This is a genomic window from Micromonospora sp. L32, from assembly GCF_052068055.1.
Lineage (GTDB): Bacteria > Actinomycetota > Actinomycetes > Mycobacteriales > Micromonosporaceae > Micromonospora > Micromonospora purpureochromogenes.
Genome location: NZ_JBQHDD010000010.1, coordinates 1 through 57,671 on the forward strand (window position 1 = coordinate 1; position 57,671 = coordinate 57,671).

At 75.0% G+C, this 57,671-nt stretch carries 45 protein-coding genes and 1 riboswitch (1 of these 46 running past the window's edge); of the genes, 10 read left to right on the forward strand and 35 right to left on the reverse strand.

The genetic code is table 11. The features are described 5' to 3' along the window. Nucleotides 1-734: 734 nt before the first annotated feature. Nucleotides 735-2,033 (reverse strand): DUF1479 domain-containing protein, encoded by a 1,299-nt coding sequence (locus ACTMTB_RS24500; protein ID WP_441148576.1) that lies wholly within the window; start codon nucleotides 2,031-2,033, stop codon nucleotides 735-737. 91 nt (nucleotides 2,034-2,124) lie between these two features. Between ACTMTB_RS24500 and ACTMTB_RS24505 the strand changes: the two genes are divergently transcribed. Further along, nucleotides 2,125-3,255 (forward strand): ROK family transcriptional regulator, encoded by a 1,131-nt coding sequence (locus ACTMTB_RS24505; RefSeq protein WP_441148577.1) that lies wholly within the window; start codon nucleotides 2,125-2,127, stop codon nucleotides 3,253-3,255. 269 nt (nucleotides 3,256-3,524) lie between these two features. Continuing rightward, nucleotides 3,525-4,964: a DivIVA domain-containing protein gene (locus tag ACTMTB_RS24510; RefSeq protein ID WP_441148578.1), complete on the forward strand. Its 1,440-nt coding sequence runs from the start codon at nucleotides 3,525-3,527 to the stop codon at nucleotides 4,962-4,964. A gap of 27 nt (nucleotides 4,965-4,991) precedes the next feature. On the opposite strand, the gene ACTMTB_RS24515 is transcribed toward ACTMTB_RS24510, so the two are convergent. From ACTMTB_RS24515 to ACTMTB_RS24630, 24 genes are all read right to left on the reverse strand, one after another. After that, the gene (locus ACTMTB_RS24515) at nucleotides 4,992-5,963 is read right to left on the reverse strand and encodes an NAD(P)-dependent alcohol dehydrogenase (RefSeq protein ID WP_441148579.1); all 972 of its coding nucleotides are present in this window, start codon (nucleotides 5,961-5,963) and stop codon (nucleotides 4,992-4,994) included. Next, complete coding sequence (locus tag ACTMTB_RS24520) at nucleotides 5,960-6,184, reverse strand: helix-turn-helix transcriptional regulator (protein WP_441148580.1); 225 nt, start codon at nucleotides 6,182-6,184, stop codon at nucleotides 5,960-5,962. The genes ACTMTB_RS24515 and ACTMTB_RS24520 overlap by 4 nt, the downstream gene beginning before the upstream one ends. Beyond that, nucleotides 6,178-6,606, reverse strand: coding sequence for a hypothetical protein (locus tag ACTMTB_RS24525; protein ID WP_441148581.1), 429 nt, complete (start codon nucleotides 6,604-6,606; stop codon nucleotides 6,178-6,180). Before ACTMTB_RS24525 ends, ACTMTB_RS24520 begins: the two co-directional genes overlap by 7 nt. A gap of 261 nt (nucleotides 6,607-6,867) precedes the next feature. Further along, complete coding sequence (locus tag ACTMTB_RS24530; protein WP_441148582.1) at nucleotides 6,868-10,302, reverse strand: DUF6519 domain-containing protein; 3,435 nt, start codon at nucleotides 10,300-10,302, stop codon at nucleotides 6,868-6,870. Further along, complete coding sequence (locus tag ACTMTB_RS24535) at nucleotides 10,299-12,422, reverse strand: phage tail protein (protein WP_441148583.1); 2,124 nt, start codon at nucleotides 12,420-12,422, stop codon at nucleotides 10,299-10,301. Before ACTMTB_RS24535 ends, ACTMTB_RS24530 begins: the two co-directional genes overlap by 4 nt. Beyond that, the gene (locus tag ACTMTB_RS24540; protein ID WP_441148584.1) at nucleotides 12,419-14,878 is read right to left on the reverse strand and encodes a putative baseplate assembly protein; all 2,460 of its coding nucleotides are present in this window, start codon (nucleotides 14,876-14,878) and stop codon (nucleotides 12,419-12,421) included. The genes ACTMTB_RS24535 and ACTMTB_RS24540 overlap by 4 nt, the downstream gene beginning before the upstream one ends. After that, a complete protein-coding gene (locus ACTMTB_RS24545) occupies nucleotides 14,875-17,253 on the reverse strand; it encodes a baseplate J/gp47 family protein (protein ID WP_441148585.1) in 2,379 nt (792 codons plus the stop codon). Before ACTMTB_RS24545 ends, ACTMTB_RS24540 begins: the two co-directional genes overlap by 4 nt. Beyond that, entirely contained in the window at nucleotides 17,250-17,612 is a 363-nt protein-coding gene (locus ACTMTB_RS24550; RefSeq protein WP_441148586.1) for a GPW/gp25 family protein, read from the reverse strand. The genes ACTMTB_RS24545 and ACTMTB_RS24550 overlap by 4 nt, the downstream gene beginning before the upstream one ends. Continuing rightward, nucleotides 17,609-17,953, reverse strand: a complete 345-nt coding sequence (locus ACTMTB_RS24555) for a hypothetical protein (RefSeq protein ID WP_441148587.1) — start codon at nucleotides 17,951-17,953, stop codon at nucleotides 17,609-17,611. Before ACTMTB_RS24555 ends, ACTMTB_RS24550 begins: the two co-directional genes overlap by 4 nt. After that, nucleotides 17,953-18,456: a phage baseplate assembly protein V gene (locus ACTMTB_RS24560; RefSeq protein WP_179805109.1), complete on the reverse strand. Its 504-nt coding sequence runs from the start codon at nucleotides 18,454-18,456 to the stop codon at nucleotides 17,953-17,955. Before ACTMTB_RS24560 ends, ACTMTB_RS24555 begins: the two co-directional genes overlap by 1 nt. After that, nucleotides 18,453-19,604: a hypothetical protein gene (locus tag ACTMTB_RS24565; protein ID WP_441148588.1), complete on the reverse strand. Its 1,152-nt coding sequence runs from the start codon at nucleotides 19,602-19,604 to the stop codon at nucleotides 18,453-18,455. The genes ACTMTB_RS24560 and ACTMTB_RS24565 overlap by 4 nt, the downstream gene beginning before the upstream one ends. Beyond that, the gene (locus ACTMTB_RS24570; RefSeq protein ID WP_441148589.1) at nucleotides 19,597-20,025 is read right to left on the reverse strand and encodes a hypothetical protein; all 429 of its coding nucleotides are present in this window, start codon (nucleotides 20,023-20,025) and stop codon (nucleotides 19,597-19,599) included. The genes ACTMTB_RS24565 and ACTMTB_RS24570 overlap by 8 nt, the downstream gene beginning before the upstream one ends. Then, nucleotides 20,022-20,678, reverse strand: coding sequence for a hypothetical protein (locus tag ACTMTB_RS24575; protein WP_154936630.1), 657 nt, complete (start codon nucleotides 20,676-20,678; stop codon nucleotides 20,022-20,024). The genes ACTMTB_RS24570 and ACTMTB_RS24575 overlap by 4 nt, the downstream gene beginning before the upstream one ends. Beyond that, the gene (locus ACTMTB_RS24580; protein ID WP_441148590.1) at nucleotides 20,675-28,204 is read right to left on the reverse strand and encodes an eCIS core domain-containing protein; all 7,530 of its coding nucleotides are present in this window, start codon (nucleotides 28,202-28,204) and stop codon (nucleotides 20,675-20,677) included. The genes ACTMTB_RS24575 and ACTMTB_RS24580 overlap by 4 nt, the downstream gene beginning before the upstream one ends. Then, nucleotides 28,201-28,443: a hypothetical protein gene (locus tag ACTMTB_RS24585; protein ID WP_441148591.1), complete on the reverse strand. Its 243-nt coding sequence runs from the start codon at nucleotides 28,441-28,443 to the stop codon at nucleotides 28,201-28,203. The genes ACTMTB_RS24580 and ACTMTB_RS24585 overlap by 4 nt, the downstream gene beginning before the upstream one ends. After that, on the reverse strand, nucleotides 28,440-30,275 hold the full coding sequence (locus ACTMTB_RS24590; protein WP_441148592.1) for an ATP-binding protein: 1,836 nt from the start codon (nucleotides 30,273-30,275) through the stop codon (nucleotides 28,440-28,442). The genes ACTMTB_RS24585 and ACTMTB_RS24590 overlap by 4 nt, the downstream gene beginning before the upstream one ends. Next, nucleotides 30,275-31,561, reverse strand: coding sequence for a DUF4255 domain-containing protein (locus ACTMTB_RS24595; RefSeq protein WP_441148593.1), 1,287 nt, complete (start codon nucleotides 31,559-31,561; stop codon nucleotides 30,275-30,277). Before ACTMTB_RS24595 ends, ACTMTB_RS24590 begins: the two co-directional genes overlap by 1 nt. Further along, nucleotides 31,558-32,310 carry a hypothetical protein gene (locus ACTMTB_RS24600; RefSeq protein ID WP_441148594.1) on the reverse strand — a complete coding sequence of 251 codons (753 nt, stop codon included), beginning with the start codon at nucleotides 32,308-32,310 and terminating at the stop codon, nucleotides 31,558-31,560. The genes ACTMTB_RS24595 and ACTMTB_RS24600 overlap by 4 nt, the downstream gene beginning before the upstream one ends. Beyond that, nucleotides 32,307-33,008, reverse strand: coding sequence for a hypothetical protein (locus ACTMTB_RS24605; RefSeq protein ID WP_441148595.1), 702 nt, complete (start codon nucleotides 33,006-33,008; stop codon nucleotides 32,307-32,309). The genes ACTMTB_RS24600 and ACTMTB_RS24605 overlap by 4 nt, the downstream gene beginning before the upstream one ends. Further along, on the reverse strand, nucleotides 33,005-33,523 hold the full coding sequence (locus tag ACTMTB_RS24610; RefSeq protein ID WP_088961863.1) for a phage tail protein: 519 nt from the start codon (nucleotides 33,521-33,523) through the stop codon (nucleotides 33,005-33,007). The genes ACTMTB_RS24605 and ACTMTB_RS24610 overlap by 4 nt, the downstream gene beginning before the upstream one ends. 12 nt (nucleotides 33,524-33,535) lie before the next feature. Beyond that, nucleotides 33,536-35,551: a phage tail sheath family protein gene (locus tag ACTMTB_RS24615; RefSeq protein WP_441148596.1), complete on the reverse strand. Its 2,016-nt coding sequence runs from the start codon at nucleotides 35,549-35,551 to the stop codon at nucleotides 33,536-33,538. A gap of 205 nt (nucleotides 35,552-35,756) precedes the next feature. Next, a complete protein-coding gene (locus ACTMTB_RS24620) occupies nucleotides 35,757-36,530 on the reverse strand; it encodes a nucleotidyltransferase domain-containing protein (protein ID WP_441148597.1) in 774 nt (257 codons plus the stop codon). Between the two features lie 68 nt (nucleotides 36,531-36,598). Further along, the gene (locus tag ACTMTB_RS24625; RefSeq protein ID WP_441148598.1) at nucleotides 36,599-37,264 is read right to left on the reverse strand and encodes a hypothetical protein; all 666 of its coding nucleotides are present in this window, start codon (nucleotides 37,262-37,264) and stop codon (nucleotides 36,599-36,601) included. Nucleotides 37,265-37,296: 32 nt separating this feature from the next. Further along, the gene (locus ACTMTB_RS24630; RefSeq protein ID WP_441148599.1) at nucleotides 37,297-38,232 is read right to left on the reverse strand and encodes a diacylglycerol/lipid kinase family protein; all 936 of its coding nucleotides are present in this window, start codon (nucleotides 38,230-38,232) and stop codon (nucleotides 37,297-37,299) included. A gap of 212 nt (nucleotides 38,233-38,444) precedes the next feature. Here ACTMTB_RS24630 and ACTMTB_RS24635 point away from each other — a divergent pair, with 212 nt between their 5' ends. Together ACTMTB_RS24635 and ACTMTB_RS24640 are read left to right on the forward strand one after the other, a co-directional pair. Further along, nucleotides 38,445-39,458 (forward strand): helix-turn-helix domain-containing protein, encoded by a 1,014-nt coding sequence (locus ACTMTB_RS24635; RefSeq protein WP_441148600.1) that lies wholly within the window; start codon nucleotides 38,445-38,447, stop codon nucleotides 39,456-39,458. Nucleotides 39,459-39,691: 233 nt separating this feature from the next. Continuing rightward, on the forward strand, nucleotides 39,692-40,645 hold the full coding sequence (locus tag ACTMTB_RS24640; RefSeq protein WP_441148601.1) for an alpha/beta fold hydrolase: 954 nt from the start codon (nucleotides 39,692-39,694) through the stop codon (nucleotides 40,643-40,645). Here the strand turns inward: ACTMTB_RS24640 and fxsT are convergent. The 7 genes from fxsT to ACTMTB_RS24675 all read right to left on the reverse strand — a co-directional run bounded on the left by fxsT (nucleotide 40,639) and on the right by ACTMTB_RS24675 (nucleotide 50,413). After that, nucleotides 40,639-44,553, reverse strand: coding sequence for an FxSxx-COOH system tetratricopeptide repeat protein (gene fxsT / locus ACTMTB_RS24645; protein ID WP_441148602.1), 3,915 nt, complete (start codon nucleotides 44,551-44,553; stop codon nucleotides 40,639-40,641). The two genes, ACTMTB_RS24640 and fxsT, sit on opposite strands and share 7 nt — an antisense overlap. Beyond that, the gene (locus ACTMTB_RS24650) at nucleotides 44,550-45,716 is read right to left on the reverse strand and encodes a TIR-like protein FxsC (RefSeq protein ID WP_441148603.1); all 1,167 of its coding nucleotides are present in this window, start codon (nucleotides 45,714-45,716) and stop codon (nucleotides 44,550-44,552) included. The genes fxsT and ACTMTB_RS24650 overlap by 4 nt, the downstream gene beginning before the upstream one ends. Further along, nucleotides 45,703-46,383 (reverse strand): TIR-like protein FxsC, encoded by a 681-nt coding sequence (locus tag ACTMTB_RS24655; RefSeq protein WP_441148604.1) that lies wholly within the window; start codon nucleotides 46,381-46,383, stop codon nucleotides 45,703-45,705. Before ACTMTB_RS24655 ends, ACTMTB_RS24650 begins: the two co-directional genes overlap by 14 nt. 129 nt (nucleotides 46,384-46,512) lie before the next feature. Continuing rightward, on the reverse strand, nucleotides 46,513-48,846 hold the full coding sequence (locus ACTMTB_RS24660; protein WP_441148605.1) for an FxsB family cyclophane-forming radical SAM/SPASM peptide maturase: 2,334 nt from the start codon (nucleotides 48,844-48,846) through the stop codon (nucleotides 46,513-46,515). Then, entirely contained in the window at nucleotides 48,818-49,009 is a 192-nt protein-coding gene (gene fxsA / locus ACTMTB_RS24665) for an FxSxx-COOH cyclophane-containing RiPP peptide (RefSeq protein ID WP_441148606.1), read from the reverse strand. The genes ACTMTB_RS24660 and fxsA overlap by 29 nt, the downstream gene beginning before the upstream one ends. 87 nt (nucleotides 49,010-49,096) lie before the next feature. Beyond that, nucleotides 49,097-49,996 (reverse strand): DUF4231 domain-containing protein, encoded by a 900-nt coding sequence (locus ACTMTB_RS24670; protein ID WP_441148607.1) that lies wholly within the window; start codon nucleotides 49,994-49,996, stop codon nucleotides 49,097-49,099. A 57-nt stretch (nucleotides 49,997-50,053) separates the two neighbouring features. Beyond that, on the reverse strand, nucleotides 50,054-50,413 hold the full coding sequence (locus ACTMTB_RS24675; RefSeq protein ID WP_441148608.1) for a hypothetical protein: 360 nt from the start codon (nucleotides 50,411-50,413) through the stop codon (nucleotides 50,054-50,056). 139 nt (nucleotides 50,414-50,552) lie between these two features. Between ACTMTB_RS24675 and ACTMTB_RS24680 the strand changes: the two genes are divergently transcribed. From ACTMTB_RS24680 to ACTMTB_RS24695, 4 genes are read left to right on the forward strand one after another with little or no spacing between them, the layout of a single operon-like run. After that, entirely contained in the window at nucleotides 50,553-50,966 is a 414-nt protein-coding gene (locus ACTMTB_RS24680; protein WP_357613942.1) for a TOBE domain-containing protein, read from the forward strand. Nucleotides 50,967-50,974: 8 nt separating this feature from the next. Next, the gene (modA, locus tag ACTMTB_RS24685; RefSeq protein ID WP_441148764.1) at nucleotides 50,975-51,751 is read left to right on the forward strand and encodes a molybdate ABC transporter substrate-binding protein; all 777 of its coding nucleotides are present in this window, start codon (nucleotides 50,975-50,977) and stop codon (nucleotides 51,749-51,751) included. After that, on the forward strand, nucleotides 51,748-52,575 hold the full coding sequence (locus ACTMTB_RS24690; RefSeq protein WP_441148609.1) for an ABC transporter permease: 828 nt from the start codon (nucleotides 51,748-51,750) through the stop codon (nucleotides 52,573-52,575). Before modA ends, ACTMTB_RS24690 begins: the two co-directional genes overlap by 4 nt. Continuing rightward, entirely contained in the window at nucleotides 52,572-53,642 is a 1,071-nt protein-coding gene (locus ACTMTB_RS24695) for an ABC transporter ATP-binding protein (RefSeq protein WP_441148610.1), read from the forward strand. The genes ACTMTB_RS24690 and ACTMTB_RS24695 overlap by 4 nt, the downstream gene beginning before the upstream one ends. Here ACTMTB_RS24695 and nhaA read toward each other — a convergent pair whose 3' ends face one another. Next, the gene (gene nhaA, locus ACTMTB_RS24700) at nucleotides 53,643-54,950 is read right to left on the reverse strand and encodes a Na+/H+ antiporter NhaA (RefSeq protein WP_441148611.1); all 1,308 of its coding nucleotides are present in this window, start codon (nucleotides 54,948-54,950) and stop codon (nucleotides 53,643-53,645) included. A 247-nt stretch (nucleotides 54,951-55,197) separates the two neighbouring features. Continuing rightward, a complete protein-coding gene (locus ACTMTB_RS24705; protein ID WP_441148612.1) occupies nucleotides 55,198-55,872 on the reverse strand; it encodes a transglycosylase family protein in 675 nt (224 codons plus the stop codon). Further along, a riboswitch (cyclic di-AMP (ydaO/yuaA leader) is annotated at nucleotides 55,871-56,046 on the reverse strand. It overlaps the preceding gene by 2 nt. A 441-nt stretch (nucleotides 56,047-56,487) precedes the next feature. Between ACTMTB_RS24705 and ACTMTB_RS24710 the strand changes: the two genes are divergently transcribed. Both ACTMTB_RS24710 and ACTMTB_RS24715 read left to right on the forward strand, forming a co-directional pair. Continuing rightward, nucleotides 56,488-56,613, forward strand: a complete 126-nt coding sequence (locus ACTMTB_RS24710; protein ID WP_255540690.1) for a hypothetical protein — start codon at nucleotides 56,488-56,490, stop codon at nucleotides 56,611-56,613. Nucleotide 56,614: 1 nt separating this feature from the next. Then, a complete protein-coding gene (locus tag ACTMTB_RS24715) occupies nucleotides 56,615-57,499 on the forward strand; it encodes a peptidoglycan-binding domain-containing protein (protein ID WP_441148613.1) in 885 nt (294 codons plus the stop codon). Nucleotides 57,500-57,547: 48 nt separating this feature from the next. Here ACTMTB_RS24715 and htpG read toward each other — a convergent pair whose 3' ends face one another. Further along, on the reverse strand, nucleotides 57,548-57,671 hold the 3' portion of the coding sequence (gene htpG / locus ACTMTB_RS24720; protein ID WP_441148614.1) for a molecular chaperone HtpG. It continues 1,763 nt past the right edge of the window; 124 of the gene's 1,887 nt are visible here — the last part of the coding sequence; the start codon falls outside the window, past its right edge; it ends in the stop codon at nucleotides 57,548-57,550.

Genomic DNA, 57,671 nt, shown 5'->3' on the forward strand with positions numbered 1-57,671 from the left:
CCAGTCCGGGGTATAAATCATAATTGGCACTGGCTTTTCAAGCACCCTGTTGAGTTCTCAAAGAACAACCACACACCGCCCGGAAACCCCCCGAAGAGGACCCCCGACCCGGGGCATATTCACTCTGTCGCGACCAGCGCTTTCCGCGCCGGGCACTTTTACTACGCTACCCGCCGATATCCGCCGTGTCAAACCGCTCTGTCGCGATCCACACCACTTCCACCACAATTACGGGCACCACAAGTCGACCGACTCACGCCGCTCGTCTCCGTGGAATTCAGCAGGCCGGCCGCTGCGGTCTCCCGCACGCTCGCCCGGTTCCCTACCGGCGATGAACCATACCCGGTCGGCTCCGCCCCACCAAATCGACCCTCAGGCCGATCCGGGGCACCGCCCGGTCCAAGCTCACATGGGACTCAACCCATCCGACCCCGGAGTCATTCCCACACCCCCACCGGCTTTCACAACCCGGGGGAGCCGGTCCAGGACCGTACCGGATGACAACCCGGCCGACCCCCGAACCATTCCCACGCTCCGGCCTCCCAGGCATTTCGCCTGTTTCGTCCGTTCCGCGCTGGCAGAGAGAAAGTTACGCGGACCGCGAGTTGATCGTCAAATTGGCGGCATGCGTCCCCCGTCACATCGGCGCCGTCAGCCGGTGCCGTTGCTCCTCCCGATCCCGGGCGGCCGGTCCTGGCAGAAACCAGGCCCTGCCCTTGCGACCTGGCAACGGCTCAGTCGAGGCCGAGGCCCCGTCGGCCGGTGCTGTTGAGGCTCTCGGCCGGAAAGCGGTCGGGCCAGCTGCGCTCGTAGTGCTCCTCGGGAAAGTCGGCGGGGCTGGACCCGGTGTGGAAGGCCTCCCGGACGCTGGCCGCGTAGCGCTCGTTGCGCGGGCACCAGGGCGCGGCGGGGATGTACATGACGTTGCCCCAGCCCTGCTGGTTCTGCACCGGCGCCACGCTGTGGATCATGTCGCAGTGCCACCAGACGGAGTCGCCGGCCCGGACGTCGGGGATGCCGACGAGGGCCCGCATCAACAGCGGGTGCCAGGTCTGGTTGGCGGGGAAGACCTGGTTGACCGTCACCCCGCACATGTCGTCCTCGGGCACGTCGGCCAGGAGCGGCCGGAGCACCAGGTACGCCATGGCCCCGGGGATCGGCACGGTGTGCAGCACCCCCTGGTCGTGGTCCATGTCGGACAGCGCGGTCCAGCCCTGGAAGGTGCGGAAGGCGGAGCACATGGTGGTGCCGGGGTACTGCGGCCCGGCGGTGCGGTGGGCGGCGTCCCAGGGGTCGTACTGCTCGACGGTGCCGTCGAAGAGGTGGCGGAAGGTCTGCTGGTACGCCTCGGTCATCCACAGGTCGAGGGTGCCGGGGTCGAGGTGGGTGCCGAGGCCCTGGGAGTCCGCGCCCGGCGGCCGGCGGCGGATCCGGTCGGGGTAGAGCGAGTCGCGGTCCGGGTCGAACCACCGCACGCCGTCGGACTCGTGCTTCCACTGGCTGTTGAGGAACGCCTGCACCCGGGCCATCCGGGCGCTCTGGCGGGCCTGCATCTGCGCCGGCGACCAGTAGATCGGGTAGATCTCGGGCTTGGAACCCACGCTGCCGAAGAAGTCGTCGCCGGGGCCGCGGTAGGCGTCGAAGAATCCGTTGCCCGCCACGTAGTCGACGATGTCGCGGTCCCAGCCGAGGGCCTGCTCCCGGTCGAAGTGTCCGCGCACGACGAGGCAGCCGCGCCGGCGCACCGCCCGCACGGTCTCGGTCGGCACCGTGCCCGCCTCGATGTCGGCGTACTCGATGACCGGCCAGACCGGCTCGCCGCGGTCGCGCGCCGCGACGATCTCGTCGACCTCCGCCTGGATCCGCTGCTCGACGACGGCGAACACCTCCTCGACCGTCCGGCCGGAGGCCTCGATGCGGGCGCGCAGCGCCGCCTTGATCTCCCGGATCGCGCCGGGCAGATCGGTCGGGGTCGACTCCCAGTGCGGCAGCGGCGGGAGCGGGGCGGTGGTGAGGGCGGGTTGGGCGGTCACGGCAGGACTCCTTCTAGTTAAGGCTCCTTCTTTGAAAAGACTGTAGGCGGCGGGACGCTTTCTAGGCAAGACTCCTGACTAGAATCATGGCGTGACCGCCGCCAAGCCCTCGCTGGAGCTGCTCCGTTCGCTGACCGACGAGCACGTGCTCCGCGAGTTGATGCAGGCCAGGCGCCTGACCCGGGCCGACCTGGCGGCCCGCAGCGGCCTGTCCAAGCCGACGGTGGGCGAGAGCGTGCGCCGGCTGACCGAGGCGGGGCTGGTCGTGGACACGGGAGAACGGACCCCCGGCGGACGCGGCCGGGGGCGCGTCGGCTCGTACTACGCGCTCGCCGACACGGTCGGCACCGCACTGGTGATCGGCATCGCGCCCGACGGGGTGGTGGCCGAGTGCGTCGACGCCTACGGAGACACCCTGACCCGGACGCACCACGAGATCAGCCGCCCGGCCCGGCCCGAGCAGGTCACGGCCGCACTGCGGACCGCCGCCACGCAGGCCCAGCGGAGCACGGGACGGGCCACCCGACTGGCGGTCGTCAGCGCCGCCGACCCGGTGCAGCGCACCACCGGCCGGCTGGTCCGGCTCCCCGACGCGCCGTTCCTGCTCGGCGAACTGGACCCGGTCGACGTGCTCGCGCCGCAGGTCCAGGGGCCGGTCGTCGTCGACAACGACGTCAACTGGGCGGCACAGGCCGAGCGCGACACCGAACCGGCCGACCTGACCGACTTCGCGTACCTCTTCCTCGGCGAGGGACTGGGCTGCGCGGTGGTCAGCGACGGCCAGGTACGCCGGGGGCACGCCGGCCTCGCCGGCGAGATCGCCCACCTGATCACCATCGGCCCGGACGGTCGGGCGACCCGGTTCATCGAGGTGTTCGGTGACCTGGGGCTGCGCCGGCCCGGCAGCACGGCGATCGACGTCGACCGGCTCCGCGAGCTGGCCGACGCGTCGTCGGCGACCCGGGAGGCGATCGGAGCGGCGGTGAGCGGGGTCCTCGCCGCCATCGTCGCGCTCACCGACCCGCAGGTGGTCGTCCTCGGCGGGCCGTGGGGTCCGGCGGTCCTCGACGCCGTCACCGCCGCCTTCGGCCGCCTGCCCCGGCACGTCGACCTCCGCGCGGCCCGACTGACCAGGGAACCGTCACTGACCGGCGCGCGCACCGACGCCCTCGCCCGACTCCGCTCGGCCATCGTCGCGGCCCCTCGGCGAACACCAGCCTGACCCGGCCGCCGAACCCGCACCCCACCCAAAGGACGAGTACCGTCGCCGACCGGACGACGGTCCGACCGAGGCGCAGCACTGCCGGTGCGGGAGCCACCCGCACCGGAGGCCGTGCCGCCAAGGGGCCAACGGCGGAACAGGGGCCCCTCACCGCGTCCCGATCACCGGGGCGGGCCTATTGTCCGGGGCCGGACGACGGTAGCGTTGCGCCACATCATGGCCCGTGGGCGTCCATCCGCGTGGCGTTCACACAGTACGGAGGGTGCGGCATGTCCAACGGCGAGGAGCCGTTCGCGCTGCGTGACGATGCGGCCGGACGGCCGCATTTCGAGACCGCCCTGCGCGGGTACGACAAGCGGCAGGTGGACCGGTACATCGAGCAGACCGACGGTCAGCTCGCGACGCTGTCGACCGAGCGGGACCAGGCGGCGAGCCAGGTGCACGGCCTCACCACGCACATCCAGCGCCTCCAGGCGGAGCTGACCGAGCTGCGGCAGCGCCCCGCCCAGGTCGACCGGGCGTCCTTCCGCGACCTGGGCCCGATGGTGGACCAGATCCTGGCGCTGGCCGAGAAGCAGGCCGGGGTGATCACCGAGACGGCGACGCAGCGGGCGACCAGCCTGCAGGCCGAGGCCGAGAAGGTGCTGACCGAGGCGCGGGAGCGGACCGTCCAGTCACTGCGGGACCTCGACGAGGAACTGTCCGCGCGCCAGGCCGAGCAGGACAGGGTGTACGAGGAGCGCCGGTCGGCGGCCGAGCGGGAGCTGGCCGAGATCCACGAGCGGGCCGAGAAGCTGCGGGCGGAGGGTGAGGCCGCGCACGAGCGCGCCCAGCAGGAGGCGAAGCGGATCAGCGAACAGACCGCCAAGCAGATCACCCAGACCCGGACGGCGGCGGAGGCGCTGACCAAGGCGGCCCGTACCCAGATCCAGCAGGAGATCCAGGCGGCGCGGGCACAGAGCCAGCAGGAGCTGGCCCAGTGGCAGGCCACCGCCGAGAAGGAGATCGCCGAGCGGCGGGCCGCCGCCGAGCAGGAGCTGGCCGAGCACCGGGCGGCGGCCGAGCAGGAGCTGACCAACCAGCACAGCGCCGCGGAACAGCAGATGCAGGCGCTGATCGCCGAGGCGCAGCAGTACGCCACCGAGGTGCGCCAGCGTGCCGACGAGCAGATGGCGGCGCAGCAGGAGCAGCTCACGGCGGTGCAGGAGGAGATCGCGGAGCGGCAGCAGGCGCTGACGCAGGTGAGCGAGGAGTTGGAGACCGCCCGGCAGCAGCTCGCCGAGATCCAACAGGAGGGCGACACCACCGAGCGGGACCTCGTGCAGACGCAGCGCCGGCTGGAGGAGACCCGCCGCAGCCTGGCCGCCGAGACCCGGCGGCTGGAGGAGGCGCGACAGGCGGCCGAGTCGGTCGAGCGGCACGCCAAGGACGTCCGGGCACGGGTGCAGCGGGAGGCGAAGCGGGTCGCGGACCTGGCGGCCGCCGCGGTGATGGCGGCGGCGGCCGGTGGCGGGGAGACCGCCGAGTACCCGATGCTGGCCGTCCGTCCCGGCAGGGAGCGGTCGGCGAACGGGACGCCGGAGGAGCCGGAGACCGAGCAGCCGGCCGTCGAACCGCCGGTGACGGTGCGGCCGGCGGCCGAGCGGCCGGCCCCCGAGCCGTACGTGCCGCCGGCGGCGCACCGGCCCGAGGTGGTCCCGAGCAGCTGAGCGGTGGCGCGCCGGCGGTCGCGTCGGTCAGGGCAGGACGACGTTCTTGCCCCGGGCGTGGCCGCCGCGCAGGTGCCGGATCGCGTCGGCCGCCTCGGCCAGCGGCCAGCTCCGGTCGAGGACGGGCCGGAGCCGGCCGGCGTCGACCAGCGCGGTGAGGGCGTCGAGGTTCTCGCTGCTCTCCTTGGCCACCAGGGGGATCAGCCGCTGGCCGACCAGCGGGGAGAGCAGCAGCGCGCGCAGCTGCCGGTCGAAGCCCTGCAGCAGCTTGCCGGTGGCGGCCTCGCCGCCGACGAGGACCAGCGTGCCGGTCGGGGTGAGGGCGCGGCGCAGGTGGGTCAGGGTGCGGTTGCCGGCGGTGTCGACGATGACGTCGTATCGCACGCCCCGGTCGGTGATGTCCTCTCGGGTGTGGTCGATGACGTCGGTCGCGCCGAGGGACGTCACGAGGTCGGATTTGCTGGGTCCGCAGACGCCGGTGACGTGGGCGCCGGCCGCCGTGGCGAGCTGCACGGCGTACGAGCCGACGCCGCCGCCGGCACCGATGACGAGCACCCGCTGGTCGGGGCGGACCGTCGCGGCGTCCCGGACGGCGGTGAGCGCCGTCTGGCCGGAGACCGGGATGGCGGCGGCCTCGGCGAAGGTGAGCGCGGCGGGCTTGCGGGCGAGCTTGTGCTGCGGCGCGAGGGCGTACTCGGCGTAGCTGCCGGCGCCGGTGCCGTAGACCTCGTCGCCGGGGGCGAAGCGGGTGACGTGGCGGCCGACGGCCTCGACGACGCCGGCGAGGTCCATGCCGGGGACGCGGTGGCGGGGGCGGCGCAGCCCGTAGCCGAGACGGACCGGGTACGGCAGGCCGGTCATCAGGTGCCAGACGCCGGGGTCGACGCCGGCGGCGTGGACCCGGACGAGCACGTCGTCGTCGCCGACCCGCGGCGGGTCGATGTCCCGCAGTTCCCACACGTCTGCGGAGCCGTAGCGGTCCTGGACGATGGCTTTCACAAGTCCTCCTGGGGGTACTGGAACACGTCGGTGACGGGGACGTCGAACACGGCGGCGATCTGGAAGGCCATCTCCAGCGACGGCGAGTAGCGGCCCTGCTCGATGGCGATGACGGTCTGCCGGGTCACGCCGACGCGGCGGGCCAGTTCGGCCTGGGTCAGGTCGCCGTGCGCGGCGCGCAGGGCGCGGATGGAGTTGGTGATCCGGGTCGGTCTCACCACGACTGGAAGCCCCGCCGGTAGGCGACGATCTTGGCGGTGGAGCCGACCACGGCGGAGAGCACGAAGCACAGGTAGATGACGTTGGCGATCCAGAAGTGGTCCCAGCGGACCAGTGCCATGCCGAGCGCGGCGACCCCGCCGACGACCACGAACGACTGGCCGATGTGCTCGCCGGTGCGGTGGATCTCCCGGTCGCGCTGGTCGGACTGGTTGGCGCCCTCGGGCGAGACGATCGAGATGACGATGTGCAGGAGGATCGACGCCACGATGGCGCCGCCGATGCTCCAGAGCAGGGCCCCGGCGTACGACACGTCGGGCAAGGGCACGCCGTCGGCGCGGCCGAGGACGATGGCCGCGTACGTGGCGTAGGCGACGACCGCGACCACGGCCATCATCCAGGCGCGTTTTTCCTCGAAGGCCACGGACCCTCCCGGGGGTGTAAAGAATTTTTGACACCCGAACGGTATGCCCTGCCGGGCAGGCGTGTCAAGAATTCTTTACACGGCGGGAACCGGGCCCACACGCAGACAAGGCGGGCCCGTGAGGACCCGCCTTGCCTTTGTTGAGCGACTACCAGAGGACTTGAACCCCTAGACCACATCCGCAATCCGCAACCGTGCTAAGTGGCAGTCACCGAAAGCGTAGGACGGCGCGGAAGCCCACGCAGTCACCCATGTGACAGCTCAGCTCACGTTGCCCGCGTTCCGTGCTCCGCCCTCGACCCGGATCAGGCCGTCCATCGACACGTTGTCGGTCACCGACCAGAGGCGCTTCGCCGGGGCGCCCGACCAGAGCGGGTTGACCATGATGCCGGGGTTGCAGTTCTGCACCAGGTTGTCCCGCACGGCCAGGATCGGCCCCCCGGCCGCGAAAGCCCAGATCCCCAGGCCGGTGCCGCCCGAGACGGAGATCCGGTTGTTCGAGACGAAGACGTTGCGCATGCTGCCGATCTTGATGCCGCGGATCGTCCCCTCCCCCCGCCACCAGGCCTTGACCAGGTGGATGTCGTTGCCGGTCACCCGGATCGTCCGGCCCTGGATGGGCGGACCGGGGTGGTACGACACCCCGATGTGGACGCCCTCGGCCACCTGGTCGAAGCGGCAGTCGGAGACCTCCACGTCACCGACGGCCGTGCCGCCGCCGATCACCACCCCGCAGGCCCCGATCGACGCCTCGGCCGCGGCCGCCAGTTCCTTGCGGTACCCGGCGGCGTACCGGTCGCCGAACGCCGGCTCCAGCAGGATCCGGTCGGCGACCGAGCGCAGGTGCTTGGCCGCCGCCGACGGCGTCTGCACCGGGCGCGACGGCGGCGACGCGGCCAGCGCCGCCTCCCAGGCGCCCTGCCCGAGGGCGGAGTCGAAGCGCAGGCTGGCCCCGGGCGCCGGCAGGGCGACGTCCCGCCGGTCCCGGGCGATGTCGTCGGCCCTGCGCACGTTGACCCCCTCGCCGACCAGGTAGTCCCGCAGCGCCTTGCGACCCTCGTCGGTGTCGAAGATCCGCCCGGCGGCGTCGCCGAGGCGGCCCTTGAGCGAGGTGAGCTGCCGCTTGTAGCTGGGCAGCCGGCCCGGGTCCGCAGCCGCCAGGTCCGCCAGCCGGTGCAGGTACGCCCCGGCGCTCTGGTCCGAGCGAAGGTCCTCCGGCGTCGGCGGGTGCAGGGCGGCCAGGGTCCGCCACTCGCTCTCCGGCACCGTCGAGTTCATCCGCACGCCCCACTGCCCGACCCGGACCACGGTGTTGAAGTCGCCGCGTTCCAGCCGGTCCTCCCGGTCCAGCGCCAGCCGGCCGACCAGCTGGGTGGCCAGCTCGCCGCGGAACTTCTCGTCCTTGACCAGCTCCTGGAGGGTCAGCGAGAGCGGTCGGGGCGGGGTGCTGAACCGGCACCGGGTGACGACGGCGTGGTCCGGGTTGACCAGGAGCACCCCCTGCTGACCGTGACCGATCAGGAAGTCCGAGTCGAGCACCCGGACCCGGCCGGGCGGGGTGCCCTGGTCGTTGCGCACGGTCAGGCAGGTGCTGCGCGGCGCGGCGCCGGCCACCCCGGCCAGCCGGACGTGCTCGACGGTCACCTCCTTGCAGTTGATCGCGCTGACCGGACCGAGCCGCCCCGAACTGTCGGCCGGCCCCGGGGTCTCCACGAACAGGTGCGACACCGACACCGAGCCGCAGTTGGCGAAGAGCAGCGCGTACTCGTGGCCCTGCACCTGGATCCGGCTCGCCGGCCCGCTGCCGAGCAGCCGGATGTTCGCCCGGTTGCTGAAGGTCACCGGGGTGTTGCTGGTGTAGAGCCCGGGCGCGAAGCAGATCAGCGCGTCCCCGGCGGGCAGGGTGTTCAACGCCTGCACCCAGTCGATGCCCGGCCGCAGCGTCAGCGTCGCCCAGCCGCCGGTGCTGGCCGCGGCGAGCTGATTGATGGCGGCCTGCACGGTGGTCGCCCCGGCCAGCGACGGCCGCCCGGTCGGGTCGTACGACACCCGGTCGGCGCGGGAGAGGCTTGCGGTGAAGGTGAGCGGCAGGTGGGCCGGCTGCATCGCCTCGTCGAGGAGCTGGGCGGTGACCTCCTGGGTGGCGGTGCCCGAGTCGAGCTGCCAGGCGCAGCGGGCCCGGCCGTCCATGCCGGTCTCCACGGTGACCGTGCTCGCGGTGGTCGCGCCGGCGGTCAGCTTCCCCTGGCCGATGGTGACGGTGAACCGCACCCGGGCCTTGGCGACCGGTTGGCCGCCCGTGGAGACGCCCGCCACCAGGTCGTGGCCGAGCGGCACCAGCGTCGCCGGGCTGTTCGGCACCGGCACGGCCTCCTGGCCCTCCCCGCCGAGCAGGCTCAGGGTCAGTTGGCCGGTGAGCGGGGCGAAGACCGGCCGGCAGTCGCGCAGCACGCTCCACTGGCTGCCGTCGTACCCGAGGACGCCCAGCCGGCCGTGGGCCCGGCGCGGGCCGTGCGGGGTCTGCGGCAGCGGCGTCGTGCCGGTCCTCGGCCACTGGACGTCGTGCACCGCCGAGCGGGCGGGGAAGGACCACCAGTCCCCGGTCCGGAAGCTGCCCGCCGCGCCGAACCGGATCTTGATGCCGAGTTCCAGGTCCAGCTCGGCGCCGCCGGTGGGGATGGTGCCCCGGCCGTCCCAGCGGCGCACCCGGGGCCGCCGGGGAAAGTCGGCGCGGTTCAGGCTGCCGGTGGCGGTGGCCGGGCGGATCACGATCCGGTCGCCCTCCACCCGGTCGACCTGCACCAGCGTGCCCGGCGTCGCGTTCTGCTCCCGGGTGTCGTCGGTCAGCTCCACCCAGGACCCGTTGGCGAAGCCCGCGCTGCCGTCGCGGCCAGGCACCTTCACCGTCAGCACGTCGACGTCGATGCTCTCCCAGGTCGCCACCGTGGAACCGTTGTCCCGGGACCACACGTAGGTCGCCGCGCCGGGAGCGCCGCCGGCGAGGATCTCCACCCGGTAGCACTGGTTGTCCAGCCCGGTGTACGGGGAACCGGTCGGGATGACGCAGTCGCCGCCCGGAGCGCCGGTGGGATCGGCGCGGACCGCGAGGGTGCCGGTGGAGCCGGCGGTCAGCTCGGCCCAGCCGGGCGGGGTGTCGGCGCACCCCACCGGGGTGTTCGGCGGGCCGGCCTGCACCAGCCGGACCTGCCAGACGGTGCGCAGCCGGGTAGCGGTGTCCGGGCCGCCCAGGGCCACCTCGCGCAGGCTGGCGTCCTCGATGGCGGTGACGTGCTGCGACCAGGCCTGGAGCCAGGCCACGTAGACCCCGGCGGGGACGGCGGCGCCGGCGGCCAGCCAGGTGCCGTCGAGCTTGCGCACGAACGGACCGGCGGCCGGCAGGTCGGGCTGGGCGAAGACGGACATCTGCGCGTCGTTCTCGCAGAGCACCCCGTCGAGGTAGTAGCGGCCGGCCGACAGCTTCAGGTCGCCGCCGCCCCCGGTCAGCGCGAACGCCCCGTTGGCCAGCGGCGCGCCGGCCGGGCCGACCAGGTCGGTCAGCGCGGTCGCCCGCAGGTGCGCCTGGATGTCCTGCTGCTCGTTCCAGTCCGCGTCCAGGTCCACCCGGCCCTGCTGTTTGCGCACGCTCGTCGCGTGCCGCCGCTGGTCGAACGTCGAGCGGCTGATGTCGCCCTTCATGGTGTGGTTCCTCCGGTCGGCAGCACGGGCAAGGGAGATGCCACCCGCCCCAGCGGCAGGTACTCCCGCAGGGCGAGGGCCAGGTTGTTGAGGCGTTGCGGGGTGAGCGCGCGTCGGAACGCGCCCATCTCGGCACCGGACTCCGCGCCGCTGCGCAGCTCGGCGGCGGCGGTCTCGGCGAGCCGGCCGTACGTCGCGTCCCCGTACCGGGTGCTGGCGAAGGCCGGCCCGACCCGGGTGGCCACGTCCGGGTCGCCGGGGCGGGCCTGCACGGCCAGGTCCGGCTGGCAGCGGTAGCGGCGCGGGGTGACCGAGCCGGGCCGCAGGTAGCTGAACCGCAGGTACCCCTGCTGCCGGCGGGCCACCGTGACCACCCCGTCGAGCAGGCAGTCCGTGGCGGTCAGCACCCGCGCGCCGGTCGCGCCGAGCACGGTCACCCCGGCCAGCTCGACCTCGGCGTCCGCGGCGCCGATCCCGCCGTGCACCAGGGTGTCGGTGACGGTGAGCGGGCCGTCGCCGACGGCCAGCGACCCGGTGACGCACCGGTGCAGCGCCACCTCGACCCGCTCGTTGCCGGCCGCCACGGTCAGCCCGGTCGCGCCGGGCCCGACCGTGCAGTGCCGCAGCTCCAGCCGTCCCAGCCCCGGGCCGCCGGCGGACGGCGCGGCCACCGTCACCGGGCCGGCCACCAGCAGGCCGTCGACGACCAGTTCGCCGGGGCGGTCCCCCGCGCCGGCGCCGGTGACCGCCAGGCCGCCCAGCAGGCAGGGCCGTACCCCGACCGGGTCCAGGTCGGTCTGCCGGCGGGGCCGGTCCGGCGGCCGGGGCCACTGGGCGGCCAGCAGGGTGAGCCGGCTGCCCTGCCCGACGCGCACCGAGACGGTCTCGGCGTAGCGGTGGCTGTCCAGCAGCACGATCCGGCCGGCGGTGCCGGGATGGGCCGCCTGCCAGTCGTGCCAGGCGGTGACGGCCTCGCCGAGCGAGGCGACCACCTCGCCCGCGCGGGGCGGCTCCGTCGCGCTCACCCCGAGCTGCCAGTCCACCGGGCCGCCGGCCGGGCCGAGGTCGCCCCGGCGGGGGTACGGGCCGGCGCCGACGTCGGCGCTGAACGCGTACCACCAGGAGAGCGCCAGGCGGTGCACCGGCCGCCCGGCGGCGACGGTGACCCGGCCGAGCACCGGGTCGACCCGGACCAGGCTGCCGGTGGGCAGCTCCCACCCGGTCAGGTCACAGATCCGCAGGTGTTCCAGGGGTACGGCGCGCAACTCGTCCGCCGCGGTCGGCTGGATCCACACCACGAAGGAGGGATCGTCCTCGCGGAACCAGCGCAGCTCCTCCGGGGCGGGCGGCGCGGCGGAGCCCAGCGCGGCCAGCTCGTCGCGCAGCGGGCGGCGGCGCAACGGGCCGGGCACGTTCGCCTCGTCGGCGCGGTGGTCGATGTCCGGCTCGGTCACGGTCGGCCCGGTCAGCTGCCGCCCCACCCCGACCGGCTCGATCCACCACCGGCCGTCCGGCGGGTCCGCCGCCGGGGCGACGGTGGCCCGGTCCAGCCGGTACGACGGCAGCGGCCACACGTACATGCCGATATTGGGGATGTTCGGGCGGCCCTGGCCGGCACCCATCGCCCGCACGTCGACCGTGCGGCAGACCGGTTCGAACGGCCCGCCGACCAGTTCCAGCGGCCCGGCGGCCCGGATCGCCGCGGTGGCCGGCGCGGTCTTCGGGTGGTTGACGTGCTGGGTGATCACCAGCCGCTCGAAGAACTCGACGGCGGCGGTGCTCCAGCCGGTGTTCGCCCGGGTCAGCTCCTCCAGCGCGGCGGCGGTGCCCTTGCGGCGCCGGAACCGGATGGTGTCGGCCACCCGGGCCCGGTCGGAGAAGGCGGCCGCGTCGGGCAGTGGGTGCAGCCGGCCCGCGCCCACCAGCTCGCCCAGGTAGGGCACCACCCACTCGGCGCAGGTCTCCACGAACCAGTCGTCGGAGAGCTGGTCGACGTCGGCGCCGAGCCGGGCGGTCTGCTCGGCCATCACCTCGACCAGGGCGCGCAGCACGCCCCCGGCGGCCTCGTCCGCACTGCGCAGCGCGGCGGGCAGCAGCCCCCAGATCTCCTCGGCCCTCACGATGCCTCCAGCAGGGTGACGTCGCCGGCGTCCGCGGTGAGCAGGTCGGCGGGGAGCAACAGGTCGCCGGCGCGGCGGGCCGGCGCGGCCACGATCACGTCCGCCCGGCCCGGGGGCAGCTCCGCGTCGTGCAGGAGTTCCAGCACCACGCCGGCCACCCCGGACACCCGGTGCAGCAGGGCCTGCACCTCGCTGGCGCGTACCGGTTGGGCGTAGTCCCGGGCGGCGAAGGACAGGCCGGCGACCAGGGCCGCGCGGGCCGCGGCGGCGACCGCGACGAAGCGGTGGCCGGGGGCGACCAGCAGCCGGGCGGTCACCGCGACCCGGCGGCGGCGGTGGCCGAGGATCCGGACCGGCACGGCGGGTTGCCGGGCGGCGTCCAGCGCGCGGAGCAGGTCCGTGCGCAGCTGCGCGCCGTCCGGGATCGCGGCGCCGTCCGGCCCGGCGACGGTGAGCAGGACGATCTGCCGCTCGCCGTCCCAGACCAGGTCGGCGCGGGCCTTCCCGACGCCGGCGAAGGCCCGTGCGAAGTCCGCGTGGTCGTCGAGGGAGACGACCCGGCCGAGGGTACGCACCGCCAGCGGCGCGTTGCGCCGTGCCCGGTCCACGTTCTCCGGGTCGTCGGCGCCGGCCGCCGGGACGGGGTTGGTGACCTCCATCAGACCCAGCGGGCGGGACAGCGGAATGGTCAGCCGCCCCGCCGCCAGGTCGGCCGACCGGCCGATGCCGGACCGGTAGGTGGCCACCACGTTGTCCTGCCCGGTGGGCAGCCGGGCGCCGGTGCGGCCGTCGCCGAAGGTGACGGTGACGGTGCCGTCGTCGGCCCGGCGGACGGTGTAGACCCGGGCGGTGGGAGCCTGGCCGAGCAGCGCGGGGACCTCCTGCCAGCGGACCCCGTCCACCCAGACCGCCAGGGTGGTGCGCGCCCCGCTGGCGGTGGCGGCGGGTACGTGGGTCAGTGGCGCGTGCCGGAGGGTGAACCGCTGGAACGCCTGCCGGGCGTCGCCGCCGCCGAGCACCTCGGCCCGGCTCTCGCCGTGCGTCGCCTTCGCCACGTTGCCGAGCACCCGGACGCTGTCGCGCCGGTAGGTGTGGGCGATGGTGCTGTCGAGATCCACCGTGGCCGGGCCGCGCACCCGCAGCACGGTGACCACCTCGGAGACCGCCGCGCCGGTCGGGTCGACGCCGGTGAGCACCAGCCGGCGGCCGGGTGCCAGGCCGGGCGTCGGGCGGGCCAGCTCCAGGGTGGCCACCTTCGCCAGCGGGGCGGTCTCCGGTCGCGGGGCCACGGCGAGCTGCCGGCTGTCGCCGAGCACGGTGGTGCTCCGCCGGGAGAACGTGTTCGAGTCGCCGCCCGTGACGGTGATCCGGGTGGTCCGGGCGGCGATGCCGAAGTCCGCCACCGGCACCTCGGCCACCGCGCTCACCCACCGCACCTGCGCCGCCCCGGCGGTCTCCAGCACCACCCAGGAGCCGGCCAGGATCGCCGGGTACGACTGGTCCAGGTGCAGGTTGCGGTCCGCGGCGGCGAGCGGGGCGTCCGCCCAGCTGTCCTTGCGGGCGGCGTACGCGCCGGGCAGCACCTGGTTGCTGGTGCCCGGGTTCAGCTCGCCGACCCGCAGCGCCACCGGCAGCGCCGACCACGGCTGGGCGTTGAAGCCGAACAGCGCGGCCCGCTGCGCGAGCAGGTGCACCTGCACCCCGGTGACCCGGGGGCGCAGCTCGACCGGGAGGACCTGCGCGGCCAGCGGCGCGTCCAGCGTCACCACCGTGTACGCGGGCACCACCTGCCGGCCGTCCCCGCCGGCCTGCGGCGCGGGCAGCACCGCCGTGGCGGCCCGGACCCGCCGCACGTCGAACCAGTCCGGGCCGAGCACCAGCAGCACGCTGCCGGCCGGCAGGACGGTGTCGGCGCCGGCCAGCGTCAGCGTCTCGTCGCCGGGGCGGGGCGGCCGGGGCTCGGTGACCCGCAGCCCCACCGCGTTGAGCTCCGGCCGGGCGACCAGCGGCTCGACGGTCTCGAACACCTGCGGCAGCTCGCCGGGGCCGGGCACACTCTGCGCCTGGCTGCCCGCCGGGATCGGCACCCCGTCCGGCGCGCCGGGGGTGGCGGTGACGGTGAACGACAACCAGGTCGTCGCGGCGACACCGGGCCGCAGCTCGTACCCGATGGCCCGGGCCAGCATCAGCACCGAGCCGCGCTCGGTGGCGGTGCCGAGGAAGCCCTCGTTGGCGATCCGCTCCTGATAGAAGGCGAGCACGTCCAGGGTGGTCGCCCAGGCGTGCAGCAGGGCCACGGCCGGGTCGTCGACCTCGCGGGTGGTCAGCCCGGCCAGCTCGGGGCGGGCCCCGAGCCGGGCGAGCATGTCGGCGGCGAAGTCCGCCTGCCGGCCCAGCCGGTAGTTCACGCCGGCCCGGCCGGGCGGGTTGGGCCCACGGCCCGCTCGTGTCGTCACAGTCCACCCACCAGGTCGAGGTGCAGGATGCCGTGCTCGGGCACGCTGGGATCGTTGTCGAGGCGGATCACCTCGGTGTCGCCCGCGCGCAGCACCCGCGCGGTCAGCTCGCCGCCGGGCGCCACCCCGACCGGGTGCAGCTCGGTGACCCGTACGTCGGTCACACCCGGGACGGTGACGGCGGCGGCGAGCAGCTGGCTGAGATAGAGCGGCGTGCCGAAGCTGAACCGGTCCGGGTGGAAGAAGCCCCGGCTCCCGTCGGGCAGGTCCCGGTCGGAGAAGAGGTCCAGCAGGGCCCGCCGCACGTCGGAGCGGAACGCCCCGGGCGTGACGCACACCCACAGCCGCAGCTCGACCGGCAGGTCGACCGGGTCGCGCAGTTGCAGGTCGTACCCGGCCACCCGGAACCGGTCCAGCCGCCCGGCCAGCCGGCGGGCCAGCCCGGGCTCGCCGGCCAGCCGCTGCCCGCCGCGCAGGTCGAGGGTGAGGAACACCGTCCACCAGGAACCGGTCCAGCGGATCCGGGCGGTGGCGTTGTCCACCTCCGGCAGGCGCAGCGCCGCGGCCACCCAGTCGGCGGTGGTCACCGCCCGTTCCTGGGTTCCGAAGGCGACCGGGGCGTGCTGGCGGGCGTGCTCGGTGTCCTCCGGGTCGGTGCCGCCGACAGCGGGCAGCGGGTTGGTCACGGCCAGCACGCCGGAGCGCTCCGTGACCAGGGTGGTCAGGGCGTCGTGGCCGAGGTTCCCGGCCGCGCCGCCGCCGCGCCACCAGGTCACCTCGAACACCGTGCCGGCCGGTGGGCGGCGACCGGACACGTCGTCGCCGAAGCGCAGGACGACCCGGCCGTCGCCCTCGCGTTCGGGCACGAACCCCTGGTCGAACCGGTCGGCGTTGAGCAGGTCCCGGCGGGGCCGCCAACTGCCCTCGGTGGTCTCCAGCCGGATCAGCGGCAGCGCGGCGCGCGGGTCCTGGGTCAGCGCCTGGCTGGCCGGGGTGTCGGCCGGGAACGGGGTGGCCGCGGCCACCGGCTCGGCGGTCAGCAGCGGCCGCCAGCGGGTCTCCTCGGCGGGCGGGAGCTGACCGCGTACTCCGATGGCGTGCTGGGCGGCCACCACGTTGGCCCGGGCGACCGCACAGGTGACCAGGTGGTCGGTGCCGGAGCCGGCCACCGGGGCGGTCACGGTGAGCGGGAAGGCCAGCCGGTCGGCGGCGCTCCACCCGACCTCCAGCACGTTCACCCGCGCGACCGGGTCGGTGCCGGCGCGTACCGAGGTCAGCCGGACCACCTGCCGCCGCGTCGGGTCGGCGTCCGCCCGGCGCCCGGTCTCCGGCGAGGCCACCTCCTCCAGCAGCAGCAGGTCGCCGGGGGCCAGGCCGGTGGCCGGCTGGTCGAGCAGGGTCGCCCCGACCGCGCCGGCGGGCAGGCAGCAGTCCCGGCCGCCCCACACGTGCAGGGCGATCTCGTTGCGGCTGGCCTGCGGGGTGAGCGCGGTCAGCGTCTCGAACCCGGTGGCGCCGCCGGCCAGCAGCGCCACCGCGTCGGCGGCCGGCACCGCCGGCGTGGCCCGGTCGGCGGCCAGGACCGGGGTGCCCGCCGGGATGCCCTGGGTCTCGGCGTCCGAACCGGCGGTGACCCGCACGCTGAGCCAGGCGCGGGCGGCGCAGCCGTCGTGGACGGCGTAGTCCAGCAGCCGGGCGTGCCGGCGGACCGAGATCCGGCTGCGGGCGGTGCCCAGGTACGCCTCGGTGCCGGCGGCGTCCTGCCGGTACGAGAGCCGGTCGGCGACGTGCGCCAGCGCCTCCACCACGGTGATCAGCGGGTCGGCCGGGTTACGTTCCGCCCAGCCGGGCAGGGCCGCCACCCGGTCCAGCATCAGCCGCCGGAACCCCGCGTAGTCCTTGGCGAGGTAGTCGGCCGGCGCGCCGGCCGGGCGGGGCGGCGGCCCGGCCGGGGCCGCCGGGGCCGGGTCCAGGTCGCTCGGGCAGTTCGCCTTGAAGGAGAACGTCGCCTCGGCCAGCACCGGGTCGAAGCCGGCCGGCACCCGGTCGTCCACCGCGGAGCGCACCAGCCGCAGCGTGTACGGGGAGAAGTCGCCGGCCCGATCCACCCGGACGGTCAGCTCCGCGCCGGCGGCGGAGACGCTGACCACCCGTACGCCGGTGATCCGCACCCCGCCCTCGACGATCACGTTGCCGGCGGCCAGCGCGGCGCCGGTGGGCACCCCGTCGGGCTGGCCCGGCAGCGGGTGCAGGAACCCCACCCGCAGCAGCTTCTGGTCGGCCGCGTCCACCTCGATCCAGTCGATGCCGTTGAACCCGCTGCCCGGGCGGGCCACCTCGGCCCGGCGCTCGTCGTCGGTGCACCGCACGGTCATCTGCTCCCCCTCACGATGGCGACCTCGGCCGGCCGGCCGGTGGCGCGCAGCCGGTAGCCGACGTGCACCTGGACCGTGGCCTCCGCCAGGTCGACCCGGACGTCGTCGACCTCGATCAGGTCGCCGAGCCAGCGCTGCAACGCGCTGCGGGCCTGCAACTCGGCCGCGCCGACCACCGCCTCGTCGACCGGGGCGAAGAGCAACTGGCCCAGGCCGGCGCCGAAGTCCGGCCGGTTCACCCGCTCGCCGGGCGAGGTGAACAGCACCGCCTCGACCAGGTCGGCGACGTGCCGCTGCGGGCTCGCCAGCCCGGAGCGACCCCGGTTGTCGGGACGCCAGGGAAAGGCCGGGTAGGTCACGACGCCACCGCCCTGATCTGGAAGCCGGCCACCGTCGGTGGCCCCTGCGGGATGCCCTCGGCGCTCACGCCCAGCCCGACGCTGGTGGCGAGCATCGCCGGCTGGCCGTTGACCAGCACCCGCGCCGCCGGGGTGGTCCACTGGATCCGGACGCAGGGCTGGGGTTTGGTGCCCGCGCCGACCGGCACCTGGAACGGGCAGCCGGTCACCGGGTACGCGTCGGCGGCGGTCACCACCGGCAGGCCGCCCACCAGCACCCGGGAGTTGCCGGTCTGCGGGGTGACCGGCCCGGCGTGCGGGCAGGAGAGCACGGCGCCGACGTGCAGCAGCGGGCCGGGCATCAGGTCACCGTCAGCGCGGTCTGGTTGACGGCCACGGTCGGCCCGACCAGGGTGATCGAGGCGCCCTTGCCGTTGGAGATGACGATTCCGGTGTCGTTTATCGAGATCATCGCTCCGGTGAGCGTCTTGAGCAGGATGCCGCCCGCCGGCCCCGGGGCGTCGGAGACCATCACCGTGGCCTGCCCGGGGGTCTGCAGCACGATCGGCGGGGTGGGTGGCGGGGCGGCGGACACCAGGGCGGGGATCTCCGCCTTCGAGCCGTACCAGCAGCCGGTCCAGATGGGGTGGTCGGAGTCGCCCTGCTCGAACTCCACCCAGACCCCGGTGCCGGGCAGCGGCACCGCGTACATGCCGGACTGGATGCCGGCCAGCGGGAAGCAGGGCATCGCCCAGGTGGACGGCGGGAGCGTGACGTCGGGGACGGTCACCTGGATCCGGCCCTGCTGCAACGGGTCGATGTGGTTGACCACCGTGCCGCGATACTTGCCGTAGTACCTGGTCATACGTCGACCCTTCCCGAGGTGGAGATCTGGGCGTTGCGGCTGAGGTTGAACCGCTGCTTGACCTCGCCGGCCTTGACCGTGGTGGTCACGCTCTTCACCGCGTACTCGCCGTCGTAGGCGCGTCCGGCGCCGCGCACCCCGACCAGCCGGCGGCACTGCAGCAGGCGGCCGTAGCGCAGCACGTCCAGCGAGCCCGAGCCGGTGATCACGTTCGCCGACTGGGCGGCGCGGGCCAGGCCCCGGGCGAGGGTCTGCACCACGTCCATCCGGGCGGTGGCGTCGTCGGTACGGCTCGGGTCCGCCCGGCCGATGTTCATCCGCCGGTACGACAGCGGGATCGGGATCTTGCGGCCCAGCGGCGGGTTCAGCGGGCTGACGTCCGGCACCGGCAGCGGGATCGGTACCCGGACCTGCTCCGGGAACGCGGTGAGCAGGTAGACGGTCTTCTGCACCCCGTCGAACGAGAAGGACAGCGACTCCACGTTGGAGAAGGCGTCGGCGTTGACGGTCAGCGCCGGCTGTGCCCGCCCGGCCCGGACCTCCGGCCCCCAGTACGCGGTGTTCATCCCGGGCGTGGGACCCGGCTCCACGTAGAAGGTGTAGCCGACCTCGTCGGCCAGCTGCGACACGTACGCGAAGGTGGTGCCGCGCACGGCCGGGACCCGCTGGATCGGGTTCGGGGCGAACACCAGCACGCTGGGCACCAGCATCGGCACCACGCCGTACGCGGCGAACGGCGCCAGCAGGGTGAGCACCCGGGCCTCGGCGGGCATCGGCATGGGCAGGCCCGACAGGTCGATCAGGTCCATCATCTGGCTCACGTCGACCCCGGTCAGAGTCAGCGTCGACGCGCCGGCCTCGTTGCTGCGGGCCACGTCGTGGCGGGTCACCACGCCGTCGGAGAGCACCTGCGGGCGGCCGTCCAGGTGCAGGACCAGCAGCACCCGGGTCGGCGGGTCGAGGCTGCCGTCGGCGAGCATCCGCTCCACCAGCGAACCTCGGCCGAGGGCGAACCGCAGCTGGAAGCCGGAGCGCTGGCCGGCGTTCTGGGTCACCTGCGCCTCCTGCAACGCCTCGACGAGTTCGTACGGGGCGGGCCCGAAGGTCAGCGGCCCGACCAGCAGTTGCAGCCGCACTCCCCTAGGCATCGCCGGCTCCGGGGAACCCCTCGGGCAGCGCGACCCGGACCACCCGGCCCGGCTGCTCCAGCTCGGCCGGGTCGAAGGCGCCGTTGGCGTCGCAGAGCTGCCAGAACGCGGTCGGGTCGCCGACCGTACGGGCGGCCAGCAGGTCGACCCGGTCGCCGTCGGCCACCTGCTCCCAGCCGGCGGTGGCGAGCCGGTCGGCGGGCGGCACGAACCGGCGGCGCAGGTGGACGACCTCCTGCCCGGTGTCCGGGTCCACGGTCACCGCGGTGCCCACCGTGGCGTACCGGCTCTCCGGCGCGATCGTGCCCCCCACCGGTACGCCGGCGGTGCTGCCGCCGGTCGCGGCGAGCAGCGTCTCGGCGACCCGGCTGCGGGCGGCGACCAGGGCCGGGTCGGTCTCGGGCGGCAGCGGCGCGGTCACGGCAGCCGGTCGATTCCGAGGTCGGTCAGCCGGCCGCCGCGCGCCCGGCCGGCGAGCTGTTCGAGCTGCTGGTGGGCGGCCATGGCGAGGCCACCGGCCCGGCCGGCGGTGCCGACGTCGTTGACCGTCAGCACCCGCAGGCCCAGCCGGATCTTCGCGCGGATGGGGTTCAGCATCGGGTCGAACGCCTCCTCGGTGATGGTCAGCTCGGTGATCCGTACCGGCCAGAGCCGGCGCCGCCCGAAGGCCAGCAGCACCAGCGGCGCCGGTGGCGGCACCACCTCCAGGGTTCCGGCGGCCAGCAGCGCCGCGGCGTCCTGCACGGCGGTCAGGCTGGGATAGGCCAGCGACTCCAGGGCGGCCAGCTGCGCGGTCAGGCCGAGCTCCACCGCGTCGGCGTTGGACCGCGGCTCGGCGAGCTGGTCGGCGGCGTCCAGTTCGGCCTCCAGGGTGAGCGTCTGCACCGGCGGTCCGGTGATCCGCAGCGCCTCGCCCTTCGCGCCGCCCTCGGCGCCGCCGGTCTTGAGCTGGAAGCCCCGGGTCAGCGCGTCCGGGTTGTACTGCAGAGTGATCACCCGCCGGGTCCGGCCGCTGTCCGGGTCGAGGACCACCAGGCCGGCGCGGAGCAGGCGGGGGCTGAGCGGACTGGTCACGGGGTGCCTCCTGTCGAGGGTCGGCGCCAGCGGATCCGCTCCGCGACGGCCCGGGTGATCCGCCCCTGCAACTGCCGGGGGTTGAGCCCGTCGAAGGTCAGCGAGCAGTTGGTCAGGTCGGTGACCCGGATCTGGCCGGTCTGCAGGCCCAGGCCGGTGAAGAGCAGGTTCACCCGCGCGACGGTCGCGCTGCTCAGGGAGATGGGCCGCAGCGCCCCCGGCTGGTCGCTGCCGTCGGCCGCCCGGCTGATCCCGCCGCCGATCCGCAGGCCGAGCAGGGCGTCGGGGGCCAGGACGATCTCATTGGCGCCGCCGAGCGGGAGGGTGATCTCCCGGGGGTTGTTGACCGACAGATCGGCGTCGATGTTGCGGATCGCCAGCCGTCCGGGCGGCGACGGTTGGTCGCTCTGGACGTCGGCGATGGTGTGCAGCAGTTCGTCCCGGGACTCCGGGGTGGGCCGCAGCAGCCGGTTCAACCGGATCAGGTGCTCTTCCCGGGCCGGCCGGACCTCGCCGGTGGGCAGCCGCCAGCGCAGCAGGTCGACGGTGTTCGGCTCCTGCGGGCCGAGCCCGGACGGGTCCGCGACGGCGGGCAGGGTCACCCGGTAGACGAGTTCCTCGCCCTCCATGGTGAACCGCCCCGGTGTCCACCACGGCAGCGCGCCCGTCATCCGCCGGTAGTCCAGCGCCCCGTCGTGGAACGCCAGCCGGGCCTCCCAGGTCCGCTCGCCCCAGACGAACCCGGAGTGCACCACGTCGAAGTCCAGCCGGCCGTTGAGGCTGTCGAGGACCTCGCTGAGGTGGTACGTGTTCAGGATGCGCAGCAGCCCGTCCCAGGCGGCGGCCATCTCGCGGCGGCGCTGCTGGCTGGTGGTCGGGGCGGGGGTCGGGCTCGGCCCGCCGCCCAGCAGCATGCCGAGGTCGAGCGCGAAGGTGGCGTCGCGGATGTCCAGCGAGGGCAGCTCGCCCGCGCCGGAGGTGATCTCGTGGGTGAGGTCGCCGAGCAGGCCGCGCTGCACGAACACGTACAACCCGATGCCGTGGTCGACGAAGGTCAGGCCGCTGATCTCGCCACCGGTGGCGGTGATGGTGGCGGGCGGGGGCCCGCTCGGGCCTAGGCCGGCACCGCCCTGCTCGTAGCCGATGGAGGTGAACCGCAGCCCGTACTCCGGCCGGTCGTGGGGCGCGCCGAGCAGGCGCAGCTCCCGTCGGGCGTCGGCGGTGACCTGGGCCCGGATCGCGGTGAGGGTGGGTTGGCGCAGGTTGAGTCGCAGGCCGCCGTGGTCGAGGAAGTCGACGGTCAGCCCCGCCGCGCCGAAGTCGGCGGTGCCGTCGGAGAGGAAGGTGCCGATGTCGAAGCCGACCCGGGGTGCGCTGATCGCGCCCAGGTCCAGCCCGCCCATGATCCGCATGCCCTGCGCGGTGTGGGTCGGTTCGACCAGGAAGCCGTCCAGCGGCGGGGTGGGGCGCAGCCGCAGCTCGCCGAGGACCGTCTCCTGGTCGGTGGCCAGCCGGATGGTGGTGCCGTCGCCGAGGTCGACCAGGAGCCCGCTGGCCCGGGTCTGCCCGACCACCAGCTCGCGCAGCAGCAGCCGGCGGAACCGGCCGCCGGGCGTGCCCGGCGGGTGCAGGTCGATCCGGGCCCGCGCGCGGATGTCGAGCAGGGTGATGGCGCCCTCGCCGGGCCGGATGCGCAGGCCGAGGGACTGGCCCTGCCAGTCGAGCGCGTCCACCGACACGGTCGCCAGCCGCAGCCCCGGGCCGCCGTTCGCGCCGATGTCGATCCCGTCCGGGCGGATGCTGACCAGGCCGGTGTCCAGTCCCTCGAACTGGACGTGCTGGGTGTGCTCGCCGGGGTTCGGGCCGGTGCCCAGGTGCCCTTCCGCGCCGGTGACCCGGGCCTCGACGTGGCCGCCCCGGCCGAAGGCCAGGGTGATCTGGGCGGCCGACAGCGCGGCGTCGACCCGCAGCGCCGCGTCGACCCGCCCGGCGATCTCCAGCCGGGTGGCGCCGGTGGTGATCCGGCCGGCGACCAGCCCCGCCGCCCGCGACCAGCGCAGGCCGCGCACGTTCACGTCGAGGATCTCCAGCGGCGGCAGGTCCGGCTGCCCGGCCGGGGTGGGCACCGGGCGGCCCAGGCCGACGTCCAGGACCCCGCTGCGGTAGCGCAGGTCCCGGCTGGTGATCCGGTCGATGTGCAGGCGCTCGACGAGCAGTTCGGCGTCGCCGGGCGGCCGGACCTGCCCGTCGGGACCGGTCCGCTCCGGGGCGCTGTCCCAGCGGCCGGTGACGGTGAGACCGTCCAGCACGGTGGGGCCGTGGGAGACGATCCGGCCGTCGCCGGCCCGCCAGTCGATCCCGGACAGTTCGATCCGGGACGGGCCGATGTCCTCGAACCGCAGCCCGCCGGCGTGCTCGGTGACGATCCGGCCGCCCAGCCCGGCCCGGCGGACGGTGACCGAGCCGTCGGGGGTGCGCAGGGTGGTGTCGGCGAGGGTGACGCCGCTGAGGGTGATCTGCTGGCTGTCCGTGGGGTCGCTGAGGATCCGGCCGGTGGCCGGGTCGACCCGGTGCGCGCCGGCCCGGATCAGGTCCACCGTGACGGCGGCGGCCGGGCCGACGGGCTGGCCACCGACCGTGCCGGTGATGGTGGTCGGGCCGCCCTGCAGCGCCCGGGACAGCACACTGAACCGGAGCTGGTCAAGCTGGCCGATGCTCAGCCGGCCCGAGTAGGTCAGCTCCTCGCCGGACAGGTCCAGCTCCAGGTCCTGCACCCGGACGCCGACCAGCGCGCCGGAGACGACCTCCACGCTGTAGCCGGGCGCCGGGTCGGTGACGTCCATGCCGATCCGGTCGGCGTCGATCCGGTCGATCACCATGGTGCGGATCAGCGCGCCCCGGACCTGCCGGCCGGTGGCGGCGGGCGCGGTGCGGACCAGTACGTCGAGGCTCATCCGGCCGATCCGGGTGCTGCCCCGGGAGTAGAGGCTGCGGGTCGCCGACCGCATGGTGACCCCGGTCAGCTCGGTGCGTTCCACGACCAGGTCGGGCAGGCGCAGGTCGTCACCCTGCGGCACCACCCGGCCGTGGATCGCCTCGCCGGGGCTGCCGTCGGCGCGGGCGGGCGCGGTGAAGGCGATCCGTCCGGCCGTCGTACCCGGGCCGGACAGTCCGGTGACGGTGAGGTCGCCGACGCCGAAACCCGCGGCGGCCCGGCCGGTGGGCAGGCCGGCCTCGGTGGCCGGGCCGCTCAGCTCGGCGGGGAGCAGGCCGCCGCCGGTGACGTCCAGGTCGGCGCGAGCGCGCAGCCGGTGGGCCTCGATCCGGTCCACGGTGGTCGCGCCGCTGCGGACGTCGGTGGCGGTCACCTCGGCCACCCGGATCTCGGCGCCCAGGGTGGCCGGGTCCAGGCCCGCGCTCAGCCCGCTGACGGTCAGCCCGCCGACCGACAGGCCGAAGTACCGCCGGGCCCGTTCCCGCAGCTCCTGGAACTCGCGTTCCTCGGCCGCGCTGCGGTGACCCGGGACGTACCGGCCCGCCGCGTCCACCGGCTCGGCGGGGCGGGCCGCCAGGACGCGCAGCCGGTCGAGGTCGGTCAGCCAGCGGGTGAGCTCGGCGCGGCGCGCCGCCCACTGCGGCTCGTCGGGCAGCGCAGCGAGCTGGGCGGCGACCTGCTCCCGGGTGGGCAGCTCGGCGGCGGTGACCCGGAGCGCGGGCTGCCCGTCCGCGCCGGGCAGCAGTCGTACGCCGGCGGCGGTGACCGACGCGGTGCTGCCCCGGGCGAGGGTGGCGGCGTCCGGGGCGGTGCGGTCCCGGCGGAACCGGGCGATCAGCTCGTCGTCGGGCAGGTACTCGCCCGACCGGGAGGGCACCGAGCCCTCGGCGTGGATCGGGTCGATCTCCAGACCGGCGGCCTCGACCCGGCCGGTCAGCCCGGTCACCCGGATCCCGCCGATGTCCAGGGTGCCGCCCGCCGTCTGGCGGAGCTGGTCCGAGAGCGCGACCAGGCGACGTCGTTCGGGCTCGGTCAGCGACTCGGCGTTCCAGCGGTGTCGGGTCTCCAGCCGGTGCAGCTCCCGCTCGAGCGGCTCCAGCTCGGTCAGCTGCCGGGTCACCTGGCTCAGCCGGTCCTGCAGCGCGGCCCGTTCGGCGACCGTCGCCCGGCCGAGCCGTTCGCGCAGCGAGTCCTGCTCGGCGCGCAGCCGGGCCGGCAGGCTGTTGCCCAGCCCGATCAGGGTCCGGCCGACCTCGATCCGGCCGACCTGCTGCATCCCGGCGAAGGAGAGCCCCTCGGCGGTGGCGCTGGCGAAGCTGACCCGCAGCGAGTGCAGCATGGCGACCGCGTCGGTGGCCCGCTCCCCCACCGTGCGCGGCGGGCGCATCACCCCGTCGGTGAGCAGGCCGATGGTGGCGTTGGCCAGCGGCGTGAAGATCTCCCCGGCGCTCAGCGAGGCGAACTGGCGGGCCAGGAAGGGCGCCCCGGCCGTGTACGGGGCGAGCAACGCGTCGCTGATCTTCGACAGGAACGGCAGGCCGCCGTAGAAGGAGATCACGTTGTGCAGCAGGTGGATCAGCGGGTCGATCAGCGGGATACCGATCCAGCCCCGCCGGCTGGGCTCGGTGACGTCCTCCCGACCGGTCGCCCCGGCCCGGAAGGCCAGGCTGGACAGGCCGAAGCGGGTCAGCCCGAGGATGCCGCCCGGCAGCGAGTCGCTGGCGTAGACCACGTCGGAGACGCTCAGCCCGGTCATTCCGGCCTGCGCGCCGACCGGCCGCTCGTAGCCCCGGTCGGAGAAGGAGGCCACGATGTCCAGGCCGGTGAGGACGACCCGGCCGGTGCGCAGGGAGCTGCCGGTGAACGTCCGGTTGAACCCGTCGAGCTCCAGCCGGGGCAGCCGGACGCGGAGGATGCCCTGCCGGGCGTCGACCGACGCGGACAGGTGGTTGGTGTGCGCGCGGTCGGTGTCACTCAGCCGGGCGCCGCCGAGGTCGCCGCTGATCCACTGCGCGTCGTGCAGGTCGAACTCGCGGAGGGTGACCTCCTGGGTGAACATGCTCAGCCCGGTCCGGCTGAGGAAGAGCAGCTTCAGCCCGACCGCGACCAGCCGGGCCAGGTCACCGACCACGGTGGGCGCGTCGTCGGTGCGCAGCGTCTCGGGTTCGAACGAGGGCCGCAACCGGGCGTGGTAGAGCCGCAGCTGGTCGACCAGCTCCCGCAGGCCGGGGACCTGGTCGGCCCGGACGTCGCGGGAGCGCAGGAACACCCAGCGGCGGTCGTCGAGGGCGTACAGCTGGACGATCAGCGAGCGCAGCTCGGTGGCCCGGTCCGCCCGCCACAGCCGGTCGTCGCGCAGCCGGTCGCGGAGCTGGTCGCGGGCCTCGATCCGGCGCGGGCCGGAGATCGCGGTGACCGCCAGGGAGGCCCGCATCTCCGGGGTCATCGCCGAGCGCATCCGGGCCCAGCGGTCCGGGTCCTCGGCCTCCAGCCGGGCCTGGTCGGCCACCGGCAGGTTCCGCACCAGCTGGAAGGCGAGCCACGCCTCGCGCGGGTTGACCGCCCAGTCGGTCAGGCCCACGGCGAGCAGCTGGCGGGCCTGCCGTTCCAGGTGGGCGGGGTCCCGCAGGGCCAGCAGGTCCAGCACCTCGGTCCGCCACATCTCGTGGGTGAGGTGGGCGTCGGGCAGCGCGTCGAGGATCCGGTCCAGGTCGCGCAGCGCGTCGAGCCGGTGGACGGCGGTGCGCAGCGTCTCCCGGCCACGGGCGGCCGCTGCGCCGGTCACCGCGCCGGTCGGCTGGTCGAGGCCGATCAGCCGGCGGACCAGCGCGACCGCCCGCGGCCCGTCCAACCCGGCCTGCACCTCCCGGTGGATCTCCTCGACGACCCGACCGGCGTCGACCTGCCCGGCGCTGCGGCGGGCCGGGTCGAGCGGTTCGGCGAAGCTGCCCACCCCGGTGTACCGGCCGCCGAGGATGTCCTCGGCGGGGATGTTCTCCTCCAGCCGGGCGAACCACCGGCCCTGCTCCAGCCGCCGCCACCGGTCCTGCGCCGCCAGCGGCAGGCTGCGCACCAGCAGGTACGCGAAGCGGGCCTCGTGGTCGCGGATCGCCCAGTCGAAGACCCCGTACGACAGCAGCCCCTCGATCCGGGTCAGGTTCTGGTGCTCCTCGCGGGCGGCCAGGACGACGAGCAGCCGGGGGCCGAGGGTCGCGCCGATCCGCTTCTCCTCCCACGGCAGGTCGTCGAGGAGCACGTCGAGCCGGCCGGCCTCGTCGAGCCGGCGTACCACGTGGCGCAGCCGCGCACCGGGTTCCGGCGGGCCGGCGGTGGCCGTACCCGCGCCGGCCGCGCCGCCGCTCGGCGCGGTGGCGGCCGCGCCCCCGGCGGTCGGCGGCGCGGTGGCGAGCGCGGCGAGCAGGTCCAGCGCCGCCGGGGCCCGGTGCTCGCCGATCAGCCGCTCGGCCCGCCGCGACACCGTCCGCAGGTCGGCGTCCCCGTCCAGCCGCCGGCTCTCGTCGTCGACCCCGCCCAGCGCGGTGAGCTGCGCCCGCAGCGCGGCGGCGTCGGTGCCGCGTGGCGTCCGCTCGGCCACCAGAGCGTGGAAGAAGACCTTGCGGTCGCCGTTGAGCAGTTCCCGCAGGACGCTGTCGCGCAGCGCGCGCACCACGTTCAGCGCCGTGCGCCGCTCGACCGGGCCGAGCCCCTCGGTGCTCAGCCCGTGCACGTTGCCGGCTTCCAGGACCCGCAGCAGGTAGGGCGTCTGGCCGCCGAGCGCGGCGAGGGCGGCGCCCGGGTAGAGCCGGTGGTGGTCGTCGTCGAGGTTGCGGGCCAGGTCGGTGCGGCGGTTCGCGGGCAGGCTGTGCACCAGGTTGCGGGCGACCAGGAAGGGCATCGTGTCGAGCACCCGCAGGCAGCCCCGCACGTCGTCGCCGGAGACCCACAACCCGTCGAGCAGGTCGATCAGCCGGGCCCGTTCCGCGCGGTAGCGCCGGTCGACGATCTCGCTGAGCTGCGACTCCAGCAGCCCGGTCTCGGTCTCGCTCGCCGCCGCCGTGCTGGCCGGGGGCGACGGGGCGGTGGCGACGGCGCCGGTGTCGGCGGCGACCGCGCCGGTGGGCAGCCGCGCCGCCGGCGCCCACAGCGGCCGGCCGGCCGCGGCCGCCTCGGCGAGCTGCCGGGCCTCGGCCTCCGGGTCGGTCCGGTTCGGGTACGCCCCGGGCGCCGCGCTCGCCTGCGCCAGGTGCCCGAGTTCGTGGGCCAGCAGGGCCCGCCCGGCGGCCCGTCGCGGGTCGAAGCCGGGGGCCAGGTAGAGCGCCCCGTCGGCGAAGAGGCCCCGGGCGCCGTGGTTGCCGGCCCGGCGCCCGGCGTCGCCGAGGTGCACCCGCACGGCGTCCGGCCGCAGGCCCAGCGTGGGAGCCCACCGGCCGACCAGGTCACTGGTCAGCGCGGCCAGCGCCTCGTCCCGCGCCGGGGCGTCGTCCCGGTCCGGGGCCGGCGCGGCGTGGACCGCCGCCTCGCGCTCGGTCATCGGCCCGGCTCCGGGTGTCCGGGGCGGCCCAACCCGGCCCAGATCGCCTCGGCCAGGGCGGCCGGCAGGTCGGCGTCGGGGCGGGCGCGCAGCGGCCCGGGCGCGGGGGCGCTCCTCGGCAGGCCCCGGTCGGTGAGCAGCCTGGTGAGCGCCGCGGTCACGGCGGTCGCGAGCGCGGCCGGGTCGGGCACCTCGACCCCGGTGAGGACCAGCTCGCGGACGTCCACCTCGATGTTCATGTCCACAGCCCCGGGTCCGCGGGCCGGTCGTGCTTGGCGTACTCGGCGGCGACCGCGTCGAGGACGTGTCGCATCCCGATCAGGGCGCCGTCGCCGGACGCGACGAGCGCGGCGCGCAGGGCGATGGTGTGGATGTCCCCGCCGGTGAGGTCCAGCTCGGCCAGCCGGGCCAGGTCGAGGCCGTCGGTGGCCAGCCCGGGCGGGAAGGCCCGCCGCCACAGGTCGGCCCGCTCGGCCGGGCCGGGGTGTCCGAACGGGACCACCACCCGCAGCCGGCGCAGGAACGCCGGGTCGATCGCGGTGCGCATGTTGGTGGTCAGCACCGCCACGCCCCGGTACTGCTCCATCCGTTGCAACAGGTACGACACCTCGATGTTGGCGTACCGGTCGTGGCTGTCCTTCACCTCCGAGCGCCGGCCGAACAGCGCGTCGGCCTCGTCGAAGAGCAGCACGGTGCCGCCGCGTTCGGCGGCGTCGAAGATCCGGCGCAGCTGCTTCTCGGTCTCCCCGATCCACTTGCTCACCACGGTGGCCAGGTCGATGCGGTGCAGGTCCAGGCCGAGCGCGCCGGCCACCACCTCGGCGGCGAGGGTCTTGCCGGTGCCGCTGGGCCCGGCGAACAGCGCGGTGACGCCAAGCCCCCGGGCGGTGCGCTGCCCGAACCCCCGCTCGGCGAGCAGCACCCGGCCCGCGGCGGCGGCGGTGAGCTGGCGCAGCTGCTCGCGCGCCGGCGCGGGCAGCACCAGGTCGTCCCAGCCGGCCCGGACTTCAATCCGCTCGGCGAGGCCGTCGAGGTCCCGGCGTACCCCGGCGCGGACCAGGTCGCGGGCGGCGGTGACCGGATCGGCGCCGGGCCGTCCGGCGGTGGCGAGGATGTCGCTGTGCGCCAGGTCGAACTCGCGGGCCAGTGCGGCGGCCGGTCCGCCGGTGCGGCCGGGCAGCACCCGCCGCCACAGCTCCCGCTGCTCGTCGCGGGTCGGCCGGTCCACGACCGGCCCGACGCCGACCCCGTGCAGCGGCACGGCCCGTGGGGTGGAGACCAGGACGTCACCGATGATCCGGGCCAGCAGGTACTCCACGGTGGTCAGCAGCTCGGGCGGCTCGTCGCCGGCCAGCTCGACCACCAGGACCGGGTCGGCCAGTACCACCTCCCGGTTCCACAGCCGGGCGAAGGCGTCCCGGTCGGTGACGGCGCGGGGCAGGTCGACGGCGGAGACCCGGTGACCGGTACGCCGCACCGTGGCGACGGCCAGCGCGACCACGTCGGTCCGGTCGGCCCGGTCCGGCCCGCAGATCCGCAGCGCGCGGCGGCCGGCCTGCCACGCCTCGGCCAGCTGGGTCGCGGCCCGTCGCCGGCTCGCCGGCAGGGTGGCCGGTGGGGCGGGCAGGTCCGCCAGGTACGGCCGGAGCCGCTCGTCGAGGCGGCCGGCGCCGCGCACCTCGTGCAGGATCCGCTCGTCGGGACGGACCGGGGCGTGCGGCAGCGGCCCGTCACCCAGCTCGACCAGCCGGGCGGCGCGCAGCGGCCGGTCGGCGGCCAGCGCGTCCCAGTGCGGGCCGGGCAGGGTGTCCAGGCACCAGGCGAAGGTGGGGGGACGGTCGAGCAGCCCGAGCTCCCCGGCGATCGCGGCGACCAGGACGTCGCGTTCGAACCCGCTGAGCCCGAAGCCGGCGGCGATCCGGTCCAGCGCAGGGCAGCCGGCCGGCGGCGGGTCCGCCGGTTCGCCCTTGAGCAGCAGTCGGATCCGGTCCACCTCGGCGGGCAGCCCGTCGTCGGCGGTGGCGGCGACCGGCGGGGCGGGCCAGCGGGCGGCGGGGCGCGGGGCGGGCATCACAGCACCACCGACGGTCCGGTGTACCGGCCGGAGGGGTCGGCGGTCAGCGGGCTGTCCACCCCGTCCACCCGCAGCCGGGCCAGGTACGTACCGGCGGGCAGGTCGCGGAAGCCGAAGCGGATCCGGTCGGTGCCGTCGGCGCCCGGCGCGACGCCGTTGCCGGGCGGTGCGGGCAGCACGGTGCCGGTGCCGCCGGTCAGCGAGAGGGTCACCTGCTGGGTCGCGCCGACGCGCGGGTCGACGGTGACGGTGACCGCGCCGGTGCGCAGCGGCACCCCGTCGACGGTGCGGGTGGAGTCGACCACCACGTCGCCGGGCGCGACGGTGATCAGCGGACGGTAGGTGACCGGCACCGCGTCCGAGCTGAGCGCCGGTCGGGGGCTGGGCGGGTCGCCGAGGTCGACCGCGTGCGTGACGACCAGTCCGGAGATCCCGGCCGGCACCGGCCGGTCGAAGGCGGCCAGCGGCACCCGCAGCTCCCCGGCGGTGGCGGACGCCGGGCTGGCGCTGGCCGCGCCGATCCGGATCCGGGTGTCCCGGCCGGACAGGTTGCGGCCGGTGACCACCAGCGTCGCCCCGGCGGTGACCGGGGTGCCGGTCGGGCCGTCCGCCCGCACCTGGTCGACCTCGGGTCCGGCGACGTCGACGGTGCCGGCGGTGACCGCGCGGACCGGCAGCGGTTCCCGCGCACCGCGCACCGGGTCGATCAGCACCACCGAGACGTCGAAGAAGACGCTGGTCCGGTACGGCGCGCTGAACGCCGACCAGACCCGGAAGGTCTCCTCCCCGCCCGGGCTGTTGGTGGTGGTGAGCCGCAGCTGCTCGAACTGCTCGGCGAGGCGGGAGTCGGCGACCGGTGCGGGCAGGGTCGGGTCCGGCGGGTCGGGCGCGAGGGACCGGCGGATCGCCGTGCGGGTGAGCACCGGCGTCTCGTGCAGCATCGCCAGCAGGTGCCCGAGCAGGATCTCGCTGGTCAGCGGGTCGTGGCCGTAGACGCTCGCGACGTAGTGCAGGTCCACGCCGAGCGGCGGCGCGGCGACGTCGTCGCCGGCCGCGTCGCGCGGCGGCGGGCCGAGGTTGGCCCAGGACGGGTTGCGGGTGACCCGGTTCAGGAACAGGTTGACCTGGTTGCCCTCCTGGTTGCCCACGGTCACCCGGTCGGGCGGGCCGGCGGACACGGTCACCCCGCCGACGGCCGAGGAGGCGCCGGTGGCGCGCAGGTAGGCCATCAGCTGGCCGCGCAGCACCGCGGTGACCGCGGCGAGGGCGTACGCGGTGCTCATCGTGGCCCTCCCGGGTCGCGCAGGTAGGCCTCCAGCTCGGGGGCCGGCCCCGGCTCGGCGGCGGGCGGCGGGGCGGCGGGCGGGACCGGCGGCCCGGCGGCGGCGACCGGGCGCTGGCCGGGGGCGAGCCGGACGTCGATCCGGCCGATATGGACGTGCACGGTGGGCCGCTCCGGTGCCCGGACGGCGGCCCGGGTCACCGGTGCGACGCGCGTCGGCGGGGCGGGCGGCGCGGGCCGTACCACGGGCGCCGTGACCGGGGGCGGTGCCGGCTGCGGCGGCGGGGCCGGCGCGGCGGGCGGGGGCGGCGGCGCGGCCGGCCCGGCCGGTGGGCGCCCGGTCACCGCCCGGTCGAGGGTGACCTCCCGCAGCACCCGGGTCGTCTCCTCCCGGGTGACCGGCGGGGGCGCGGCCGGGCGCGGCGGCGCCGGCTCGCGCGGCGGGGCGGCGGGGACGGCCGGCACGGCCACCGGCTCGACCGCCGGCGCGGTGGCCGCCGCCGGCGGCCCGGGCGGTGGCACCGGCGGTGGCGCGGCGGCGGGCGTCAGCGTGCCGGGCGGCGCGGCCGGCGCGGCCACCGGACGGGTCGCGGGGCGCGGTGGTACCGGGGCGTCCCGCTCGAGGTCGTACGCCTCGAACCCGCCGCCCGGCTCGGGCTGCTCGGGTTCGAACCGGCCGAGGGTGCGCGGCTGGAGCCGGTGGGCGCTGCCCACGGCCAGGGCGGCCAGCGCGGCCAGGTAGCCGGTCATGGCACCTGCTCCAGGTACGCGGCCCGGCGGTGCGGGCCCAGGCCCAGCACCTCCGCCTCCGACCAGCCGTACGCGCGGGCCAGCCGGTGCACCTCGCCGAGCAGCCGCCGGACCCGGGCGTCGGCGGCCTGCCACGCCCAGGCGGGCAGGTCCAGCAGGGCCTCGGCTTCGGTGCCGCAGGCCGGGCAGGTGAGCGCCACGGCGACCACCCCGAGCGGGTCGCGCTCGGCCATCGCCGCCGACACGGCCGGCAGCAGCTCATCCGGCTCGGCCACCGGCGGCTCGGCGGCGACCAGGCAGCGCTGGAGCAGCCGGCGCTCGGCGTCCGCCGGGTCACCCGCGCGTGCCGCCTCGGCCAGGTCGGCCGGCGTGGGCAGGCGCAGCGTCAGCCGGTGCCCCCGCCAGTCCAGGGTGAACGTGCCGATGGCCGGTTCCGGCGCGGCGGCCAGCAGCTCGGCCACGGTGAAGCCCACCTCGAGGCGTTCCGGGCAGGCCGGACAGTCCATGATGGTCTCCACCCGCCCACCGGTCCACTCCCCCGCGGTCCGCAGCAGCAGGGCCGCCACCGCGCCCACCGGCAGCCGGTCGGCGTCGGGGCGGCCGAGCAGCACCAGCGGACGGTGTGCCGCCGGCCGGTCGAGCGCGTGGTCCCAGGCGGAGACCAGCTCCGCCTCGCTCAGCGGCCGCCCTCCGGTCACGACCCGAGCCGGGGCTCGGCCGGCTCGGCGACCGCCTCGTCGCGCTCCCAGCCCTCGTTCTCCAGCTTGATGTGCTCGATCGCCACCGCGTTGGCGTTGGCGTCCAGCTCCGGCAGCGCCTGGTACTCCGACACCCAGCACCGGAACAGCCGGTAGGACTGGGCGACCTGGCCGGCCTCGTTGAGCAGCTCGATGGTGATGTCCCGGCGAAAGTCGGCCAGCGACACCTCGGAGCCGAGCCCGGCGTGCAGCGCCCAGATCTTCCCGGCCCACGCGGCGAACTCCGCGTCGTGGGTCAGCCCGCGCTCCAGCGTCACCGCCTCGAACTCGCTGCGCCCCGGCGACTTGCGGCTGGTGGACGGGTCGCCGCCGTCGCGGTGCTTGACCACCTCGGTGGTCCGCTTCAACGCGCTGACCTTGCTCACCCCGGCCACGTACCGGCCGTCCCACTTGACCCGGAACTTGAAGTTCTTGTACGGGTCGAACCGGGTCGGGTTGACGGCGAACTGCACCATGACTCACACCTCTCAGGACGGGTTCTGGCCGGCGAGCTGCTGGATCCGGATGATCACGAACTCGGCGGGTTTGAGCGGGGCGAACCCGACGACCACGTTCACCACGCCGCGGTCCCGGTCGTCGCTGGTGGTCGTCTCCGCGTCGCAGCGCACCAGGTACGCCTCGCGCGGGGTCCGCCCGGCGAACGCGCCCTTGCGGAACAGGTCCTGCATGAACGACGTCAGGTTGAGCCGCAGCTGCGACCAGAGCGGCTCGTCGTTCGGCTCGAAGACGGCCCACTGGGTGCCCCGGAACACGCTCTCCTCGATGTAGAGCGCCAGCCGGCGGACCGGGGTGTACTTCCACTGGCTGGCCAGCACATCCGCGCCGGCCGTCGTCCGGGCGCCCCAGTTGACCGTGCCGACCACCGGGAAGGTGCGCAGGCAGTTGAGCCCGAGCGGGTTGAGCACGCCGTTCTCGGCGTCGGTCAGCGGGTACACCAGGGTGGTCACGCCGCGCAGCTGTGCCTCGGTGCCGGCCGGGGCCTTCCACACGCCCCGCTCGGCGTCCTGGCGGGCGTACAGGCCGGCGAGGGTGCCGCCGGGCGCCACGGTGCGCGGCTGGAAACCGTCGGAGGGGTCGGGGATACGCAGCCGGGGGAAGTGCGCGACCGCGTTCGGCCCCTTGACCCCGAGCTGGTTGATCCAGTCCAGGGCGCGGTCCGGGTCGTCCACCCCGGGCGGCGGGTCGACCAGCAGCATCGCCCGGCGCCGCTCGCACAGCTCGTACGCCGCGGACCAGATCGCCTCCGGGTCCACTCCACTGTCGACGGTGCTCGGATCGCCGTGCCGGGCCCGGGTGGCGTCGGGGATGCAGAGCAGGTTGAACAGGTCGGTCTTGAGCAGGGCGTAGAGGCCCGAGTAGGCGGCCTCCGAGCCGACCAGCGCCCCGGTGCCGGGCAGCGTGCTGCCGTCGGCGCCGGTGACCAGGTCACCCTGGCCGAGCCGCTTCGCGCCGACCGGCGTGTACCGGCCCACGTTGGCCGTCACCCCGCCCAGGCCGAGCAGGGCGGCGCCGTCGGCGACGTCGCCGGAGGCGGTCGCCCCGGCGACGGTGAAGGCGGCGTCCACGGCGGCCGGGGCCACCAGCGGGTCGACGTCGCCGAGGAGGCGTACCCCGCCGGCGGCGGTGGGCACGACCCGGACCCGCAGGCCGGCGGCCCCGTCGGCGGCGCCGAGCGCGGCGTTGACCTTGCGCTGCACCAGGGCGGCCACCCCGGCGGGCGAGGACGGCAGCCGCTCGCCCTTCTCCAGCACGGTCACCGTCACCGCCGCCACGGCGGGCACCGTCCTGGTGGCGTCGGCCGGGTCCGGCTTGGTGGGCCGGTCGGGCTGGACGGTGAGCCGGTAGTTCTTGCCGGCGTCGACGGTGGGGGTGCCGATCGCGGCCCCGACGGTGCCGCTGGGGACCGGCCGCCCGGCGCCGCTCGCGCCGGGGCGGGCCCGCACCAGGGAGGAGCCGCGGTCGGGATCGTTGAGCAGGGTGACGGCGTAGGCGGCGCTGGTCGGGTCGACGGAGAGGCCGGTGAACCGCTCGGCGACGCCGGTGGACCCGTCGCGCACGCTGAGGTTGAAGATCTTCGGATCGGCGGCGTCGTCGTGGTCGACGTCGACCAGCAGGTTGCTGCCCCACTGGCCGGTGCTGGCGGCGTCCAGGACGAGCGCCGACTTCGGGCCGGTGCCGACCTTGTCCAGCAGCGTCACCGACGCCGCACGGGCGTCGCTCTTCGGCACCCGGACGACCAGGGCGGCCGAGCCGCCGTTGCGGAAGAACTGCTGCACGGCCAGGCTCAGTTCGGAATCCCGGTCCACCCCGCCGAAGCGACGCTCGAACTCGCCGAAGCTGTTCACCCGGACGGCGCGGTTCTCCGGCCCGGTGCGGACGTATCCCACGAACGCGGTCACGCCGGTCGCCACACCGATCACGGGACGGACGCCGCTCGGGACTTCCTCGATGTAGACGCCGGGGTAGCTCGGAGTCACGGGCATGACTACCTCGTCTCGGAGTGCGGGGTGGGCTGGTCACACCCTCCGCCCCCGGGTCGGGCCGCTCTAGCGCGGAACCGACTGCGCCGAGACGCGTACCCGACACGCGGTGTCCATCCGGTCACTCCCCACCGACCACACCGGCCGGCGCCGGACGCCGATCGCCGCGCGCCCCGGCACCGCCGGGCGATGCGCCACCATCGCGCGGTCAGCTCCCGGCGGCGATCTCCGCCAGCACCCGCCGCTGGAACGCCCGGGCCTCGGCGCCGCTGGGCGGGACGCCCCCGGCGCGCGCGGCGACGCAGCGCCCGATCAGCTCGTCCTCGTAGCCGGCGTCGACCAGCCGGCTGCCGGCGGCGACCTTCGACAGCCACACCCCGTCCCGGGCCTTCACCAACGACCGGCAGGCGCCGAGCACCGCGTCCTCGGCGCCCGGGGCGGGCGCGTCGTCGGCGGGGGTGGGCAGGGCGAGCCACCAGCGCAGCGCCTCGACGAGCAGCCGGCGCAGGTCGGCCGGGGCCAGGGCGGCGAAGACGTCGGCGGCGGGCGGGCCGAGCAGGGCGTACCCGTGCTCGTGCAGGATGTCGCGGTCCAGGCCGTACCAGAAGCGGCCGTCGGCGGTGGGCCGCTCGGCCGGGTCCCAGGTGGCACGGAAGGGCATCTGGGCCCCGGTGTTCAGCTCGACCTCGAAACCCGGTTCGGGGGTGCCGGAGCCGGCGACCGCGCGGGTGTAGGCGACCAGTTCCAGGCCGCGCGCCGGGCAGGGCAGCGCCTCGTGCCGCAGCCGGGCCACCAGGTCGCGCTTGCGTCGGGCATCCAGCGGTCCGGCGACGACCAGCGCCACGTCCACGTCGCTGCGACCCGGCTGGTACGCCCCCATGCCCACCGAGCCGGCCGCGTACGCCCCCACGAGGTCGTCGTCGAGGACGTCGCGGGCCGCGTCGACCAGGTCGTCGAGATAGCGCCGTACGGTCGGGTCCATGGCCGTCATCCTGCCTCGGCCCGGTCGACGGGCCGCGTGCCACCCCCAGACGGGTACGGCGGGACCGCTCAGCTCGGGTCCGCGCCCCGACCGCTGCCGTCCCGGATGATCGCCTCGCCCTTGACCAGCCAGGCGACGCCGAAGGCGAGCACGGCGACGGTCTCGCACCAGAAGACCGGCTTCACCGCCTCCTGCACCGTCTCCGGAAGCAGGGTGCTCGCCGGCGCGAGCGCCACCGCCACGACGATGATCGCGCCGCAGATCCGGTAGACGCGGTTGCGGAGCAGCTTCTCCGGGGTGACCGGGACGACGGCCGGGTCGGTCCTGGTGAACAGGAACAGGCAGAAGCCGGCCAGCAGCAGGAACAGGGCGGCGGCGCTGACCTGGTGCACCCGCCCGACCAGGATGTCGGTCGCGCTGACCGGGTCGTCCCGGGCGCCCGAGGCGGTGGGGAACAGCGCTACCGCGACCGCCAGCGCGCCGCCGACGCTGCTCAGCACGTCGTCGAGGGGCCGGTACCGGTAGCAGATGAGGAAGACGCCGATGGCGCACATGCTGCCGACGAAGACGTCCCGCATCCCCGTGTGGTACGCCCCGCTGATCGATTCGAGCAGCGTGAGGCGCCCGGCGAAGAGGGCGTTTCCGAGGGTCAGCACGAACGGCATCGCGATACCGACCAGGCCGATGCCCCGGCGCAGGCGGCGGACGGTGACCATGTCCTGTGACGGGCCCATCGCCCCTCCCCCGGGTCGTGCCGGTTCGCCCCTCAACTGTCCGTCTCGGGGCAGCAGACCGTCAACGCCCCCGGCACCACCCTGACCTTCAGCCGGGTCGTCTCGCCCCGCGCGCCGCCGTCCAGCTCGTACGTCTTCGGCACCGCGAAGCGGACCTTGATCCGGCGACCGCGGGTGATCCGGACGAACGGTGAGTCCTCGGAGCGGCCGGCGGCCATCCGGCCGAGGGTGCGCGCCCAGTCGATCGCGCCGCTGGCGGTGGAGACGCCGATCTCCAGGGCGCCGTCGTCGGGGCGGGCGTCGTCGAACGCCGGTACTCCCCCGGTGATGGTGCCGACGTTGCCGAACAGCACGCAGCTCGCCTCGCCGTCGAACCAGTCCGACCCGTCGACCCGGATCCGGGTGCGCACCAGCTCGCCCCGCACGTGGCGCAGGCCGGTCCACAGGTAGGCGACCCGGCCGAGTCGGCCCTTGAGGGTGCGGTCGGCCTCGCGGATCAGGTCCCCGTCGAAGCCGGCGCCGGCCATCACCGCGAAGTGCTCGCCGTTGAGCCGGCCCAGGTCCAGCCGACGCCGGTGGCCGCGCAGGCCCACGTGGACCGCCTCGGCGAGGTCGGTGGGGATGCCGAGGTTGGCGGCGAAGAGGTTGGCGGTGCCGGCGGGCAGGATCGCCATGGCCGCGTCCGATCCGGCGAGGGCGTCGGCGCAGCGCTGCACCATGCCGTCGCCGCCCCAGACGAACACCAGCTCGGCGCCCTTCTTCAGCGCCTTACGGGCCTTCTTGGGCGCCTTGCGGCTCTTGGGCACCTCGTACCAGAGCAGGTCCTGCACCCCGGCGGCGACGAGGGTCGCGCGCAGCTCGTCGAGGCCGCCGCCGAGGGTCTTCTTCCGGTGGGCGACGACCGCGACCGTGCCCACGTTCGCGCTGGTCGCGGGGCGGTCGTCGGTCGCCGTGCTGCGCGTGCTCATGACCGGAGGTGATACCCAGGTGGCCGAACTCCCACGCGTCGTGGCACGAGCCGGTGGCCGACGGCCGTGCGGGGGCGGTGTTGGCCGCCCGGTAACGCCCCGTTCACAGTCTCGACGCCGGCCGGCAAGACCTGCTGCCGGCCGGCGAATCACCGCTGGCGTGGCCGCAACACCTGGGACACACTTGAGGCCCGACACCCAGGGACGGGGGCATGGACGGCTCCATACAGGACGATGCGGCCGGGGCTTTCGTACGGGAGCTCACGCACTGGCGACACCAGCGCCGACTGTCCAAGAAGGAACTGGCGGAGCGGACCGGCTTCGACCCCTCGTACGTCAGCCACATCGAGAACGGCCGGCACCAGCCGACCGAGGAGTTCGCCCGCCGCGTCGAACTGGTGCTCGACAGCGGCAACCGGATCTGGCAACGGTACGTCGAGTTCGCCGGCGCGCGCGGCGACGGCCGGCTGCCCGCCCTGGGTCCCACCGCCGTGCCGCCGCCCGCCGGGCCGCACCTGGTGATCGACGACGAGCAGGCCAGCCTCTCCCTCGTCGACGGCTGGTACGAGTGCCGGTTCCGGCGCGTCCTGCACAGCGTCGGCACCGAGCCGATCACCCGGCACACCGTGCAGATCGACATCGACCGGTTCCCCGACGACCCGGCCCGCTCCACGGACTTCCACAGCCGCCATCCGCTCACCCTGGACGAGGTCGACTTCACCGCCACCATCGGCGCCGACCGCCCCGAACCGATGCGCTGGCGGGTGACCCGCAGCCGGGACGCCTTCCTGAAGATCGCCCTGATGTTCGACACCGGCGGCGCGCCCGTGCCGCTCTACCCCGGGCAGCGCACCGTGCTCGCCTACGCCTACCGGGTGCCGGCGTGGAAGTTCGGCGACTGGTTGCAGCGCGACATCCGGCTGCCCACCCGCCGCCTCGCCATCCGGCTGGACCTGCCCGCCGCCGCCCGTCCCACGGTCTGGGGCAGCGAGACGTCGTTCACCTCCGAGACGACCGCCGACGTGGTCCCGCGCCGCCAGAAACGGGAGGGCGTCATCGCGTACGAGTGGCAGGTGCCCCGGCCCCGGCTGCGCGCCCAGTACCGGCTGCACTGGCGCTACGGCGACCCGAGCGCCGCCGGCGCCGACCCGGACGCGGCCGGCGGGTGGGCCACCGACGCGTGGCCGCAGGCGTGCGGCGCGGGCCGCCCGGGTGCCGACCGGTGACCCGCCGGGCACCCCGTAACGGCCGGTCAGGGCGTCGGGCGGAAGTTGCAGGATAAGGGACCGGACAGGTGTCGTTTCCGACAGATCCGGCCCCTTGTCGATGCTCTCCGTAGCGACGCGACCGGCCCGACCGTTAGGCTCGACTGCTGAGTGGGGTTGTCGCAGCCGGATCAGCTTCCTCACCCGCCGGGTTACGCACGTTGGCTGAACGCAGCACCGGAAGGCAGGCTGGAGTGACCCGAGATGGCGAGCCAGGGGCCGAATTCGCCCACCGCGCGGACAACAAGCGCGTGGCGTACGAGGTCACCGGCGCGCCCGACGGGTTTCCGGTCTTCCTGCTCCACGGTACCCCCGGCAGCCGCCGTGGCCCGAAGCCACGCGGCATCGTTCTCTACCGGCTCGGCGTCCGGCTCATCGCGCACGACCGTCCCGGGTACGGCGACTCCGACCGGCGGGAGGGCCGCGACGTCGCCGACGCCGCCCGCGACGTCGAGGCGATCGCCGACCAGCTCGGGCTGGAGCACTTCGCCGTCGCCGGCCGTTCCGGCGGCGGCCCGCACGCGCTGGCCTGCGCCGCCGACGGCGCGTTACGCGGCCGGGTGACCCGGGTCGCGGTGCTGGTCAGCTTCGCCCCGTCCGACGCCACGCAGCTCGACTGGTTCGCCGGGATGAACAGCGACAACGTGCGCGGCTTCGGCGGCGACGGCAACCGGGACACCGCCTCGGTGATCGAGCAGATCCGGCGCCGCGCCGCCCGGGCGGTCGAGGATCCACGGTTCCTGCTGGAGGAGCTGATGGTGGAGATGAGCGCGGCGGACCGGCGGGCGGTCAACGACGCGGCGCTGCGCCGGCTCATCACCGACACCTACGAGGAGGCGCTGCGCGCCGGCCCGTACGGGTGGATCGACGACGTGCTGGCGCTGCGCCGGAGCTGGAAGTTCGACCTCGGCGCGATCGACACGGCGGTGACGCCGGTGCGGCTGTGGCACGGCGCGGAGGACACCTTCGCCCCGGCCAGCCACGCACGGTGGCTGGCCGGGCAGATTCCGGGCGCCGAGGTGGAGGTGCAGCCCGGCGCGGCGCACTTCGACGCCGTCGAGGAGCTGCCGCGCATGCTGCGCTGGCTCACCGACGTCGGCGCGCCGGTGGGCCGGGACGTGCTGATCGGCAGCCGGCCCGATCAGTAGGGGTGCGGGTCGACGACCCGGCGTACCAGCCGGCCGTCGCGCAGCACCACCACGCTCGGATGCCGCTGACCGATCCGGTCGGCCAGCCGGTCGGCGATCCGGGTCCGGCCGATGCTCACCAGCCCGCCCGACGCCATCTGATGGACGACCTCCAGGTTGCCCAGGCCGCGCAGGGTGTCGGGGTGTTCGGGGCCGAGCACCTCGACCATCCGCTCCACGACGGTCCGCAGCCGCGCCCGGCCCTCCTCCAGCTCGCCGGAGTAGATGTCGAAGACCGCGGCGTTGTTCGCCGCCGCCATCGCGAACGGATGCCGCTCCTCCAGCGCCGCGCGCAGCGCCTCCGCGGCGGACTCGGCGAGCGTGCGGGCCGTGGCGTGCTCCCCCGCGTCCCAGGTCGCCACCGCGAGGTTGTTGCGGCAGACCAGCGCGTACGGGTGCTCGGCGCCGAACACCTGGGCGAACATCTGCCCGACCTCGGCCAGCTCGGCCCGGGCCCGGGCGCCCTGCCCCTGGAGCATCATGTTCGCCGTGCGGCTCAGCCAGCTGAACAGGGTGTCCGGGCTGGTCGGGCCGAAGCTGGTGCGCAGCCGCTCGTAGGCGACGTCGAGCAGCTCGGCCGCCTCGTCGATCTCCCCGGTGCTGCGCAGCGACACGGCGAGGTTGGCCTGGGCGACGAGCGCGTCGCGGGAGTGCTCGCCGAAGAGCCGGCGGTAGCCCTCCACCACGCCCCGCAGCAGCGACACCGACCGCTCGTACTCGCCGACCTCGCGCAGGTCCCGGGCCAGGTTGCTGGCGGAGAAGAGGGTCCGCGGGTGCTCGGCGCCGAGCACCAGCCGCAGCCGGCGGTAGGTGCTCTCGTCCAGCTCCCGGGACCGGGCGAACTGGCCCATCAGCTGGTAGGAGGCGGCCAGGTTGTTGGCGGCGACCAGGGTGCGACGGTTGTCCTCGCCGAACACCTCCACCGAGGCCGAGTAGGTGCGCAGGTCCCGCTCCAGCGCCTCCCGGTAGCGGCCGAGGGCGCGCAGGTCGCCGGCGTAGCTGCCGGCCGTCATCAGCGTGTACGGGTGGCTGGCGCCGATCAGTTCCTCCTGCTGGCGCAGGGTGTCCTCGTCGAGCTGGCGGGCCTCCTCGAACCGGCCCAGGCCGCGCAGCAGGTTCGCCCAGTTGAACCGCAGGTGCAGCAGTTGCACCCGCAGCGCCCGGTGCGGCGGCGAGTCCGGTGACAGCTCCTCCAGCCGCGTCGACCAGGTCTTGTCGGCCTGCCGCGCGTACTGCTCGCCCTGCTCGAAGCCGCCGTTGAGGTAGATGTACCGGATCCGGTCGATCACCAGCTGGCGGACGTTGTCGTCCTGGCAGGAGACGGCGTCGGAGCCGTCCAGGTGCGGCCAGAGGATGCGGAACCGGTCCTGTACGGCCGGATCCTCCACCTCGCCGGACGGGCGCGACCCGGCGAGGATCCGGTGCACGTCGTGCTTGATCTCGTTCAGCTCGGTGTCGGACATGCGGACCCGCAGCGCGGCCTGGAGCAGGCGGTGCACCTGCACCCGCTGGGCGTGCAGGTCCACCTTGATCAACGCGAGCCGGTTGATCCGCTGCACCAGGGCCGCGGCGATGTCCCGCTCGGACACCCGGTCGGCGACCCGGGCCGCCACCACCGGGTCGTGCGGCGCGATGACCCGGGCCACCTGGTCGCCGTAGAGCAGGTCCAGGGAGATCTCCGGCGCCAGCACCGAGGAGAGCTGCAGCAGCCGGTACGCGCCGGCGGACTGCTCCTTGAGCCGCTGCAGGGATTGGCCCCACACGTCGGTCTCCGGGCCGCTGCGTTCCAGCCCGGCCAGGTAGTCGCCCACCGGGGTGCCGGTGTCGGCCAGCCAGGCGCCGGCCATCGCGACCAGAATCGGGATGTTCTCCACCGCCTCGGCGACCTGCTCGGCCTCGGCGACGCTCATCAGCTGCTCGCCGATGCGGGCGCGCAGGTGCGACACGCTCTCCGTCCGCTGGAACGCCTCCACGTCCACCGCCCGGGCCAGGTCCCCCCAGTCCGGGTTGCGGGTGGTGACCAGGACGTGCCCGTTGCCCTGCGGCAGGAAGTCCTTGACGTGCTCGTACTGGTCGGCGTTGTCGAACACCAGCAGCCACCGGGGTGGCTGGCCGCCGTCCTCGTGGCGCTCGGCGCGGCTGAGCCACTGCCGCACGGCCCGGGTCTTCTCCGGGATGGTCGGCAGCTCCGGCAGGCCGAGTTCGCGGCCGAGGTCGGACACCTGCACGTCGACGAACTGCGGCGGGTCCGCGTCGATCCACCAGACGATGTCGTACGCGCCGCGGAAGCGGTGCGCGTACTCGATGGCCAGCTGGGTCTTGCCGATCCCGGCGCCGCCGAGCAGCGCCACCGGGGTGCGCTCGTTGCCGCCGGCCTTCAGCTCCTCGCGCAGCCGGCGCAGCAACTGCTCGCGGCCGGTGAAGCGGACGTTGCGGCCGGGCGGGTTGAACACGTCCGCACCGACGGCCGGGAAGCGGGCGCCCGGCAGGCCCCGCCCGCCGTCGCCGGTGGGCCGCCCGACGAGCTTGAGCAGTTGCTCGGTGGCGGCCTCCACGCTCCGGTTGTGCACCGAGGTCCAACTGCCGACCGGGACGTCCGGGGCGGGAGGGGTGTCGTCGAGGTGCACGGCCAGGGTGGCGCCACCGCGCCCGACCACGTCCGGGCCGAGCCGGTCCCGCGCGGCGACGTACGCCCGGGAGACCAGCCGCAGCTCGCGGGAGGCGGTGTCGGCCTTCACCGGTGCGACGGCGCCCGGCGCGACGGTCAGCACCCGCAGGTCCGCGCCGGTGAGCACCGCCTGCACCCACTCCGCCCAGGCCTGGTCCTCGGCGGCGTGCCGCAGCACGATCAGCTCGTCGGGGACGGCCGGCTTGCGCTCGAAGCGCTGGACGGTCTGCCGGCGCAGCGCCTCGTCGAGCCGGGGCAGCGAGCCGATCCGGCCGTTGGTGATGTGGCTGGTCAACGTCTCGTACGCGGACAGCAGGGTGGTCCGGCCGCCCGGCTCGTCGCCGAAGGTCGCCAGCGTCTCCTCGTAGGCGTAGTACGCCCGGTAGGGCACCTCGACGGTCAGCCAGTACTCCTGGCGTTCGGCGTCGGTCATGCCGCTGGGCAGGCCGGCGAAGCGCTGCATCGCCAGCGTCCGGCCGGCGTCCCGCTTGCCCTTCTCCCCGTCGTCGACCCGCATCGGCACCGGCAGCACCCGCCGCGCGCGGCGTCCCTCGTACCCCCGGACCCGGCGGGCGACCGCCGAGGCGCCGTCGATGCCCTGGTCGCTGAGGGTGAAGCAGTCCACCAGCACGTCCGGCAGGTGGATGGTGCAGATCTCGGCGACGTCACTGATGCCGGTACGGCTGTCGATCAGCGTGTAGTCGTAGTGCCGCTTCATGTCCTCGCGCAGGGCGTCGAAGAACTGCGCGCCGCCGAGGCGGTTGTAGAAGTTGTCCCAGTTCAGGCCGGTGACGCTGGTGGCGTAGTCGGGGTTGTGCCGGCCGGCGAGCAGCAGGTCGAGGCTGCCGCCGCCGGGGAACTCCCAGTTCACCGAGAAGGCGTACTTGTGCACCCGGGCGAACTGGCGGTGCCAGTCACCGGGGCGGGCGGCTGCGTCGGACTCGGCGCGCCGCCGGGCGTTCTCCCACTCGTACTCCAGGATCAGGTCCATCACCCCGCCGGTGGAGGCGACCTGCTCGGGGTCGAGGAACGGCGCGTAGAACCGGTGCAGGCCGGGGGATTCCAGGTCCCAGTCGGCGACGAGCACCCGCTGCCCGTTCGCGGCCAGGATCCAGGCCGTGTTGGCCAGCGCCATCGTGCGGCCGGTGCCACCCTTGTATGAGTAGAAGGTGACCACCTGGCCATCGCGCGGTCGCGTCATCGGTCTTCCTTCCCTCGCCCTACGTCTGATGCGCCGGCCGGACGCAGGCTCGGCCGGGGCACGGCCGGGCCGTCGGGCGGATCGACCGGACCGTGTCGGAGGAACTGCTTACGGGCCTCGATCACCAGCTGCGGTGCGCAGCGCTCGAACTCCGCGATGTCCCGCACCGGCAGCACCTGCGGAAAGCGGGCGTCCTGCAACGTACCGGCGATCGCCTCGGGCGTCGTCTCGCCACGCTCACCGTCGGCGGCGATGACCAGCGGCACCGCCCAGCGGGGCAGCCCCTCGACCGCGTCGCGCGCGGCGTCCGCGCCGATGGCGGCGTCGACCAGCACGACGGTGGGGCACTGCGGCGCCTGGGTGCGGGCGTCGGCGAAGGCGACCACCCGGGTGGACAGGCCCAGCCGCTCGGCGGTGGCCGCGACGTAGTCGGCGACGGCCAGCTCGTGCTGGTCGCCGTACGGCCGCCAGCGCGGGCCGTGCGGGGTGAGCGTGGTGACCACCAGCGCGGTCTCCCCGCTGTCGGTCACCGGGTTGCTGGTCACCGTCACGGCGCGGGACGGGGCGAGCGGCTCGCTCTCCGTCACCGTGATGATCCGTTCGGCGAGCACGGACAGGATGCTCTCGTACTGCCGGCGGTAGGCGCTGAGCTTGCACAGCGCCCGCAGCCCGTTCTCGGCGTAGTCGGCCCGCTCGGCGCCGTCGCCGACCAGCTCCAGCGCCTGCGCCGTCTCGGGCCGCTCCTCCCAGGGCGACAGGGGCAGCCAGAGCACCGGCAGGATGTGCCGCGCGGCCCGGCCGGGCGCCAACCGGGTGAGCCGGCTGCGGAACGAGTCCCGCTCGCCGACCGCCCAGGCGTTGCTGAAGTACTTGGGCGAGTAGAGCGGCACGAAGACGTGGGCGACGCTGAGCGCGTCGGTGAGCGTCTGCTTGAGGTCGGCGCCGGGGCTGACCAGCCCGTCGAAGAACCCCACGTCCAGCTCGCCGGTGCGGCGGGCGCCGCGTCGCACGGCGGCGCCGAGGTCCTGGAAGAACCGGTTGACCCAGAAGTCGGTGTCCGGGCGGGCCGACGCGGACAGCGGCACCGAGTGCGCGTAGCTGAGGAAGAAGTACGTCTGCCGGCCCGGCGGCGCGCCGGACGAGGAAGCGTCAGACCAGGTCATGCCCGACCTCCTCGAACGTCGCGCGGAGCTGCTGCATGTCGGCGGGGACCTGGGCCTGCACCCAGTGCGTGTGGTACGCCTTGGCGACCCGTTGCGCCAGGCGCCACACCACCGCGTCGTAGGCGTCCTTGCCGTTCTTGCCGAGGCTGAGCAGGCCGTAGATGCCCTCGTCGTGGTACTGCGGGGCGATGTCCGAGGGTAACCGGGTGGGGGTGAACATCTGCCGCTGCGACACGACCGGCGGCACCCGGTGCCGCTCCACCACCGACCAGTTGACCGGGATGATCGGGGTCTCCCCCGGCGTGGCCGCCGCGCCGGGGCGCAGGGTGAACCGGCGGCGGGCGAAGGCGTCCCACTCGCGGGCGCACCAGGCGCTGTTGAGGTACTGCGGCGAGATCAGCGGGATGAAGACCTGGCTGTGGCCGGCGGCGAAGGCCAGGTCCTCCGTCCAGAGCTGGCCGCCGTCGATCACTCGGTCCATGAAGCCGGCCGGGCGCCCCGGCGGCAGACCGAGCAGCTCGACCACGTGGTCGGAGAGGTCCACGAAGAGCTGGAACACCTTGCTGTTGGTGTCCCGCGGGGGCGCGGCGACCCGGTTCTTCGTCCGGGCGTAGCTGAGGAAGAACACGGGCGCGGACGGGTCGACCCGGAACTCTTCCTCGGTCACCTGCCGCTCCCGCCCGACGTGGGACATCCTGAACCGTCCACAGTATCGGCGTACGCAATACCGGGTGTCCCCGTCACCAGCACCGGGGCCGATCGGTGCCCGGAGCAGTGACCGCGGCGGCATCGGGGGTCACGACCAGCTGTCCAGTGTGTCGCGCATCCGGTGCGCGAACCGCTCGCCGGCGGCGGTCAACGCACCGAGGTCGAGCAGCGCGTCGAGGGCGCCGTCGGTCCAGTCGCGGTAGCGGCGGAAGGTGGTCGCCGCCGCGCCGCCGGGCCGGCGACGCCACACGTCGGCGACGGCCAGGTGAGCGTACGTGCCGTGCAGGACGCCCTCCACCGGCCGCGGGTCCGCCCGCCAGGGCACGGTCAGCCGGCGCCGGTCGTGCCGGTCGAACAGGTCGCAGACGTCCAGCACCGCGTGCATCTTGAGGTGCTGCACCTCGTGCACCAGCAGCACCGCGAGCGCCGCGTCGTCGCCGACCGGCGCGACGGCCACCGCGCCGAAGGCGGCCCCGGCGGCGGCGCTGCGCTGCATCCCGCCCTCGTCGGCCCGCAGCGGCACCACCGCGCGCAGCAGCGTCCGCAGGCCCGGGGCGTACCCGCCGGCCTCGACGTCGACGCGGCGCAGCGCCCGGGTCAGCTGCCGGGTCCATCCGTCGGCGGTGGCCGCCGGCAGCCGGGGCGCGACCGGCACCGCGAAACAGTCCCGGTACGGGTCGGTGTCCTCCAGCAGGACGTGGTGCCCGTCGGCGACCGCCGCCCGCACCGGCCGCCACCCGTCCGGGAGGTCCGGCCGGCCGGGCCGCACGGTGAGCCGGCGCCCGCCGGCCCGCGCGGTGAACCCCCCGTCGTGGATGGACAAAAGCACCGCCTCCTCGTCGGCGTCGACGGCCAGCGCGCCGAGCGTGGGCAGGCTCAGCGCCCCGTCGCGCGCCGGCACGGTGAGCTCGGCGTCGGCTCCGGCGTGGATCGCGGCGGCGGCCGCCACGCACGCCAGGTACGCCAGGTCGGCGGTCGCCTCGTCGCGGCACCGCTGCGCCCAGCGACGGACGAACGGGTGCTCCAGCACGGCGCGGACGGCCTCGGGGGCGGTCAGGTCCAGGTCGACCAGCAGCTGCCAGCCGGCCGCGGCCCGCTCGTCGTGCGCCGCGCGGGGGCTGAGGTCGACCAGCAGCGCGCGGACCAGCCCGAGATGGACCGAGGCGAGGTGGCGGGTCGACTCCACGGTGCCGTAGCCGGTGCCGAGGTCGTCGAGCACCGTCGGGCTCAGCGCGTCGGTGGGCTGCCGCTGGGCAGGTACGTCGGCGGTCGTCATCGCGTGGATCAGTTCCTTGAGGTCTGCGCAGTAGGCCGACGGGTTGTCGAAGCCGGTGTCGGGGCGGTACCGGTGGGCGAAGAGACCGCCGCCGCACTGCTGCACGACCTCGCACTCCCGGCAGGTGGCGCAGAGGCCGGCGAGGCCGGTCTGCCGGATGGCGATCATGGGGTGGGCGGCGGCGTCGTCGACCCGGTGGCGGAAGATGTCCAGCCCGGTGGCCGGGGCGCCGTCGTAGGCCGACTTGAGGGAGTCGACCTGCTCGAAGGTCCCGTCCGTCTCGATGACGACCAGGTCGGCGAAGCCCAGCCCGACCGCCTCGGTGCGGGTGGCCCCGCCGGACGCGGTGGAGAGCAGGGATTCCAGCAGCCGGATCGGCACCGGCCGCCCGTCGGCCAGCCAGCGCCGGTGGATCGCCAGCAGCCAGTCGGCGTACGGGGTGGGCACCCCCGCGGGGCGCGCCGGGGGGCGCTCCCAGTTGGCGTGCGGGAGCAGGAAGTCGATCTGCGGCGGCTCCTGGGCCAGCAGCGCCTCGTAGACCGCGACCGGGTCGTTGGCCAGGTCGATGGTGCACAGGATGCCGGCGTAGCTGGACCGGTATTCGGGGCGGCGCAGCAGCGCCAGCCCGCGCAGCACGGCGGCGTGGCTGCTCTGGCCGCTGGCGTAGCGGCGGTGCAGGTCGTTGGCCGCCAGATCACCGTCGAGCGAGATGCCGACCTTCACGTCGTACGCGACGAGCACGTCGCAGATGCGCGGCGTGAGCAGCACGCCGTTGGACTGCATCCGCAGGTCGAGCCGCGCCACCGGGTCGATCCGGCGGCGCAGCTCGGCGGCGGCGGCGGCCAGGCCGCCCGCGCCGGCCAGCAGCGGCTCGCCGCCGTGCAGCACGACGCGGACGGTGTCGAGCCCGTGCGCGGCGGCGTGTTCGGCGATCCGGCGCGCCGCCTGCTCCAGTGTGGACGCCGCCATCACGTGTGGCTGGTGGCGCCAGGACTGGTCGGGATGCTGGTAGACGTAGCAGTGGTCGCAGGCGAGGTCGCAGCGGCTGGTCAGCTTGAGCACGTACTGACTCAGCGGGCTGACCTGCCCGGGCGGCTTCCTGCCCGGCCCGCCAGCGTCAGATCGAAGAGCCGAAGCCTGCGACATCGACGCCGGTCGGGCGGTCGACCCTGCGGTCGTGGACCCGGGCGACGGCACGCGCCCGGGAGAGGGAGATCTGGCCGAGCGGTGTGTGCCGCAGGTCGTCCAGTGGCGGCGGGCTCGGGGTCGGGGTCGGGGTCGGGTCGGGACGGACTGCGATGCGATCCACGTCGGTTCCCCCATATGCGGTTGATGGTCGGTCGACATCCACGGTCGACGACACCATCGAAGATAATACATTTCACGCGCTGTGATGTCACTGATGCGCTGTGCCATCTTCTTCGATCATCTTCGCCATCCAGCCCTCGTTGGAGAGCGAGATGATCCGCTCGGCCTCGGCGACGAACGCGTCGTCGTCGGTCCAGCCGTGCCCGGCCTCGCGGGTCACGCACAGCCGGGTCAACTGGTCGGCCGTCCGGGCGAACTCGATCTGCTGGGCCTCGTACTGCTGCGCGGCCCCGTAGCCGACCAGCGCGGTCGTCACGGTCGCCGCGACCCCGAGCCACGCGGTCAGGCCCAGCCCGTCGCCGAGCACCCCGACGGTCGCGGCGAGCAGGGCGCTGGCCACGGTCACCGCCGTCGCGGCCCACCGGACGCGCGCGGCCAGCCGGGCCATTCGCCGCGCCATCGGCGTGTAGTAGCCCGCCACCTGGCCCCGCACCCGGATGCTGAGATAGCTCGGCACGTCCTGGATGTCGGGCAGCGGCCGGGCGACCGGCGCGAGGCCGACGGTCCGCCCGACCAGGTCACCCGAGTCGTCGAGCAGGGTGTCGGCGCGCCGCAGCAGCACCCGGTCGCGGTCGGCGCCGGCGAACGGCGCCACCCCGGCCAGGTAGCGGTGGATGTCGGCCTTCAACGCCTCGGAGACCGACCGCAGCCGGGTCCACGCGTGCACCGTGTCCCGCGAGGTCCACCGCGCGGCCACCGGCACCAGCAGCAGCGCGGCGGCGGCGAGGATGGCCAGCGCGCGGCTGGCCGTCCGGTGCGGCTCGCCGAGCTGGGTGGCGAGGGAGCCGGCGACGGCGGCGCCGATGGTGAGGCCGGCGACCGTGCGCCGCGCGCGCACGACGCGCCGTTTCTCGGCCACCGCGGCCTGCGACCAGACGCTCTGCCGCTGCCAGACCATCGTGACCGCCGACGCATCGAAGTTCGCCACGCCCGCATGGTAGGTCAGCCGCGCCCACGGGCCCGGGACACCGGGCGGCGGACGGGTCTAGCCGCGGGTCAACCGCTCGAGGTGCTCCGCCTCCCGCGGCGACGGCTCGCTCGGTCCGCTCAGCCGCAGCCGCCACCGGGTCGTCCCGCCGTCGGGGCCGCGCAGCTCGCCGCGCGCCAGGGCACGGTCGATGTCCTGCCGCACCCGCTCCTCCAGGTGCGGTTCGGTGGCGAAGAGGATGTGCAGGCGTACCTCGTCACCGGACCGTTCGGCCCGGGTGTGGTGGGACGCGACCGGACACGGCGGCTCGTGTTCCCAGTGGCCGCAGAGGGCCGTGGTGATGGCCGCCCCGGGCACGCCCGGATCGGCGTCCGGCGCCATGTCGAGAACCGCCTGGTGAGCGAACCCCTGCCGCATGGCCACATTGTGCCCCTGCGGGCCGTCCTCTCTCCCAATGCCGCACCCGCAGATGCGGTCGCCCACCCGCCATCACCCTCGGGTACGCGAGGCACATCGCCGCTTCCACCACGCAGACGCGAGCCGCTAGGGTGACCCGGTGACCGTGTTCCGGATCAGCGAGGCCGCCGAGCTGTTGGGCGTCAGCACCGACACCGTGCGGCGCTGGGTGGACGCCGGACGCCTGCCGGCGACCCGGGACGAGCACGGCCACCGGCTGGTCGACGGCGTCGAGCTGGCCGGCTTCGTCCGGGCCCAGGCCGCCGAGCCGGACGGGCGCGCCGAGTTCTCCTCGGCCCGCAACCGGCTGCGCGGGATCGTCACCGCCGTCGTCCGGGACACGGTGATGGCGCAGGTCGACATCCAGGCCGGCCCGTTCCGGGTGGTCTCGCTGATGAGCCGCGAGGCGGTCGACGAGCTGGGCCTGACGGTCGGCTCGGTCGCGGTCGCCGTGATCAAGTCCACCACGGTCGTGGTCGAGCGGGCCGCGCCGCTGCGCGGAAGGAACAGCTGATGACGAGGATCCGCGCCGCGCTGGCCGTCCTGCCGATGGTGGCCGCGCTCGGCCTCGCCGGCTGCGGCGACGACGCCGACGACGGCGGCACGAGCGGGGTCGCCGGCACGGTGACCGTCTTCGCCGCCGCGTCGCTGACCGGGTCCTTCACCACGCTGGGCCGCCAGTTCGAGGCCGCGCACCCGGGCGTGCGGGTCACCTTCAACTTCGCCGGCAGCTCGGCCCTGGCCACCCAGATCACCCAGGGCGCCCCGGCGGACGTGTTCGCCTCGGCCGCCCTGAGGAACATGGCCACCGTCACCGACGCCGGGGCCGCCGCCGGCTCCCCCACCGTCTTCGCCCGCAACCAGCTGGTCATCGCCGTGCCGAAAGGCAACCCCGGCGGGGTCACCGGGCTGGCCGACCTGACCCGGCCCGGCGTCAAGGTGGCGCTCTGCGCCGAGCAGGTGCCGTGCGGAGCGGCCGCCGCCCAGGCGCTCGCCGCCGCGCGCGTGCCGCTGACCCCGGTCACCCTGGAGCAGGACGTCAAGGGCGCGCTGTCCAAGGTGACCCTCGGCGAGGTCGACGCCGCGCTGGTCTACCGCACCGACGTCAGATCCGCCGCCGCGAAGGTGGACGGCGTCGAGTTCCCCGAGTCCGCCCGCGCGGTCAACGACTACCCCATGGTGGTGCTGAAGGACGCGCCGAACCCGACCGCCGCCCGCGCCTTCGTCGAGCACGTCCGCTCCGACCAGGGCCGGGCTGTGCTCACCGCCGCCGGCTTCCAGCCGCCCACCGGGTCGTGACCGCCGCACCGGACGCCCCGGCGCCGCGTACCCGGCGGCGGCCCGGCCGGCGGGTGCCGGTCGCGCTGCTCGTACCGGCCGGGCTGGGGCTGCTCTTCCTGGTACTGCCGCTGGCCGGGCTGCTGGCGCGTACCCCGTGGGCGACGCTGCCGCAGCGGCTCACCGCGCCGGGCGTGCTCACCGCGCTGCGGCTGTCGGTGCAGTGCGCCACCCTGGCCACCCTGCTCTGCCTGGCCTGCGGCGTACCCCTGGCCTGGCTGCTGGCGCGGGTGGAGTTCCCCGGCCGCCGGGTGGTGCGGGCCCTGGTCACCGTGCCGCTGGTGCTGCCTCCGGTGGTCGGCGGCGTGGCGTTGCTGCTGGTGTTCGGCCGCAACGGGCTGCTCGGGCGGTGGCTGGACGGCGCCTTCGGCCTCACCCTGCCGTTCACCACCACCGGCGTGGTGCTCGCCGAGGCGTTCGTGGCGATGCCGTTCCTGATCATCGCCGTCGAGGGCGCGCTGCGCGGCGCGGACAGCCGCTACGAGGAGGCGGCGGCCACCCTGGGCGCGGGCCGGTGGACCACCTTCACCCACGTCACCCTGCCGCTGATCGCTCCCGGCGTGGCCGCCGGCGCGGTGCTCTGCTGGGCCCGGGCGCTGGGCGAGTTCGGGGCGACCATCACCTTCGCCGGCAACTATCCCGGCCGGACCCAGACCATGCCGCTCGCCGTCTACCTGGCCCTGGAGACCGACCTGGACGCGGCGATCGTGCTCAGTCTGATCCTGCTCACCGTCTCGGTGGCGATCCTCGCCGGCCTGCGTGACCGCTGGATCACCAGCCCGTGAGCGCCCCGCTGCTGGACGGCCACCTGGTCGTCGACCGAGGCGCCTTCCGACTCGACGTCCGGCTGACCGTCGGCGCCGGCGAGGTGGTCGCGCTGCTCGGCCCGAACGGCGCCGGCAAGACCACCGCCCTGCGCGCCCTCGCCGGGCTCCAGCCGCTCACCGCCGGCCACGTCCTGCTCGACGGCGTCGACCTGGACCGGCCCGACCGGGCCCGCTGGATCCCGCCGGAGCGGCGCCGGGTCGGCGTGGTGTTCCAGGACTACCTGCTCTTCCCGCACCTGAGCGCGCTGGACAACGTCGCGTTCGGCCCCCGCCGGCAGGGCCTCGACCGGCGGGCCGCCCGCGAGCAGGCGGCCGGCTGGCTGGACCGGGTCGGGCTGTCCGGGCACGCCCGGAGCCGGCCGCGCCAGCTCTCCGGTGGGCAGGCCCAGCGGGTCGCCCTGGCCCGCGCGCTCGCCGTACGCCCGCGGTTGCTCCTGCTCGACGAGCCGCTGGCGGCGCTGGACGCCCGGACCCGCCTGGACACCCGGGCCCACCTGCACCGGCACCTGGTCGACCACGACGGCGCGACGCTGCTGGTCACCCACGACCCGCTGGACGCACTCGCCCTGGCCGACCGGCTGGTCATCGTCGAGGACGGCCGGGTGGTGCAGGAGGGGGACGCCGCCACCGTCACCGCCCGGCCGCGCACCGACTACGTCGCCCGCCTCGTCGGGCTGAACCTCTACCGGGGCCACGCCGACGGACACCAGGTACGCCTCGACGACGGCTTCGCCCTGGCCACCGCCGACCGGCTGGACGGCGACGCCTTCGTGGTCTTCCGGCCCGCCGCCGTGGCCCTGCACCCGCGCCAGCCCGACGGCAGCCCCCGCAACACCTGGCCGGCCACCGTCGCCGGAGTGCAGCGGCACGGGGACAACCTGCGCGTGCAGCTCGCCGGCCCGGTCCCGGCCGCCGCCGACGTCACCCCGGCCGCCGCCGCCCAGCTTCGCTTGGAGCCCGGGCAGCGGGTGTGGGCGGCGGTCAAGGCCAGCGAGACCCGGGCGTACCCGGCCGGACCGGCGTAGCTAGCGGTCCGGATCCGGCTCGAAGACGTCCGGGACGCCGTCGTGGTCCTCGTCGACGGTCTCGATCTCGTGTACCCGCCGGTAGGCCCGGGTGCGCGCGCGCAGGATCACCGTCGCCAGCAGCGCGGAGAGCAGCGAGCCGGTGAGCACGGCGACCTTGACGTGGCCGTCACGCACGCTGCCCAGGCCGAAGGCCAGCTCGCCGATCAGCAGCGACACGGTGAACCCGATCCCGCCGAGCAGCGCCAGGCCGAGCACGTCAAACCAGTTCAGCCCCTCGTCCAGGTTGGCCCGGGTGGACCGGGACACCAGCCAGGTGGCGGCCAGGATGCCCACCGGCTTGCCGACCACCAGGCCGACCACGATGCCGGCCGCGACCCGGTCGGTCAGCGCGGTGGCCAGCCCCGCCAGGCCGCCGACCGTGACGCCGGCGGAGAGGAACGCGAAGATCGGCACCGCCACCCCGGCGGAGATCGGCCGGAACCGGTGCTCGAAGTGCTCGGCCAGGCCCGGCCCGGCGTCCGGCCCACCGGCGGCCTCGCTGCGCAGCACCGGGACGGTGAAGGCGAGCAGCACCCCCGCCACCGTGGCGTGCACCCCGGAGGCGTGCACCAGCGTCCAGGTCACGGCGGCCAGCGGCAGCAGCAGCCACCAGGACCGGACCCGGCGCTGCACCAGCACGGCGAAGAGCGCGAGCGGCACCAGGGCGGCCAGCAGCGGCGGCACGGCGAGGCTGGAGGTGTAGAAGACGGCGATGATGACGATGGCGAGCAGGTCGTCGACGACCGCCAGGGTGAGCAGGAAGGTACGCAGCGCCGACGGCAGCAGCCGTCCCACCACCGCGAGCACAGCCAGGGCGAACGCGATGTCGGTGGCCGTGGGGATCGCCCACCCCCGGGCGCCGTCGACCCCGGCGACGAGGACGAACAGCACCGCGGGTACGACCACCCCGCCGACCGCCGCCGCCACCGGCACCGCGGCCCGGCGCGGGTCGCGCAGGTCGCCGGCGACGAACTCGCGCTTGAGTTCCAGCCCGGCGACGAAGAAGAAGATCGCCAGCAGCCCGTCGGCGGCCCAGGTGCCGAGGGTGAGATCGAGGTGCAGCGACGCCGGGCCGACGGTGAGGTCACGCAGCGCCCGGTAGCCGTCCGCCCAGGGCGAGTTCGACCAGAGCAGCGCGAGCAGCGCCCCGACGAGCAGCAGCGCCCCGCCCACGGTCTCCTTGCGCAGGATGGCGGAGATGCGCCTGGTCTCGCCCCAGGAGCGGCGGGCGAACAGGCTGGTACGGCGCCGGGGGGCGTCGGTCACGGGGTCTCCTCGTCGGCAGGGGTCGCGTCATCCATCGCCGACCAGACTTCCCGGCACACCAGGGCCAACCCTATCCCCGCCCCCCGGCCGACGGCCCGACGACCCGGCGACGCGGACGCGCCGGCGGGCCGGTCCACGCGCGCCGGGTACCCCGCCGGCAGCGGCCCGAACCACGACGGCGCTGTGGACGCGGCGACGCCCGGCCGGTCGTCCGGCCGGGCGTCGCCACGGTGCCCAGGTGCTGAGGTCAGAGGCTGAGCTTCTGACCGGGGAAGATCAGCCCCGGGTCGGCGCCGACCACGCGCTTGTTGCGCTCGTACAACGCCTGCCAGCCACCGGCCAGGTCCCGGGCGTCGGCGATCTGCGACAGGGTGTCACCCGGCCGCACCACGTACACGTCGCCGGTCGCGGCCGGCGCGCTGCGCCGCTGGCTGCGGGTGCTGTGCTGCTCCCGCGAGGACCGCTCGGTGGCGGTGGCCTTCGACGAGCCGGAGCGCCGCTGCGACTTCTGCGACTTCTCCGACTTCTCTGAGGTGCTGGAGTAGCTCTTGGTGGAGCCGCCCTTCCTGCCGCAGGTCGGCCAGGCCCCGATGCCCTGACCGTCGAGCACCTTCTCGGCGATGGCGATCTGCTCGCCGCGGCTGGCCAGGTCGGCGCGGGAGGCGTACTTCTTGCCGCCGTAGCCGGACCAGGTGCTCTGCGAGAACTGCAGGCCGCCGTAGTAGCCGTTGCCGGTGTTGATGTGCCAGTTGCCGCCGGACTCGCACTGGGCGATCGCGTCCCAGTTGACGCTGGCGGCGCTCGCCGGCGACGCCGGCGCCAGGACGGCGGCGACCCCGGTGACCGCACCGACGGCGAGCGTGCCGACGGCGATGCGGCGCGAGCTGACCCGTCGGTGACGGGCGGTGTATTCAGTTGCCATGTGGATTCCTCCACGCCGACGAGGTGAGCTGTCGGGTTCGGGCCGAGGAGCCCGGCCGCCCGTGGGCGGCTTCACCCCGAGGTGACGTGCACCGAGGAACGTGTGGGTCCCCCGCTCCATGCCCGCTGACAAAGGTCCCACCGGCCGGCGGCATGGATTAGGCGTTACCGGCCGTGGTGTCCGCGATCGCGAACACGAACGACGTTAGGAATTGTTTCGGGCGATTGCCCACCTCTTGTGAAGTTCTTCACCCGGCTGAGCGACGGCTTCGTGCTTCGAGTTGCGGGTTGGTCGGCGGTGCTCTACAAGGGCCGGTCGGGAACCTGTCACCACTGGGCCGAAAGCCTCGCTCCGAGCGGCGGATCAGCTGCCGTGCCTCGCCGTCTTCGCTGGTCAGGCGGCCTCGATCGGCGGCCCGCGCCGCCGGACGGTCAGCGTTGCCGCTGATTGGCGACTCATGTCTGGGCAGCCCGGCCGCCGACTCGGACGGTAGGGAGCAGAGCGCGGCCACGGCGCCGACGCGTCGGACCCGCCGGATGCCGGGCGCCGGCGCCCTGGCCGGCACGGTCCGCCCCGGTTCGCGGCGGCCGACCATCCGCGAGAGGAAGGACCTCCATGGACACCGTCAGCATCGACACCGACTACCTCGTTGCCACCTTGGACGAGGACGACGACCCGGAGAGCCTGGCCGGCGACGAGGTCGACTTCGACCTGGCCGCCGCGCTGGAAGAGGAGGAGTGAGATGGGCGTGCACCTGGCGCCCGCGCTGCGGGTGCTGCGCGAGGAGATAGACACCCGGTGGCCGCAGCGGGACCGCAAGTCCGACGGCTGGTTGGGCGACGCCAGTCACCAGGCGCGCCGCTCGGACCATAATCCGGACAGTGACGACCAGTCGGTCAACGCGGTGGACGTGGACGTCGACGGGATCGACCCGCTGCTGGTCGTCCGGCAGGCCGTCAGCCATCCGTCCACCCAGTACGTCATCTACGACCGAAAGATCTGGAGCCGTACCCGCAGCTTCCGGCCGGCCCGGTACACCGGGCCGAACCCGCACGACAAGCACCTGCACGTCAGCGTCAGCCACCAGCGGAGCTTGGAGGACAGCCGCCAGGCGTGGGGCATCGCCACCGCCACGACGGCGCGGCTCGGCGACCGGGTGCTGCGCGCCGGCTGCCGGGGCGGCGACGTCCGGGAGTTGCAGGCCGTCGCCAACCGCCTCGGGGCCCGGCTGACGGCCGACGGGGTGTTCGGGCCGGCCGTGGCCGCCTGGGTACGGTCGTTCCAGACCGCCCGGAAGCTCGACGCCGACGGGGTGGTCGGCCCGCGTACCGTGGCGGCCCTGCGCGCGGCCGTCAAGCCGGCCCCGTCGGTGCCCAGCGGGCGACCGGCGACGCCGGTGTCCGGGGGCAGACCGGGCTCGCGGACGCTGCGGCGCGGCAGCAAGGGCGGGGACGTGGCCTTCGTCCAGCGGTTCGTCGGCACGAAGCGGTGCGGCCCCGCGAGCGGCGCCTTCGACGCGAGGACCGAGGCCGGGGTGCGCTGGTACCAGGGCATGCGGGGGCTGACCGTGGACGGGGTGGTCGGCCCGGCCACCTGGGCGGCGATGGGCGTGCGGGTCGGTTCGTGACCAGGCGGCCCCGGCCCGGCGCTGCACCGGGCCGGGGCCGTCGTCGCGTCAGAGGCTGCGGGCCAGCCGGTCGGCGAGGACCCGGGCGAACCGGGCCGGGTCGGCCAGGTCGCCGCCCTCGGCGAGCAGCGCCATGCCGTACAGCAGCTCGGCGGTCTCGGTGAGGGCGGCG

Excerpts from the sequence above, each read along its gene's own strand:
- ACTMTB_RS24510 (WP_441148578.1), top strand. The coding sequence starts at position 3,525 with ATGTCCAACGGCGAGGAGCCGTTCGCGCTGCGTGACGATGCGGCCGGA.
- ACTMTB_RS24530 (WP_441148582.1), bottom strand. The coding sequence starts at position 10,302 with ATGAAGGGCGACATCAGCCGCTCGACGTTCGACCAGCGGCGGCACGCG.
- ACTMTB_RS24545 (WP_441148585.1), bottom strand. The coding sequence starts at position 17,253 with ATGACCGTGCGGTGCACCGACGACGAGCGCCGGGCCGAGGTGGCCCGC.
- ACTMTB_RS24555 (WP_441148587.1), bottom strand. The coding sequence starts at position 17,953 with ATGCCCGGCCCGCTGCTGCACGTCGGCGCCGTGCTCTCCTGCCCGCAC.
- ACTMTB_RS24560 (WP_179805109.1), bottom strand. The coding sequence starts at position 18,456 with ATGACCAGGTACTACGGCAAGTATCGCGGCACGGTGGTCAACCACATC.
- ACTMTB_RS24565 (WP_441148588.1), bottom strand. The coding sequence starts at position 19,604 with ATGCCTAGGGGAGTGCGGCTGCAACTGCTGGTCGGGCCGCTGACCTTC.
- ACTMTB_RS24580 (WP_441148590.1), bottom strand. The coding sequence starts at position 28,204 with ATGACCGAGCGCGAGGCGGCGGTCCACGCCGCGCCGGCCCCGGACCGG.
- ACTMTB_RS24585 (WP_441148591.1), bottom strand. The coding sequence starts at position 28,443 with ATGAACATCGAGGTGGACGTCCGCGAGCTGGTCCTCACCGGGGTCGAG.
- ACTMTB_RS24590 (WP_441148592.1), bottom strand. The coding sequence starts at position 30,275 with ATGCCCGCCCCGCGCCCCGCCGCCCGCTGGCCCGCCCCGCCGGTCGCC.
- ACTMTB_RS24595 (WP_441148593.1), bottom strand. The coding sequence starts at position 31,561 with ATGAGCACCGCGTACGCCCTCGCCGCGGTCACCGCGGTGCTGCGCGGC.
- ACTMTB_RS24600 (WP_441148594.1), bottom strand. The coding sequence starts at position 32,310 with ATGACCGGCTACCTGGCCGCGCTGGCCGCCCTGGCCGTGGGCAGCGCC.
- ACTMTB_RS24610 (WP_088961863.1), bottom strand. The coding sequence starts at position 33,523 with ATGGTGCAGTTCGCCGTCAACCCGACCCGGTTCGACCCGTACAAGAAC.
- ACTMTB_RS24615 (WP_441148596.1), bottom strand. The coding sequence starts at position 35,551 with ATGCCCGTGACTCCGAGCTACCCCGGCGTCTACATCGAGGAAGTCCCG.
- ACTMTB_RS24620 (WP_441148597.1), bottom strand. The coding sequence starts at position 36,530 with ATGGACCCGACCGTACGGCGCTATCTCGACGACCTGGTCGACGCGGCC.
- ACTMTB_RS24625 (WP_441148598.1), bottom strand. The coding sequence starts at position 37,264 with ATGGGCCCGTCACAGGACATGGTCACCGTCCGCCGCCTGCGCCGGGGC.
- ACTMTB_RS24630 (WP_441148599.1), bottom strand. The coding sequence starts at position 38,232 with ATGAGCACGCGCAGCACGGCGACCGACGACCGCCCCGCGACCAGCGCG.
- ACTMTB_RS24635 (WP_441148600.1), top strand. The coding sequence starts at position 38,445 with ATGGACGGCTCCATACAGGACGATGCGGCCGGGGCTTTCGTACGGGAG.
- fxsT (WP_441148602.1), bottom strand. The coding sequence starts at position 44,553 with ATGACGCGACCGCGCGATGGCCAGGTGGTCACCTTCTACTCATACAAG.
- ACTMTB_RS24650 (WP_441148603.1), bottom strand. The coding sequence starts at position 45,716 with ATGACCTGGTCTGACGCTTCCTCGTCCGGCGCGCCGCCGGGCCGGCAG.
- ACTMTB_RS24660 (WP_441148605.1), bottom strand. The coding sequence starts at position 48,846 with ATGTCGCAGGCTTCGGCTCTTCGATCTGACGCTGGCGGGCCGGGCAGG.
- ACTMTB_RS24675 (WP_441148608.1), bottom strand. The coding sequence starts at position 50,413 with ATGCGGCAGGGGTTCGCTCACCAGGCGGTTCTCGACATGGCGCCGGAC.
- ACTMTB_RS24705 (WP_441148612.1), bottom strand. The coding sequence starts at position 55,872 with ATGGCAACTGAATACACCGCCCGTCACCGACGGGTCAGCTCGCGCCGC.
- ACTMTB_RS24710 (WP_255540690.1), top strand. The coding sequence starts at position 56,488 with ATGGACACCGTCAGCATCGACACCGACTACCTCGTTGCCACCTTGGAC.
- ACTMTB_RS24715 (WP_441148613.1), top strand. The coding sequence starts at position 56,615 with ATGGGCGTGCACCTGGCGCCCGCGCTGCGGGTGCTGCGCGAGGAGATA.